General features: G+C 30.0%; 52 protein-coding genes. 22 read left to right on the top strand and 30 right to left on the bottom strand.

The genetic code is table 11. The annotated features are described in order from the left end of the window. Window positions 1–1,060 (bottom strand): aminotransferase class V-fold PLP-dependent enzyme (locus MR875_06725; GenBank protein ID MCI6994529.1); only part of this gene is annotated, 1,060 nt, incomplete at its 3' end. 127 nt (window positions 1,061–1,187) lie between these two features. Between MR875_06725 and MR875_06720 the strand changes: the two genes are divergently transcribed. Both MR875_06720 and MR875_06715 read left to right on the top strand, forming a co-directional pair. Then, complete coding sequence (locus MR875_06720; protein MCI6994528.1) at window positions 1,188–2,021, top strand: LicD family protein; 834 nt, start codon at window positions 1,188–1,190, stop codon at window positions 2,019–2,021. Between the two features lie 12 nt (window positions 2,022–2,033). After that, the gene (locus MR875_06715; protein MCI6994527.1) at window positions 2,034–3,032 is read left to right on the top strand and encodes an acyltransferase; all 999 of its coding nucleotides are present in this window, start codon (window positions 2,034–2,036) and stop codon (window positions 3,030–3,032) included. Between the two features lie 10 nt (window positions 3,033–3,042). Here the strand turns inward: MR875_06715 and MR875_06710 are convergent, their stop codons facing one another. From MR875_06710 to MR875_06700, 3 genes are read right to left on the bottom strand one after another with little or no spacing between them, the layout of a single operon-like run. Next, window positions 3,043–3,741, bottom strand: a complete 699-nt coding sequence (locus MR875_06710; protein ID MCI6994526.1) for a 2-C-methyl-D-erythritol 4-phosphate cytidylyltransferase — start codon at window positions 3,739–3,741, stop codon at window positions 3,043–3,045. A 12-nt stretch (window positions 3,742–3,753) separates the two neighbouring features. Further along, window positions 3,754–4,722 carry an NAD(P)H-dependent glycerol-3-phosphate dehydrogenase gene (locus MR875_06705; protein MCI6994525.1) on the bottom strand — a complete coding sequence of 323 codons (969 nt, stop codon included), beginning with the start codon at window positions 4,720–4,722 and terminating at the stop codon, window positions 3,754–3,756. Window positions 4,723–4,754: 32 nt separating this feature from the next. Further along, window positions 4,755–5,594 carry a LicD family protein gene (locus MR875_06700; protein ID MCI6994524.1) on the bottom strand — a complete coding sequence of 280 codons (840 nt, stop codon included), beginning with the start codon at window positions 5,592–5,594 and terminating at the stop codon, window positions 4,755–4,757. A gap of 142 nt (window positions 5,595–5,736) precedes the next feature. Between MR875_06700 and MR875_06695 the strand changes: the two genes are divergently transcribed. The 6 genes from MR875_06695 (at window position 5,737) to MR875_06670 (ending at window position 11,699) form a co-directional block, all read left to right on the top strand. Beyond that, the gene (locus MR875_06695; protein MCI6994523.1) at window positions 5,737–6,507 is read left to right on the top strand and encodes a uroporphyrinogen-III synthase; all 771 of its coding nucleotides are present in this window, start codon (window positions 5,737–5,739) and stop codon (window positions 6,505–6,507) included. Continuing rightward, window positions 6,500–7,603 carry a glycosyltransferase gene (locus tag MR875_06690; protein MCI6994522.1) on the top strand — a complete coding sequence of 368 codons (1,104 nt, stop codon included), beginning with the start codon at window positions 6,500–6,502 and terminating at the stop codon, window positions 7,601–7,603. Before MR875_06695 ends, MR875_06690 begins: the two co-directional genes overlap by 8 nt. Window positions 7,604–7,607: 4 nt before the next feature. After that, complete coding sequence (gene glf, locus MR875_06685) at window positions 7,608–8,702, top strand: UDP-galactopyranose mutase (protein MCI6994521.1); 1,095 nt, start codon at window positions 7,608–7,610, stop codon at window positions 8,700–8,702. 9 nt (window positions 8,703–8,711) lie between these two features. Beyond that, window positions 8,712–8,981: a signal recognition particle subunit SRP19/SEC65 family protein gene (locus tag MR875_06680; GenBank protein MCI6994520.1), complete on the top strand. Its 270-nt coding sequence runs from the start codon at window positions 8,712–8,714 to the stop codon at window positions 8,979–8,981. A gap of 5 nt (window positions 8,982–8,986) precedes the next feature. Beyond that, window positions 8,987–10,390, top strand: coding sequence for a single-stranded-DNA-specific exonuclease RecJ (gene recJ / locus MR875_06675; protein ID MCI6994519.1), 1,404 nt, complete (start codon window positions 8,987–8,989; stop codon window positions 10,388–10,390). A gap of 505 nt (window positions 10,391–10,895) precedes the next feature. Then, complete coding sequence (locus tag MR875_06670) at window positions 10,896–11,699, top strand: winged helix-turn-helix transcriptional regulator (protein MCI6994518.1); 804 nt, start codon at window positions 10,896–10,898, stop codon at window positions 11,697–11,699. Here MR875_06670 and MR875_06665 read toward each other — a convergent pair whose 3' ends face one another. Continuing rightward, window positions 11,700–12,983 (bottom strand): DEAD/DEAH box helicase, encoded by a 1,284-nt coding sequence (locus MR875_06665; protein MCI6994517.1) that lies wholly within the window; start codon window positions 12,981–12,983, stop codon window positions 11,700–11,702. A gap of 35 nt (window positions 12,984–13,018) precedes the next feature. Further along, complete coding sequence (locus MR875_06660; protein MCI6994516.1) at window positions 13,019–13,879, bottom strand: radical SAM protein; 861 nt, start codon at window positions 13,877–13,879, stop codon at window positions 13,019–13,021. Between the two features lie 59 nt (window positions 13,880–13,938). Between MR875_06660 and MR875_06655 the strand changes: the two genes are divergently transcribed. Both MR875_06655 and MR875_06650 read left to right on the top strand, forming a co-directional pair. Then, a complete protein-coding gene (locus MR875_06655) occupies window positions 13,939–14,625 on the top strand; it encodes a Dna2/Cas4 domain-containing protein (protein ID MCI6994515.1) in 687 nt (228 codons plus the stop codon). 6 nt (window positions 14,626–14,631) lie between these two features. Next, window positions 14,632–15,081, top strand: coding sequence for a thermonuclease family protein (locus MR875_06650; GenBank protein MCI6994514.1), 450 nt, complete (start codon window positions 14,632–14,634; stop codon window positions 15,079–15,081). A 101-nt stretch (window positions 15,082–15,182) separates the two neighbouring features. Here the strand turns inward: MR875_06650 and MR875_06645 are convergent, their stop codons facing one another. The 6 genes from MR875_06645 to MR875_06620 all read right to left on the bottom strand — a co-directional run bounded on the left by MR875_06645 (window position 15,183) and on the right by MR875_06620 (window position 18,214). Further along, entirely contained in the window at window positions 15,183–15,578 is a 396-nt protein-coding gene (locus tag MR875_06645; protein ID MCI6994513.1) for an RDD family protein, read from the bottom strand. Window positions 15,579–15,587: 9 nt separating this feature from the next. After that, a complete protein-coding gene (gene hypE / locus MR875_06640; protein MCI6994512.1) occupies window positions 15,588–16,610 on the bottom strand; it encodes a hydrogenase expression/formation protein HypE in 1,023 nt (340 codons plus the stop codon). A gap of 105 nt (window positions 16,611–16,715) precedes the next feature. Then, on the bottom strand, window positions 16,716–17,090 hold the full coding sequence (locus tag MR875_06635) for a 30S ribosomal protein S8e (GenBank protein ID MCI6994511.1): 375 nt from the start codon (window positions 17,088–17,090) through the stop codon (window positions 16,716–16,718). Between the two features lie 191 nt (window positions 17,091–17,281). Further along, a complete protein-coding gene (locus tag MR875_06630; GenBank protein ID MCI6994510.1) occupies window positions 17,282–17,512 on the bottom strand; it encodes a hypothetical protein in 231 nt (76 codons plus the stop codon). 12 nt (window positions 17,513–17,524) lie between these two features. Next, window positions 17,525–17,803 (bottom strand): hypothetical protein, encoded by a 279-nt coding sequence (locus tag MR875_06625; protein ID MCI6994509.1) that lies wholly within the window; start codon window positions 17,801–17,803, stop codon window positions 17,525–17,527. Window positions 17,804–17,869: 66 nt separating this feature from the next. Continuing rightward, a complete protein-coding gene (locus MR875_06620; GenBank protein ID MCI6994508.1) occupies window positions 17,870–18,214 on the bottom strand; it encodes a hypothetical protein in 345 nt (114 codons plus the stop codon). A gap of 192 nt (window positions 18,215–18,406) precedes the next feature. Here MR875_06620 and MR875_06615 point away from each other — a divergent pair, with 192 nt between their 5' ends. Continuing rightward, window positions 18,407–19,090: a hypothetical protein gene (locus tag MR875_06615; GenBank protein MCI6994507.1), complete on the top strand. Its 684-nt coding sequence runs from the start codon at window positions 18,407–18,409 to the stop codon at window positions 19,088–19,090. 38 nt (window positions 19,091–19,128) lie between these two features. Continuing rightward, a complete protein-coding gene (locus MR875_06610; protein ID MCI6994506.1) occupies window positions 19,129–19,821 on the top strand; it encodes a TIGR02253 family HAD-type hydrolase in 693 nt (230 codons plus the stop codon). A gap of 22 nt (window positions 19,822–19,843) precedes the next feature. Here the strand turns inward: MR875_06610 and MR875_06605 are convergent, their stop codons facing one another. From MR875_06605 to hemB, 5 genes are all read right to left on the bottom strand, one after another. Then, the gene (locus tag MR875_06605) at window positions 19,844–20,617 is read right to left on the bottom strand and encodes an exodeoxyribonuclease III (GenBank protein ID MCI6994505.1); all 774 of its coding nucleotides are present in this window, start codon (window positions 20,615–20,617) and stop codon (window positions 19,844–19,846) included. Continuing rightward, window positions 20,617–22,161 (bottom strand): phenylalanine--tRNA ligase subunit alpha, encoded by a 1,545-nt coding sequence (locus MR875_06600; protein ID MCI6994504.1) that lies wholly within the window; start codon window positions 22,159–22,161, stop codon window positions 20,617–20,619. The genes MR875_06605 and MR875_06600 overlap by 1 nt, the downstream gene beginning before the upstream one ends. 126 nt (window positions 22,162–22,287) lie before the next feature. After that, window positions 22,288–22,611, bottom strand: coding sequence for a hypothetical protein (locus MR875_06595; GenBank protein ID MCI6994503.1), 324 nt, complete (start codon window positions 22,609–22,611; stop codon window positions 22,288–22,290). 137 nt (window positions 22,612–22,748) lie between these two features. Continuing rightward, the gene (locus MR875_06590; protein MCI6994502.1) at window positions 22,749–23,627 is read right to left on the bottom strand and encodes a triphosphoribosyl-dephospho-CoA synthase; all 879 of its coding nucleotides are present in this window, start codon (window positions 23,625–23,627) and stop codon (window positions 22,749–22,751) included. Continuing rightward, entirely contained in the window at window positions 23,624–24,628 is a 1,005-nt protein-coding gene (gene hemB / locus MR875_06585) for a porphobilinogen synthase (protein MCI6994501.1), read from the bottom strand. Before hemB ends, MR875_06590 begins: the two co-directional genes overlap by 4 nt. Before the next feature lie 126 nt (window positions 24,629–24,754). Between hemB and MR875_06580 the strand changes: the two genes are divergently transcribed. Continuing rightward, entirely contained in the window at window positions 24,755–25,258 is a 504-nt protein-coding gene (locus tag MR875_06580; GenBank protein MCI6994500.1) for a hypothetical protein, read from the top strand. Window positions 25,259–25,406: 148 nt separating this feature from the next. Next, window positions 25,407–26,507: a chorismate synthase gene (gene aroC, locus MR875_06575; protein ID MCI6994499.1), complete on the top strand. Its 1,101-nt coding sequence runs from the start codon at window positions 25,407–25,409 to the stop codon at window positions 26,505–26,507. On the opposite strand, the gene MR875_06570 is transcribed toward aroC, so the two are convergent. Further along, a complete protein-coding gene (locus MR875_06570; GenBank protein MCI6994498.1) occupies window positions 26,504–27,427 on the bottom strand; it encodes an MBL fold metallo-hydrolase in 924 nt (307 codons plus the stop codon). The two genes, aroC and MR875_06570, sit on opposite strands and share 4 nt — an antisense overlap. Before the next feature lie 12 nt (window positions 27,428–27,439). Continuing rightward, the gene (locus tag MR875_06565) at window positions 27,440–28,366 is read right to left on the bottom strand and encodes a DUF2121 domain-containing protein (protein ID MCI6994497.1); all 927 of its coding nucleotides are present in this window, start codon (window positions 28,364–28,366) and stop codon (window positions 27,440–27,442) included. A 316-nt stretch (window positions 28,367–28,682) separates the two neighbouring features. On the opposite strand from MR875_06565, the gene MR875_06560 reads away from it, so the two are divergent. The 4 genes from MR875_06560 to MR875_06545 all read left to right on the top strand — a co-directional run bounded on the left by MR875_06560 (window position 28,683) and on the right by MR875_06545 (window position 32,910). Continuing rightward, on the top strand, window positions 28,683–30,779 hold the full coding sequence (locus tag MR875_06560) for an acetate--CoA ligase family protein (GenBank protein ID MCI6994496.1): 2,097 nt from the start codon (window positions 28,683–28,685) through the stop codon (window positions 30,777–30,779). Between the two features lie 87 nt (window positions 30,780–30,866). Then, window positions 30,867–31,241 (top strand): hypothetical protein, encoded by a 375-nt coding sequence (locus MR875_06555; GenBank protein ID MCI6994495.1) that lies wholly within the window; start codon window positions 30,867–30,869, stop codon window positions 31,239–31,241. After that, window positions 31,238–31,864, top strand: coding sequence for a DUF447 family protein (locus MR875_06550; GenBank protein ID MCI6994494.1), 627 nt, complete (start codon window positions 31,238–31,240; stop codon window positions 31,862–31,864). Before MR875_06555 ends, MR875_06550 begins: the two co-directional genes overlap by 4 nt. A gap of 101 nt (window positions 31,865–31,965) precedes the next feature. Next, window positions 31,966–32,910 carry a diguanylate cyclase gene (locus MR875_06545; GenBank protein MCI6994493.1) on the top strand — a complete coding sequence of 315 codons (945 nt, stop codon included), beginning with the start codon at window positions 31,966–31,968 and terminating at the stop codon, window positions 32,908–32,910. Window positions 32,911–32,987: 77 nt separating this feature from the next. Here MR875_06545 and MR875_06540 read toward each other — a convergent pair whose 3' ends face one another. The 6 genes from MR875_06540 to MR875_06515 all read right to left on the bottom strand — a co-directional run bounded on the left by MR875_06540 (window position 32,988) and on the right by MR875_06515 (window position 36,764). Beyond that, window positions 32,988–33,749, bottom strand: a complete 762-nt coding sequence (locus tag MR875_06540; protein MCI6994492.1) for a sensor histidine kinase — start codon at window positions 33,747–33,749, stop codon at window positions 32,988–32,990. A gap of 366 nt (window positions 33,750–34,115) precedes the next feature. Further along, entirely contained in the window at window positions 34,116–35,087 is a 972-nt protein-coding gene (locus MR875_06535; GenBank protein ID MCI6994491.1) for an ABC transporter substrate-binding protein, read from the bottom strand. 147 nt (window positions 35,088–35,234) lie between these two features. Further along, window positions 35,235–35,438: a MoaD/ThiS family protein gene (locus tag MR875_06530; GenBank protein ID MCI6994490.1), complete on the bottom strand. Its 204-nt coding sequence runs from the start codon at window positions 35,436–35,438 to the stop codon at window positions 35,235–35,237. Between the two features lie 10 nt (window positions 35,439–35,448). After that, on the bottom strand, window positions 35,449–35,739 hold the full coding sequence (locus MR875_06525; protein ID MCI6994489.1) for a GMC family oxidoreductase: 291 nt from the start codon (window positions 35,737–35,739) through the stop codon (window positions 35,449–35,451). A 6-nt stretch (window positions 35,740–35,745) separates the two neighbouring features. Then, entirely contained in the window at window positions 35,746–36,546 is an 801-nt protein-coding gene (locus MR875_06520; protein MCI6994488.1) for a GMC family oxidoreductase N-terminal domain-containing protein, read from the bottom strand. Next, window positions 36,537–36,764, bottom strand: coding sequence for an FAD-binding protein (locus MR875_06515; protein ID MCI6994487.1), 228 nt, complete (start codon window positions 36,762–36,764; stop codon window positions 36,537–36,539). The genes MR875_06520 and MR875_06515 overlap by 10 nt, the downstream gene beginning before the upstream one ends. A gap of 424 nt (window positions 36,765–37,188) precedes the next feature. Between MR875_06515 and MR875_06510 the strand changes: the two genes are divergently transcribed. Continuing rightward, window positions 37,189–38,196: a 7-cyano-7-deazaguanine synthase gene (locus MR875_06510; protein ID MCI6994486.1), complete on the top strand. Its 1,008-nt coding sequence runs from the start codon at window positions 37,189–37,191 to the stop codon at window positions 38,194–38,196. A gap of 8 nt (window positions 38,197–38,204) precedes the next feature. Next, window positions 38,205–38,960, top strand: a complete 756-nt coding sequence (locus tag MR875_06505) for a HesA/MoeB/ThiF family protein (protein MCI6994485.1) — start codon at window positions 38,205–38,207, stop codon at window positions 38,958–38,960. Window positions 38,961–39,057: 97 nt separating this feature from the next. On the opposite strand, the gene fdhD is transcribed toward MR875_06505, so the two are convergent. Genes fdhD through MR875_06490 form a run of 3 tightly spaced genes read right to left on the bottom strand, consistent with a single transcriptional unit; the run spans window position 39,058 to window position 42,417 of the window. Next, window positions 39,058–39,888, bottom strand: coding sequence for a formate dehydrogenase accessory sulfurtransferase FdhD (gene fdhD, locus MR875_06500; protein MCI6994484.1), 831 nt, complete (start codon window positions 39,886–39,888; stop codon window positions 39,058–39,060). A 9-nt stretch (window positions 39,889–39,897) separates the two neighbouring features. Continuing rightward, on the bottom strand, window positions 39,898–41,286 hold the full coding sequence (locus tag MR875_06495) for a glutamate--cysteine ligase (GenBank protein MCI6994483.1): 1,389 nt from the start codon (window positions 41,284–41,286) through the stop codon (window positions 39,898–39,900). An 18-nt stretch (window positions 41,287–41,304) separates the two neighbouring features. Continuing rightward, window positions 41,305–42,417 (bottom strand): hypothetical protein, encoded by a 1,113-nt coding sequence (locus tag MR875_06490; GenBank protein ID MCI6994482.1) that lies wholly within the window; start codon window positions 42,415–42,417, stop codon window positions 41,305–41,307. Between the two features lie 337 nt (window positions 42,418–42,754). On the opposite strand from MR875_06490, the gene MR875_06485 reads away from it, so the two are divergent. Beyond that, window positions 42,755–43,636, top strand: a complete 882-nt coding sequence (locus MR875_06485) for a DUF1848 domain-containing protein (GenBank protein MCI6994481.1) — start codon at window positions 42,755–42,757, stop codon at window positions 43,634–43,636. Between the two features lie 225 nt (window positions 43,637–43,861). Here the strand turns inward: MR875_06485 and MR875_06480 are convergent, their stop codons facing one another. Next, window positions 43,862–45,736: an ATP-binding protein gene (locus tag MR875_06480; protein MCI6994480.1), complete on the bottom strand. Its 1,875-nt coding sequence runs from the start codon at window positions 45,734–45,736 to the stop codon at window positions 43,862–43,864. 1,372 nt (window positions 45,737–47,108) lie between these two features. Between MR875_06480 and MR875_06475 the strand changes: the two genes are divergently transcribed. Next, on the top strand, window positions 47,109–47,303 hold the full coding sequence (locus tag MR875_06475; protein ID MCI6994479.1) for a hypothetical protein: 195 nt from the start codon (window positions 47,109–47,111) through the stop codon (window positions 47,301–47,303). 533 nt (window positions 47,304–47,836) lie between these two features. On the opposite strand, the gene MR875_06470 is transcribed toward MR875_06475, so the two are convergent. Continuing rightward, window positions 47,837–48,271: a hypothetical protein gene (locus MR875_06470; protein MCI6994478.1), complete on the bottom strand. Its 435-nt coding sequence runs from the start codon at window positions 48,269–48,271 to the stop codon at window positions 47,837–47,839. Window positions 48,272–48,459 lie beyond the last annotated feature (188 nt).

Here is a 48,459-nt window from a genome sequence, read left to right as displayed (position 1 = left end):
TTTTTTCCAAATCATGTAATGCATCAATAAGTACATCATTATCTTTTAGAGTTAAATTTCCGATATGGCCAACTCTAAACATTTTTTCTCCAATTTCTCCACCGTTTGGATTAACCCAAATACCATAGTCGTTTTTAAGTGCATCTACAACATCATCTGCTTTTGAATCAACACAAAATACTCCAGTAACTGAATTTCCTAAATCATTGCAGTGAATTTCCAAAGGTAAATCTTCAATTCTTTTTCTAAAGTCACTAGCTAGTGTTGAAATTCTTTCGATTTCTGATTCAACACCACCTTGGCTTTTGATTTCTTTTAATCTTTGGTTGATTTGTAATAATATTGTTACTGCAGGAGTAAATGGAGTTTGGCCTCTCTCACCATTTTTTAAAATGTCTTTTAAGTCAAAATACATGCAGCTGCAGGTGTTGTTTTCAACTCTCTCAAGTGCATTTTCACCTAAAACAATTACAGAAATTCCCGGAGGACAAGCTAAAGCTTTTTGAGAACCTGTTATTACTACATCAATGTTTTTTTCTACCATATTCAATGGATTTGCTAAAAATGAACTTATTGCATCAACTACAAGAAATATGTCATTTTCACTACAAAAATCACTGATTAAATCCAAGTCATAATAAACACAGGAGCTTGTCTCACAGATATTTACTAAAAATCCAGTGTATTTAGAACCGTCATATGAATCCAATAATTCTTTGGTGATATTTTCACCAAAATCAAGTTTTATTTCATCAAATGGAATATTATGGAGTTTGCATAATTCAACAAAACGCTGACCAAATCCTCCACCATTTACGATTAAAACTTTATCTTCATCATTAAATACGTTCATGACAGTTGTTTCCATAGCAGCAGTACCTGATCCGGTTATAAAAGCAACTCTTGAATCTTCACTTGCATAAACAAATTCTTTCATTAATTCTTCGTTTTCAAGCATTACTTTTGAAAATTCATCATTTCTAAAATAAGGAGTTTGTTCACCCCCGATTTCAAGAACTGCTTTGCTACTCATTACCGGCCCAACAGTGAAATTTAACATTAAATCTACATCCTTATAATAATATAATAAAAAAAATTTATTAATTAATCTTTATATAAACTTAATAAAAAGAAATATTTAAAAATTTCTAATAATTAAGTAATTACTAAATTAAAGGACAAATAATATGTTTAAATCCAATAGATATGACGATGAAACATTAAAACACCTGCAAGAAGTTCAAATTGAAATCTTCAAATATTTCACCAAAGTATGCGAAGAAAATGATATAACTTATTTTATGTATGCTGGAAGTCTTCTTGGAACCATAAGACATGAAGGTTTCATCCCATGGGACGATGATATTGACGTAATCATGTTTAGAGAGGACTTTGAGAAGTTAAATGCAGTTTTTGAAAAAGAAATTGATGATAAATACAACTTTTTTAATGTTTTAAACGAAAAGACATATCACTACACATGGGGCAGATTAACACTTAAAGATACATTATTTAAAGAATGGTGGGCAGATCAGGTAGATTACACACCAAATATCTTTTTGGACATTTTTATTTTGGATAATATTCCTGATAACAAGTACAAATGGTTTATTCAAAAATGGAAAAGCTTTGCACTTAACCAGATGACTATTTATTCTCTTATCAAATATAGAAACGAATCCAGATTAAAAGAAATAATCCAGCAGATGGCTTATTATTTCTTAAAAATACTTCCTGTTTCTTCTACTACTATTAAAAGAAAATGTGTTGAGTCATTTTCAAAATATAAAGATGAAAAGTGTGAAAGAGTTTGTGATTTTCCGTCTGAATTTTTAATGCCTGTTTCAAACAGAAGCGATTGGGTGCCTGCTAAAAAAGCTAAATTTGAAGGTCTTGAAGTCAGTATTCCAAATAACTATGATAAGATATTGACTATGGATTTTAATGATTATATGCAGCTTCCACCTGAAGAATCCAGATTTAATCCTGCTCCTGAAGAAATTGACTTTGGAGAATACTAAATAGCTGATAATATGAAAACAAAAAAAGAAAGAATATTTTATTATGATTTTTTAAGAGCATTTGCTATTATTGCAGTTATCATATGTCACGTTAATCACTTTTTTGGTCCACTTGTAGGTACAACACAAATTGTAGCACAAATGACCTTCCATGATATTGGAAGAATAGGTGTTCCTATATTTTTAATGATAAGTGGTGCTCTTATTTTAAACAGACCATATCCAGATTTAACAGAATTTTTAAAAAAGAGATTTACAAGAATTATTTATCCGTTTATATTCTGGATTATCCTGATTTTAGTTCAATTACAATATTACAGATATAATGAGGCATTTTTATGGAATACATTTATTGGAGAACCTTCAATTACATGGTATTTCTGGGTTTTAATCGGAATTTATTTATTCTTACCTGTTCTTAACTCATTTGTCAAAGAATATGGTGAAAGCGGTTTAAAATACTTTTTAAGCATCTGGTTTATCTTGATGATTTTAAAAACATTTAATGCATATCCTTTATGGACCAACTTTGATTTAAGCTATTTTGCAGGTTATGTTGGATATCCTGTTTTAGGTTATTATTTAGCAAATAAAGAGTTTAAAATAAGTGATTCCAAAGTATGTCTACTTGGATTAATAACATTGATTTCATCATTAAGCGTATTTGTTTATTTAAACTACTTCAATAGCCCATACATCAGTATGATTTATCAAAATGTTCCAATTATATTTATGGGAACCGGATTATTCTTGTTTGTTAAATATCTTGATAAATTAAACAAATTTAACTCAATTAAGGATAATTTCATTGGAAAAGCAATTATCTCTCTAAGTGTGTGCAGTTACGGAATGTACTTCTCACATGTATTAGTGGTTAAATTCCTCTCATACTACAATCCACATTCCCATTTAATGTTTCCGGTGATGTTTGTTTTAATAATATTGCTTTCATGGCTATTACCATATGTTTTAAGCAAAATACCTTATGTAAAAACATTTAGTGGACTTTAAAATCCACTAATTACTTATTTTTTAAAAATAGCTCAGCCATTATAATATCAAAAGGACGAGTTATTTTGAAGTTTCCCTGATCACCTGGGAATAATTTAATATCAGCATTTCTTAAATGGAATAAAACCATTGCTTCATCTAATTTAGCTATTTCCTCGTCAGATAAATCTTCATAGATTTCAAGGAATTTGTCAATGTTAAATGACTGTGGTGTTTGAGCATGACATAAATATTTTCTTAATGGAACATCAGTTAGTTTTCCATCTTCTTTTGATTCGAATATTACATCTGTAGCTGGTATTACAGCACTTGCAGCACCAACTTCAATTGCATATTTTATACTATCTTCAATTAGCTTTTCTGATACAAATATCCTTGATGCATCGTGAGTTACCAAAATAGAGTCATCTTCGCAGTTTTGATCTTTCATATAATAAATTGAGTTTAAAATAGTGTCGTTTCTTGTTTTTCCACCTTCAATAACAACAATTCTATCATTTTGCGGGAAATATTCCTCCATTAAGTTTTTTGTTTTGTCAATACACTCTTTTGGAGAAGATACAATAATTTTATCAAGTTCATCAACATTTAAGAATGTTTCAACTGAGTGAACTAAAATCGGTTTGTTGTTAATATTAACAAATTGTTTTGGCTTTCCCTGTTTTAATCTGGAACCTACGCCTCCAGCAAGCATTGCTGCACAAATCATTAAACTACCTCACTATAATTTATCCCAAAATTTATTAAATGCTTCTTTTGGATTTATTCTATCAATAATTACATCATAAGCAAAATCAACTGTTGCACAATCAATATTGTGCTTTTTACACAAGTCTTTCATTATTACAATTGTGTTTTTTCCTTCAAAAAGAATTCCTGATGCTTCCTCATCAATTACTATTTTTTGACCGTACAACACACCTAATGTATGGTTTCTACTTACAGTAAGTGTTGAAGCAGTAATAATGTCTCCAAATCCGCAGTAGTCATCTACTGTTTTTCTGCTACCGCCAAATTTTTCAATTATGTCTTTTGTTTCATTATAGGTTTTTGTAAATACTGAAAAGCGTGCGTTATCGTTTATTTTCATTCCTTCACAGATTCCCTGAGATATTGCAATTACATTTTTTATAATACCACAATACTCAACACCAATAACGTCAGTGCTTGCAGAAACCTTAAATTTAGGAGTTGAAAGTGCTTTTTTAACTTTATCAAGGTATTGTTCATCTTCACATGCAATTGAAGCTGATGAAAATGTTCTTTCAACCATTTCTGCTGCAATATTTGGTCCGGATAAAACACATGCAGGTCTTCCAATTTCTTCTTTTATAACTTCACTCATTCTTTTTTGAGATTGTTTTTCAAGACCTTTTGCTGTATTTACCAAAACACAGTCAGGAGAAATAATATCTTTTAAAGAGCGTGTGATTTCACGCATTTTAGAAGAAGGAATAGTTAAAAAGATGACTTCAGCATCTTTCAAGTCATTTAAATCATTTGTTGCAAAGATATTGTCTTCAAGGCGAATATTTGGGAAATATTCTCTGTTAAAATGAGTTTCATTTATTGAATCGACAACTTCTTTGCGTCTTGCATACAATGAAACTTTTTTAGTATTATCGCAGACTGTCTGGGAAATTGCACTTCCCATAGCGCCTGCACCAACAACACCTATATTTGAAAACATGATTTAATATTTAAATTATTTAATATAAAAAATTAATACTTACCGAAATCAAGAACATCCGGTGCAGCATTATATCTTTTTTCTACAGGTGGAATTTCCATATAATCTCCGTATATTTGAGTTAAAAGTTTATCATAGTTTTTAGGAATTCTAACTTCAAAATCTTCGAATTTAGCTTTAAGTGCAGGTTCAAAATCATCTCTATCATATGCCATGTATCCTGCAAGGTTAAAGCAGTCAACAACCCTGTTTGTTTTCTTATTATTAAAAAAGGTCATTACTTTGGTCAATACCTTTTTCCAGAAGCTTTTGTTGATTGGAATAATATTTAAGAAGTGATATGCTGCGTGGTGCATTTTAGTTCTAAATTTAGTGTACATATCCATTTTAATACAGGAATTAATAACAAACTGGTAAAAGAATACGTATGCAAAATGGTGTAATTTACCTATAAAATCACTATCTGGAATATTGTCAAGTACAAATAAGTCAATGTTGATTCCAAGGCCATATTCCACATAATCAGTGTACCAGCGGCTGAAAGTAGTGTCTTTAAGAGAGATTTTTGCAAAAGATCCAAAACAGTCGTCAATATAATTCATTTGGATAAGGTCATATTTGTCTGACAATTCTTCTTTTAAAATATCAAGGGATTTGTCAAAGTCTTCTCTAAATAAGATAATATCAATGTCATCATCCCAAGGAATGAAACCTTCATGTCTTATGGTTCCGATAAGAGAACCACCATACATATAGTATTTTAAATCATGTTTATCCAATACTTTTACAACATCTTTGAGAATCATTAGTTCTACTTCTTGGAGATGTTTAATCTCGTCATCACTATACTTTCTAAATTCACCTGCGACCATATAATGTAATCTATTAAAAATATTATTTAACTATATAGATTGAAAAAATAGCTTTTCTTTTTTTAATATTAAAAATTAACAAATAATATAAACCAATTAAAACAAAATATATAACATTATAAATTAATGAAGGTAATTTAAAATGTCAAAACCCGTTGTTGCAATAACAAGACCTAAAGACAGAGCAAAAAAGGCTTGTGAAATTGTAGAAAAATTAGGTGGAGAAGCTTTTTTAGCACCTACACTTGATTTAAAACCTGTTAACAGTGATTCATTAAAAGAATTGGTTAAAAGAAAAGATGAACTTGACTGGATTGTTTTTACCTCTCCAACCACTATTGATTCTTTTAATAAGTTTTATCCTGATTTTTTAGGTAGTTTAACTTGTAAATTAGCTGTTATTGGAAATAAAACCGGAAAACTTGCTGAAGAAAACGGTTTAAAAGTTGATTTGATTCCTGAAGATTTTACAGCAGAAGGCTTAATCGAGGAATTTAAAAAACGCAATATTACAAACCAGGTTATTGGAATTCCAAGAACTCTTTCTGCAAGACCTGTTCTTCCAGAAGAATTGGAAAAAATGGGAAATACTGTGCTTTTAGCTGAAGCTTACAAATCACTATTCCCAATGGATGAAGACAGCATAAAAGAATTGATTTTAAAAATTGAAAATAAACAAATCGATGCTATTACATTTACAAGTCCGCTAACTGTTGAGAATTTCTTTGAAATAACAGATGACAAGGAAAAAATAGCTAAATTATTATCTAATAATTTATTGACTGTTTGCATTGGCCCGATTACTGCAAAAGTTTTGAAAAAATATGATATTACCTACATTCACCCTGACACTTACACAGTTCCAGACATGATGGAATTATTATTTAAAAAATGGAGAGAGCTAAATGGATGATAAAATAAGCATTATTTTACCGATTTTTAATGTTGGTGACCACTTAAGAGGTGGAATTGACTCACTTATTAATCAAACAATCGGAAATGAAAACTTGGAAATCATTATGGTTAACGATTGTTCAACTGACGGATCTGACAAAATTATAGACGAATATGCTGAAAAATATGACTGCTGTATTGCAATTCATCATGAAAAAAACAGTGGTGCAGCATATACACCACGTAATACTGGTATTGATGCATGTACTGGTGATTACATAATGTTTTTAGACCCTGATGACAGATACACCCCAGATGCATGTGAAAAACTATACAACGCTGCTAAAAACAATGATGCAGATATTGCATTCGGTCGTTTTAGAAGAATATTCGAATATGGTGGAAAAGTTCAAAAATCATTCTCACCTTATTTAGATACTTTGGAAAACAGTTATCCTGATGAGGAATTTGAAACAGCGAACTTTTTAGATGTTCCAGATTTCATTTGGGACAATTTCGTTGAAAGATTCCTCTATGGTAAAACATTAGAAGTAACCTACAAAAGAGATGCACCAATTGACACAATCCATGTTGACAACATCGAACAGGAACCTGATTTACTTAAGATGGCGCCTGCTGTTTGGAGTAAAATCTACAAAAGAGAATTGATTATGGACAATGATTTACGCTTCCAACCATTTGTTTCAGGAGACGACATGGCATTTTCACTTGAAGCTTTATTAAAAGCAAAAGGAATTGTATTTTTAAACAATTTCATGTGCTATGATTACTACATAAGAGACTTGCCTGACGACAAATCTATTACCAATACAGTCAATGTAAGACTTTTAAATGAATTAATGGAATCATACATTTACTGCAGACAATGCACTGAAGGATTTTCTAAGGAAGTCCAAACAGTTTCTGTAAATCCTCATTTGCTTCACTGGACAAATTCCTGGAAAAACTCTCCATTTACCAAAGAAGAAAACAAATTATTACTCAGTAAAGTAAATAAACTCAAAAAAATCCATAATACTGATTTAAAAACAAAAATGTTATTAAGTTCAATTTCAACAGCAATTGAATCTAAGATTCAAATTCAAAAGGAGTAAAGCAATGTCTGATTATAAATATGTAATTGTAGGTGCAGGACTTTCAGGTTTAACAATAGCTGAAAGAATTGCAACTGAATTGGATGAAAAAGTATTAATTATAGAAAAACGTGACCACATTGGAGGTAATGTTTATGATTTCTACCAAGATGACATCCTAATTCAGAAATACGGACCTCACATTTACCATACAAGCGAGAAAAAAGTTCATGAGTACTTATCCAAGTTTACTGAATGGACTGACTACGTACATAGAGTTTTAAGTTTTGTTGATGATAAACTCGTTCCAATGCCAATCTGCATAGACACTTTAAACAAATTATACAACCTGGAGTTAGATGAAGACTCCATGAAAGAATGGATTGATGAACATAAAGAAGATATTGATGAAATCAAATCTTCAGAAGATGTTGTTTTAAAGAATGCTGGTCGTGACATTTACAATAAGTTATTTAAAAACTATACTGAAAAACAATGGGGAACATCAGCAGCAAATCTAAGTCCAACCGTCATTTCAAGAATACCTTTCAGATTCAATCATGACGACAGATACTTTGGAGATACATATCAGGGAATGCCTAAAGAAGGATTTACAAAAATGTGTGAGAACATGATTAAATCCGATAATATCGAAATTAAACTTAATGCTGATTATAAAGATTACATTGACGATATTGACTATGAAAAATTAATTTATACTGGTCCAATCGATTACTTTTATAATTACAAATATGGAGAATTATTATACAGATGCCTAAACTTCGTGTATGAAATATTAAATATTGATTCATATCAGGAAGTTGGTGTCGTCAACTATCCAAATGATCCATATTTTACAAGAATAACTGAATTTAAAAAATTAACTCAACAGGAAGTTGCTGGAAAAACTGCTATCATGAGAGAATATCCTGGATTCAATGGAGAAAAATGTTACCCGTATCCAACTCAGGAATATTTAGATAAATTCAAATTATACGAAGCAGAAATGGAAAAAGAAGAAAATGTAATCTTTGCTGGAAGACTTGCCAAATACAAATATTACAATATGGATTTAGTAGTTAAAGATGCATTGGAAATTTTTGAAAATGAAATCAGGTAGGTGTGAAATATGATTACTATATGGCCACAATATTTAAATAAAGAATTATCTATTAATGAAGGTCGTAAGATTGCTAAAGAAGACTCAGTAAAAGAGCCAACTATCAACGACATAGAAAGAGCATTAAAAAGACTCGGACTTACATTTGAACTTGAAAAAGACAAATCATATCCTGGAAAATGGTATGAAAAATCTGGAAGAGCTCTTGTTGAATGGGAAGGAACCAAATTAGAATTAATAAAAGAAATTAGCTTAAAAATTAAAGAAATGAGAAACTGATTACAATGCAAATACCACAATTAATGCACGAACAGTACCAAGAAGCAAAAGAGATTATTAAAAGCTCTAAAGATATAAAAATCTACACACATATCGACTGCGACGGAATCTGTTCAGGTGCAATCTTATCAACCATACTAGACAGACAAAATAAAGAACATGAAATTGAATTTGTAAATCTAGATGTCTTAGATGACATTGACCTTACACATGAACTTACCATCTTTTCAGATTTAGGTTCAGGGCAGAGAATAGATACCAAAGCAACCAAAGGTCAAAAAATACTTATCTTAGACCACCATCCACCCCTAAGGGATTTGAATTACAAAAATGATAAAGATTATACTTATTTAGAGATTAACCCAAACCATCATGGTATTGATGGATCATACTATGTATGTGGTGGAGGATTATGCTATTTCCTTGCAAAAGAATTCGGATATACTGATTTAAGCTGGATTGGAGTATTATCTGCAATTGGAGATATGCAAAATACAAGGGAAGGTCATTTTGAAGGTTTGAATGAAATAATCCAACAAGATGCAATTGATGGAGGATACCTCGAATTAGTTAAAAATGATCTCAGCATCTATGGAAGAAACACAAGAAAACTGTTTGTTGCACTCACATACTTCAATGACGTTAAACTTCCAATTACAAATAACGATAGGGAAACAAGAGCCATTTTAGAAGAATTGGGTATTGATGAACCCCACAACAGGAAAACATTAAACCAATTAACAATGGAAGAAAAAGGCAAACTTTTCCAATATCTCTTTTCAATGCTCTCAAAAGTAGTTCCTGGAAAATATGTTGAACACATACCGAAATTGATAATTGGAGATTCATACACATTTTTAAATGAAGATAAAACTAGTTTTCTCAGAGATGGTTCAGAATTTTCAACTGCAATGAATGCATGTGGAAGAAACCATGAAGAAAAAGTAGGAATGGCTGTTTTAAAAGGAGATAGAATACTTGCATTAGATGAACTTGAAACCGTTAGCAAAAAACATAGAAGAAATCTAGCTAAAGGAATATCCACAATCACAGATAACGAGGAAAATATTCACCAATGCAAAAACTTACAGTATTTTGATGGAACTGAAATTGCACCAGAAATTGTTGGAACAATAGCTGGAATGATTTTAGGATACTGCGATTGGAAAAAACCAGTTATTGGATACACAAAAACAGAAGATGGAGGAATTAAAGTATCCCTTAGATGTTCACGATTGCTTTCATATGATGGAATTCACTTTGGAAACATCATCAGAGAAGTTGCAAGTGAAGTCGGAGGATCCGGTGGAGGCCACTCAATGGCATGTGGAGCTTACATCCCACTTGATAAAAAAGATGAATTCCTTGAATTGTTTAATGATAAGCTAGAAGGAAAATTAACAAATTAAAAGATGATTAACACAATCATCTAAATTTTTAAACCAACCATTACCAACATAATAACAAAATTATTTTACAAAATTACTCTTTTTAAAATTAATAAAAATCATACAAAAATATTGAATATAATAGAATTAAATAAATTAAAAATAATAGAATAAACTAATAAAATAATTATAATAATTAAAATTGTTTTTAATATATACGAAAATTAAAAAATATATTACAAATATGAATAATTGTTTAATTACTTTTAATCAACGAAATAATTTATTTAAATAGAATATTAAATAATCCCCAAATTTCAAAGAAAAAATAATAAAAATTAATTATCAAATCAACATTAATTGAATATGAAATTTAATTATTTAATCAATAATAATTCAATAATTATAAATTATGTTTAAATATCGAATAAATAAAATTTAGTGAAAAAATTATAAAAAAACATAATATAAATATTATAAAATTAAATATATTAATTAATCAAGTTAAATTGAGGAATGAATTATGATGAAGGCATTTAAAAAAAGAGGTGCATTAACCCATTTTCAGATTTTAAGTGAAATCTCAAAACAAGATCCACACCTCAAACAAAAAGATTTGGCTAATAAACTCGGAATTACCATCCAAGCGGTTTCCGAAAATATAAAAACTTTAATAGAACAAGGATACATCAGTTCAAAAGATGGTAGATCCCCATATAAAATAACCCAAAAAGGTATTGAAAAAGTTAAAAAAGATGCAATCAGTCTTAGAAAATATTCTGATGCAGTTTTGGAAACTATGAATCATTACAAAACCATTTGGCCAGCTATTGCTCGTGAAGACCTTAAAAAAGATGATATTGTTGGTCTTTTTATGGAAAATGGTGTATTATATGCTCATAAAAAAGAAGAAAATGCAACAGGTATTGTTATGAATGATACTGAAGAAAACATGGATGTAGCATTATCAAACCTTACCGGAACCATTGATGTAAATATTGGTGAAGTAACAATCATTAATGTTCCAACAATCAAAGATGGTGGATCTGAAGCTTCCGATTTAGAATTAATTAAAAAAGTTTATGAAAATGGTACAAACAGCGGCGAACCAATTGATAAAATCGCATGTGCAGGTACTGTTTCCCGTGCAATTATAAACAAATTAGAATTACCATTAGATATTGAATATGCAGCCCCCAATGCAACTGCAAATGCTGCTCGTAAAGGATTAAATGTCCTTGCAATATGTGTTGGTGACATGAGTAAAGCATTTACTCGCGAGCTTGAAGCTGAAAAAATTAAATATAATGTTATTGATGGTAAAAAATAATTAATTTTCTCTTACCATCTTCAATAAACCCGCAGCTAACTGCTGTGAGGTTATTTTTTTATTTGTGTTTTCTTTGATTGAATTAATGTAACAATCTTCTAATTCTCCACGTTCTATAACATTAATTACTTTATCCAAAATTAACTTGTTTTTAATTGTTTCAACTTCTTTATAAGAAGGAATTTTTTTCTCTGTAATTTTAGTGTTATTTGCTTTTCTAATAGCAGAAAATCTTCTTGTTTCATCCATACATACTAAAGTAAATGCATAACCAAGTTTACCTGCCCTTGCAGTTCTACCAATTCTGTGAATGTAATTTTCAGGATTTTGAGGAACATCATAATTGATGATAACATCCAAATTATCAACATCAAGGCCACGTGCTGCAACATCAGTTGCAACCAAGATGTCAATGTTGCCGTTTCTAAACTTGTTCATTACCTTATCCCTCATCTTTTGAGTCATATCTCCATGAAGACTATCTACTGAATATCCTCTTTTTCTAAGGTGTTTTGCAACGTAATCCACCCCTTTTTTGGTATTACAGAAAATTAAAGCAAGCTCAACATCATAAACATCAAGCAATCTAGTCATATCATCAAATTTGTATTTTGCATTGCATTTAAATGAGTATTGAGTTATTTTTGGAGTGTTTTTATTATTTGCTTTCACTTTAATAAGTTTAGGATCTTTTTGATATTTTTTAGCTATTTCCTTAATCTCATCAGGCATTGTAGCTGAGAACAATAATGTTTGTCTGTTTTTTGGAGTCTTCTTTAAGATGAATTCCATATCATCTCTGAATCCCATATTTAACATTTCATCAGCTTCATCCAAAACAACAGTTTCAACACCAACCAAATCAAGAGTTCCCCTATTAATATGATCAATTACACGACCAGGAGTTCCAACAACAATATGAACTCCCTTTTTAAGCACACGTGTTTGTTTTCCAATTGGCTGACCACCATAAACAGATAAAATCTTAAGTTTTTTAATGTTTGATCCAACTTTGGAAATTTCATCAGCAACCTGCATACATAATTCTCTTGTTGGACATAAAACAATAGCTTGAGGAGATTTATCTTCAATAAAAATCTTCTCTATAATCGGAATTGCAAATGCAACTGTTTTACCAGACCCAGTCTGAGCTTGACCCATTACATCTTTTCCTTTGAGTGTTACTGGAATAGATTGTTCTTGGATAGGTGTTGCTTTTGTAAAACCCATTCCTTTTATTCCTTTTTTAATATTATCAGAAATATTTAATTCATTAAAATTCATTACAATAATATTAGATAAATAAACTATTTAATTATTTAGATTAATCTAGATTGAACCGAATTTTGAGGGAAATGAGAAATATACTTGAATACTTCATCGGGTTTGGACAAAATACCATGTTTATTTGTTTTTTCATTAAAAATAGCCATCAATTGTTTATTATTGGGACTTGGAATTGAATAGTTATTTCCAAATTCATTAATGTATTTCTCTTTTAAACCAGGAAAATGTTCATCTAATTTTTTATAGTAATACTGTCTGTCTCCATCTCTTAGAGTCATCCCCATTTCAAAGCATACAATTCCTTTAACCCCCGAATCAATGCAAAAATCTAAAATGGAACTTATATTTTCTGCAGTATCATTGATATAAGGTAAAATCGGACATAACCAGACAACAGTTGGAATTCCCTCATCTTGAAGTATCTTTAAAACTTCAACCCGTCTGGAGGTTGTGCATACCTGAGGTTCAAGTATCCTGCACAAATCATCATCGGCAGTCGTTAGTGTCATCTGAACAACCACCTTTGATTTTTCATTTATTTTTTTAATTAAATCCAAATCCCTTAAAATCAAATCAGATTTTGTAATACAAGTAAAACCAAATCCATACCTATAGATTAATTCCAATGATTTTCTAAGATATTTTAAATGTTTTTCTAGTGGAATATATGGATCAGTCATCGCCCCTGTTCCAATCATAGCTTTTGGTCTTTTAAGAAGTTCCTTTTTAAGCAATTCCAAAGCATTCTTTTTAACCTCAACATCTTCAAATTTATGATTCATATTATAGACATCACTTCTAGAATCACAGTATATGCAACCATGAGTGCATCCACGATAAAGATTCATTCCATTTTTTGGTGATAGTATTGTTTTTGAATTAACAAAGTGCATAAATCTAATTTTAATTTGATAAGATAAATAATTATACTTCAAAATACAGATATTAACTCATGGAACAAAAAAACATTACCGAATATTCAATTAATTATGAAATTAAAGACCATCCTTCAGTAAAAGGACTTCAAATAATTGAAGGAAAAAGTAATTTCCCAATTAGCTGGTTAAATAAACAAGGATATTGTGAATACCAACTATATCTCGAGCATATGAAAGGTATAGAATCACCATCAACACCTGAAATGACACATGGAAGTGCAATTCACAAACAGCTTGAAGATGCATTTAAACAAGACGCAAAAAAAGTTAGTTTTGAACAGACAATGGAAGAATCAAAAAATGAAGCTTCAATGTCAAGAGAATGCTTTGTTGTATCACCAAATAATGGAATTCGAGGATACATTGATGAAATTTGGATGAAACCAGAAGAGATAGTAATTATCGATGACAAACCTGGAAGAACCCCTTATGAATCAACAATGAATCAGGTTAGAGCATATTGCCTTGCATTTAAAGACATGACTGGAGATAAAAGAAAAATTAAAGGAGCACTCCGTGAAAGAGGTACTGAAAATCTCTTCTGGATAGAACCATTCACTGAAGATGTTGAAAAGCAGATAAAATTTACAATTGACAGAATGCATGGATTGTTTGATGGAACCAAACCATTCATACCTACAAGAAATCCTAAAAAATGCCATTCATGCAGATTTAAACATGATTGCGAACATGCACAATAGATTTCAATGAATAAAAAAACAATATCCCTAATATTATTAATTATTTTTTTAATAACTGCAGTTTTTACTGCTGTAAATTCATTAATAAGTGATGAAAACCCTGTGGAAAGTCAGACAGGAACATTGATAATTAATAATGAAAATATAAGTTATGAAAAGACAGGAAAATGCATTGAAGTGATTGACGGAAACACAATACAGGTTTATGGCATTGGAAAAGTTCAACTTACCCAAATTGGAAATCCCCATGCAGATGCAAAGAAATTTGTTGAGGAAAACTGTCTTGGAAAAACAGTATATCTGGACATTGATGATAAAAAGCCTGAAGACAATTATGGTCGTACATTAGCTATTGTTTATACAGACAGTATCGATATCAACAAAGAGTTAATCAACAATAACTTATCTGAAATATCCTATTTTACACCAAGTGAATTTGAAAAAGGAGAAATTTAGATTCAGTGAAAATCCATCACCATCACCAATCCAAATTTATTTTAAAAATAGTATAATATTTGAATTGATTTAAAAAAATTTAAAAAAAATAAGTAGTGAACTTATCTAAGCTCATCAAAAACAGCAGTTTTTGTAATACTGTTAAATAATCTATCGGTTTTCATTAATTTACCAATACCCCAATCAAAAATTATTGGAATCCAATAAATTTTAGTTAAGTTACGTACAATAGCTTGTGCCCAAGACATATATGCACCGTTTTGGGATCTCACTTGCAAATATAATAATGATTTACCAACTGTTGCACCTTCAATTTTTTCACATAATACAAAATAAATCATTATCAAAATTGGAACAACATATATGAAATAATGATAAACTGGATTATTAGGACCCATCACTAATGATATTAAGTATGATACAATCCACATAAATGCTGATACTACAAAAAAATCAATAATATATGCAATAACTCTTCTTGAAAAAATACTTACCATATTATCACCTTAACAAACTCTAGGAACTGGATCAGCAATAGGTGCTTCAAGGATTCTTTCTCCACCAATAGGAGTGTTGATTACAACATAATCTCCTTCAACAACTTCACCAATAATAGCTGCATTTTCACCGTATTTCTCACTTTTAATAGCTTCAAGGACTGCTTCTGCTTTATCCGCTTTAACACCCATAACAACTTTTCCTTCATTCGCTACTTCAAATGGATCAATACCTAACATCTCAGATACTGCATGAACCTCTTCCCTGATTGGAATTGCTTCTTGTTCAAGAACTACACCTACACCCGCTTTGGATGCCATTTCATTAATAGCATTTGCAAATCCACCACGAGTTGGGTCTTTCATTGCAGTAACTCCACCAATATCTAAAGCTTTTTTAATTATATTCCACATTGGAGCCACATCAGATTTTAAGTCTGTTTCAAATCCGAAACCTTCCCTAAAAGACATTAAACTCATACCATGGTCACCTAAAGTACCTGTGACAATAATCTTATCTCCAACTTCTAAAGTTGAATCACGAATAACTTCACCTTTTTTAGCTATTCCAAGACCAGTTGTAACCATAACAATACCATCAAGTTTATCTTGAGGCATTACTTTGGTATCTCCAGTAATTACTGCAACATCAACTTCTTCACAAGCTTCATTTAATGATTTGATAATTCTATCTAAGTCTTCAATTGGGAATCCTTCCTGCATGATGATTGCATTAGAAATTGCTAGTGGACGTGCTCCCATTACTGAAACATCATTGATTGTTCCAGCAGCAGAAATTCTACCAATATCCCCTCCAGGGAAAAATAATGGATCAACAGTATGTCCGTCAGTTGTTAAAACAAGTTCATAATCATCGCCAATTGGAATTGATGCACCGTCATCTAGTGCATCTAAACTAATACCACCATTTACACTTTTTTTTGTGATATTATCTAAAATTGTGCTAGCAATTAAATTAGCCATTACTTCTCCGCCAGCACCATGATTCATATTAATTTTATCTTCTGACATATTATCTCCTAATTAATAATAATTAATGACATAATATTTGTAAAAACAAGTATATTAATATAGTTATAAAAAATTTAAAAAAAAGAGAAATTTAAAGAAAAATCTTTAAATTAAAATTCCGTTAATAACACCGTCTTGACCAGGTCTGGATGTTACTTTAGCATTACCTTCAGGAGTTTCTACGATTGCACCTTTGGTAATGATGTTCCTTCTTACGTAGTTAGGGTTTGCAGTGTTTTCTACTACGTTGAGGATATCTAAAACTTTAGTTTTACCGTCAGCACCAGTGACGTTGATTTTGTTAGCAGTAGCTAATCTGAGTTTTTCGTTTCCACCACGGGTTCTGATTTTTCTTAATCTTTTTTCATCCAATCTAGTTTCTGCTGGGTCTCTTCCTAATTCGGATTTCCTTTTTCCACGGTTTGCAACATTTCTTGCACCGGAAGGACTTCTAGTTGATTTTCCTTGAGAAATTGCCATTATTTCACCTAATAAATATAATTTAATAAATAATAATCGCTATCAGTAAGTCTCTTTTCCATTAACTTATCGGCAAGATTATTGATAACTTAATTTTGAGAGCAAAAAAGAGCCTTATTGAATAATGATAATAAAATATTACTTTATCATTATATATAAATGTTTTATTTTTAAGGTCAAAAATAATGATTTTACTTTTTATTTTTTAAAATAAATTCATCAACAAGTTTATCAAAGTCTTCTTCTGAAAGTTCATTATCCCCAGAAGCATCCAAAATCTTTTGAATATCCTCTTGAGGAACATCCTCACCCAAAACAGACAACAATAAATCTTTCAAATCACCATCATCAATATATGGTTCAGTGCTTGAACTAACATTACCATTTTCATCTAAAACATAATACGGAATATCTTTATCCATTAATTACACCCATTAATCTTCTGGTGGAAATTCATAGTATACAATACCATAAGGATCATCATCAAAATACCATTCGTTTGGTTCTAATATAAAATCCTCATCATCAATTAAATCCATTTCCAAATCGTCAGCACCTTCAACCTGAATTACAATATTAACATCATCACCCAATTGTTCAAGGTCAATACCCAATTCATCGAAATCAATTACCAACTCATCTTCGTCAACACCTTCAGGAATTACAATTACAATTTCATCTCCTGGGTTAACATTTATTTCTGGATTATTCACGATATCATCTCCATTAATATAAATAGTATCTTATTAGTAATATTTAAAATTTAATGGACAGTAACATCAATAGTTACTATCCATTTCAAAGTTCACTAGTGGAATTTCAAATATGTTTTTACATCTAAGAGAACAGACATGAAAATTTTCAATAAACATTGTAAAATACAAGCAGTCTGAGTCACAGCGAATATTTATTTTAACATTTGAATTTTCTAAAGTCTGTTTAGAAATGTTCAACACACTGGATGCATTATTCACATATATTGAATTTGGACAATTGTTTTTGTTGACACCTAAAAATATTCCATTAGAAATATCAAAGTCTGCACAAAAACCATCTTCACCATCAATTTTTCCGACAAATGTATCGTTTATCTCATCATAACTTGAAATCAATCTTTTTTTCATTGTATCAAACCTCACACATACTATATTAGTTAAAATAAATAAAAAACATCTAAGAGCATTTGAAAACTAATTTAAATAATTATTAACACCAATAATTGTATTTTAAGTAATTAAAATTAATATAATATTAAAAAATTGCATTAGAAAAATATTATTAATAAGCTAAATCAAAAATTAAACTAGGTGTCAGAATTGGTTAGTGAGACAAAAGAACAATTAGAACTTGAAGCTGAAATCAAACAGCAAGCCCAAATATTTCTAGAATATCTTAATTCAACTCTTCCAGAAAGTATGGAACTGGAATATGAAGGATTTTACAGAAGAGGATTTTTTGTAAGTAAAAAAAGATATGCTGTAATTGAAGGTGATGAAATTATAGCTAAAGGACTAGAGTTAGTTAGAAGAGATTGGGCACCTATTGTTAAAAAAACACAGGAAGCCGTCTTGATGGCCATTTTAAAAGAAGGAGATTCTGACAAGGCAATCCGTGAAGTCAAAAAAGTCTTAAAAAAGATTAAAAATGGAGATGTGGATAAAAAAGAGATGATCATCCACACACAAATCACTAAACCACTCGACCAATACAAACAAGTTGGACCACATGTAATAGCTGCAAGGAAAATTGAAGAACATGGCATTAAAGTGTCCCGTGGAACCATTATCCAATATATAATCGCTAAAGGAAAAGGTTCTATTAGCCAACGCGCTGTTCCTTACGAATATAGTGACGGTTATACATATGATAAAGATTATTATATTAACAATCAATTAATTCCAGCAGTTGAAAGAATCATGTATTCATTTAGATACACAAGAAAAGACTTGGAAGATATGGCCAAAGGTGAAGTCCAACAAAGTCTAGATGCATTCTTCTAAAAAAATTTAAATATTTTTAAAATTATAATAAACATCATATGATTAACAATGATGACAGAGTAGTTTTTTTTGATATAGATGGTACATTACTCGATACATCCAACTTCGCTGAAACAGCTAGAAAAGCAGCTATTGGGTTAATGGTTGATAATGGTTTACCATTAGATAAAGATGAAGCATATGGTGTTTTAAAAACAATTATCCGTGAAAAAGGATCTAATTATAATAAACATTTTAACATATTAACAAAAGTTGTACTAGGTCATGAGGATCCAATGCTTGTAGCACTTGGAATGGTTACTTACCATAATGTTAAAATGGCACTTTTAAGACCTTTTGCTGAGACTATTGACACATTAATTTATCTTAAAAGTAGAGGATACCGCCTAGCAGTTATTTCAAACGGTATTACAATTAAACAATGGGAAAAACTAGTTAGACTTAATGTTTATTCATTTTTTGATGCAGTAATCACTTCAGAAGAAGTTGGTAAAGACAAACCAGATAAACTGATTTATGATGTAGCTCTTAGAAAAATGAAAGGAAATCCCGAAAAATCTGTTATGATTGGTAATAAATTAAAAGAAGATGCACTTGGTGCAGTTAATGCAGGGATGAGTGCAATTTTAGTAAATGCCGACATTACTGAAGAAGACAGAGAATACATTAAAAAAAATAAATTAGATATTAAAATCATTGATGACATTGGTGATGTAGATACAATCCTATAATCACCAAATTAAAACTCTTTTTTTAAAAGTCAAGTTCCAAAGTCACAGGACAGTGATCTGAACCAAAAACATCATTTAAAATTTCTGCTGATTTTACATTATCTTTTATTTCTTCATTTACATAGAAATAATCAAGTCTCCAACCAGCATTTCTTTCACGTGCACGAGTTCTGTAACTCCACCAGGTGAAGTTATTTTCCCCTTCATCAAACATTCTGAATGTATCTACAAAACCGGCTTTTTCAAGTTCATCCAACCATGCACGTTCTTCAGGTAAATACCCTGATTTTCCTTCACAGTTTTTAGGATTGTAAACATCAATTGGGTTGTGAGCTATATTGTAATCTCCAGTGATAACAACATTTTTTCCCTGATTTTTTAACTCTACAATCTGTTCTAAAAGAGCATTGCAAAAATCAACCTTATAATTCAACCTTTTAGCACCCATACCACTGTTAGGGAAGTAAATATTATATAAAATAAATTCTGGATACTCAATTCTTAAAACTCTTCCTTCGCTGTCAAGCTCTTCAATTCCCAAACCCTTAACAACTTCCAAAGGTTCAATTTTTGAGTAAATCCCAACACCACTGTATCCTTTCTTTTCAGCTTCGTTAAATGATTGATAGAATCCATCAACATCAGCTAATTTACCTGGAATTTGTTCCTGTGTAGATCTTACTTCCTGAAAGTTAATAATATCCGCATCAGTATTGTCAAACCAGTTCCAAAACTCTTCTTTTTTGGATACTGCTCTGATTCCATTAACATTCCAAGAAACTAGTTTGATGGACATTATAATTCGACTCCTCTATCAAGAGGTAATTCACGAAGCCATTTGATATCACTTTTATAAAGCATACGAATGTCTTCTACATCATATCTAATCATTGCGAGTCTTTCAATACCTAAACCGAAAGCAAGAGCTGGTTGATTGATTCCTAAAGGTTTTAACACTTCAGGTCTGAACATTCCAGATCCCCCAAGTTCAATCCAACTTTCTTTTTCTTCCAAGTAGATTTCTGATTCAACAGACAAGTAAGTATAAGGGAAGTATGCCGGTCTGAATCTTACTTCAAAACCTAATTTGTTATAAAACTCTTTTAATGTTCCAAGAAGGTTTTGGAAACTAATGTTTTTATCACATACAAGTCCTTCAACTTGATGGAACTCAGGCAAATGTTTATAATCGAAAGTTTCTCTTCTGAAAACCCTACCAACAGAGAACATTTTGATTGGCGGTTCATGTTCAAACAAGTGTTTTGTGGAAATTCCAGTTGTGTGAGTTCTTAAAACACTTTGACGTGCGACATCTTCACTCCAATCATATTGCCAACCCATTGAACCGGTATCTCCACCAGTTTCGTGAGTATTAGCAGTACGTTTTACCAAATCCATATCTGGTAAATCACAGGTTAATGGATTTTTTAAGTAGAAAGTGTCCTGCATTTCACGAGCTGCATGATCTTGAGGTTGGAAAAGAGAATCAAAGTTCCAAAATGCTGATTCAACATATTCACCATTGTCTTCTGAGAATCCCATATTCAAGAAGATTTCTCTGATTTCATCGATAATGACTCTTAATGGGTGTTTTTTACCTGCAAATATAACAGGTGCTTCAGCATTAATGTCATATGGACGGTATTGTAAATTTTTCCATTCACCATCTTTTAATTGTTGGTGTGTTAATTGAGTAGCTTGTTCTTGGATAGTGAAACCTTGTTTTAATATTGCTTCACCTTTATCTAAAAGTCTAAAAGAATGTGAGGTATTCTTTTTAATGTTTAAGATGTTTTTTCTGTCGTTTAATTTTTTAAATCCATCAATTAAATCTCCAGCCAATTTTTCTTTAATTATGCTTCTAGTTTCAGACAATTTAGTTAATAATTCTTCATCATCACCTAATCTATCTTTAAAACTTTCACCCATTTCAGTTACTTTAACGACACCTTTATCAATTTGAGCCCAATTTTTACGACGTAACCAACCGATAGCAATATTAGATTCTTTTTTATCAAGACCGGAAACATCAGCCAAGTCTTTCATATGAATTTCTTTTTTCTCAGCTAAAACATCAAGAATTCTACGTTCCGGAAGTTTATTTTTAGCAAATACTAATCCTGCTTCAGATAAAGAAATTTCTTCTTCAACATCTTTTTCAACTTCAATAATGTCTTTTGAAGCAAGGGATCCTGCTGCACTCATAACTGATTTGATGTCCATAGCAGTCTTATCAGCTATTTCTTCAGGAGTTGTGTTTTCGTTTGCTTCTAATTCTTTTAAAAGTTTCTTTTCGTAAATATGTAATTCATTAATGGTTTTTTTAATATCCTCACTCATTTAAACACCATAAATTATAGATTAATAATATGATAATATATGTTCAAAATTACATATAAATATAGTGATAAAGTGTAAAAAATAGTTTAGAAAAAACAAAAATTAAAAAAATAAAAAAAAGTAAGACTAGAATATAATTCTATTTCCAGTCCAGTCAACATCGTTAAAAGCATCAGCTTTTTCTTTGTCTTTGATGTATTGGGTTGCATCCCTATACAATTTAACTCTGAAAATATCAGGATATGCTATGTATAACATGTCCCCATTTTCACAGGTTTCCTTTACATATGTAGTTTCAAACTTAATGATTGAATTATCAGATTTGTGGAAGTGGTGAACTTCATTTGCACATAAAATCTTAAAATGTACAAAATCATCTTTCAATAATTCATTTACCAAATCCTCAATTAACGGAGGATATGTTGCATGTTTGTTATATTCGATTTCCATATTGAATCCCTATTTATTTTTGTATATAACTTTTTACAAAAGATATTTAAGTATTTTAAATTAGTTCTTTAAATAGATATTGAAGATTAAGAATATTATTTAATAAAAAAAGAAAGAATGGAAATAAATTCCCATAATTATTCAAAATTATCTTTCAAATAGCTTACAAAAATTGAAGCTGCAGTCAAATCAGCAGTTGTTCCAGGATTATACTTATTATTAAACAGGTAATCGTCAAATTCTTTAAGTTTATCTGCAAAGTCAGGTTCATCCTTAATATTAAGCAAATCCCTGGTCATCATAGATACTTTCAATGCATCATCTGATCCGTATTTTCTTGAGATTAAAGTATCTGGAACTTGTGAAAGAATAGTCAAGAATGTTAAAACGCAAGCTTCGTTTTTAGGTTTCTCCAGAACCAATTTATTGTAAGTTGGATAACCAATCTCAAAAACAGCAGGCATGTCTGAAGTCATCTCACGAGCCAACATATCCCATGGAGCAGATATCTTTAAAACATCATACATGGTCTGATTGTTTTGCCTAAGCTCATTTTTAGCATTGCCACTAGAAACATCATATTCGTCTTGATCTCCCATCCCACCTGCATCTGCAATGTTGATTGCATCATACAAATCACATGCATCATCAACAGATGTATTTGCCATTACAACTTTTACATTTTCACGTATTGCATCAAAAGAATCACTAATAGCTGCTGCAACTGCGATTGGAGTTGTCATCATGACTATTCCAAGATTAGTATTGTTCTTAATCCATTTATCGGTTTCAGTCACTGCCTGTAATATGTATTTACCAAGTTTTGGATTTTCAACATCAACATCACTACAAGCTTCACGAATAGTATCCCCAATGACAATTCCACTTATTACAAAATCCTCAAACTCCATGTCATCATAGTCACGGGTTCTGTGTACATTTCCAGGTTTTGGATATCCACTTACTTCAAGTGCTGATGCAATTTGAGCTATTTTTGCAATCTCTGATGCTTTCATTCTATCACATCATTTAAAAGTAAGTATGGTGCGAAGTTAGTGATTATTAAGTCTGCTCCAGCTCTTTTAATTGAAATTAAAGATTCTTCAATTGCTCTTTCAGTTAAGTAACCTTTTTCAATAGCTGCCATAATCATTGAGTATTCCCCACTTACATTATATGCAACTAACGGCAACATGAATTCATCACGAACCATACGTACAACATCAAGGTATGGAAGTGCTGGTTTTACCATTAAAAAGTCACATCCTTCAATTACATCAAGTTCACATTCACGGATCGCTTCAACAGCATTAGCAGGATCCATCTGGTAGGATTTTCTGTCCCCTGCATGAGGTGATGAACAAGCTGCTACTCTGAACGGTTCGTAGAATGCAGAAGCATATTTTGCAGAATAAGACATAATCATCACATTATAGAATCCCTTTTCATCTAATGTTTCACGAATAGCTTGAACTCTTCCATCCATCATATCTGATGGTGCAACAATATCTGCACCAGCTTCTGCATGAGATAATGCAACTTTTGCAATATATGGTAATGATTCATCATTTAAGATTTCAATTCCATCATCAGTGTCATCATTTTCTTCAATCATACCACAGTGCCCATGAGATGTATATTGACATAAACATACATCACTGATTACAACAAGATTTGTTTCTTTTTTGAGTTTTCTGATTGCTTTTTGAACAATTCCTGTTGCGGAATAATCAGGAGAAGCTATTTCATCTTTAGTTTCTTCTTTTGGTATTCCAAATACTATGATTGATTTTAATCCTTTGGATTCAAGTTTCTTTGCAAATTCAACTCCACTGTCAAGAGAGTATCTGAATTCACCAGGAAGTGAAGAAATCTCTTCTTTTTCATCCCCTTGAAGTTCTTCCTTAAAATAAATTGGATAAATCAAATCTTCTTTAAGAAGTTTAGTTTCACGAACAATATTTCTAATTTTAGCATTTTTCCTAAGTCTTCTCATTCTTGTAGTTGGAAATTCCATAATAATCACTTAAATATTAATATATTAATTTTGCATTAGATAGTTAATTAAAGTTATGGAAATAAGTTATCATTGATTAAAATATAAATAAAAAAAATTTCAAATCATAGAAATACATGTGAAAGAATGAGAGAAAACTGTCAATGGAAAGATCGATGCGTTTTTTGCGAAACTTACGGACATTGTGCTGTGGAAGTACATGATATCCATTATAGAAATGGACATATTTTTGCATTTCAGATTTTTTCACCCCATGACAAGAACATTAAAATCAAAGGCATAATGGACAATAGATATTTTGAAGAAATTGAAAATCCTCTACAGTATTATATGAATGGAAAATTACACTGGGGTGAACCTGAAAACCCATATCCAAAAGGAACCGCAAAATATGCAAATTATGAAGAAATGTTAGAAAAATTACCTCCAATGGAAAAATTTATAGATGAATTAACATCCACTGGAAGTTATATTGAAAAATTTGATGGATATAACATGAAAGTGGAAGAAATCGGTAATTACAATGAAAAAACCGGAATTGTATTGAAATTAACAGGAAATAAAGTTATGGACGGGAAATTATTAGATTCATATTACAACTATGATTTATTGCCAAAATATTATGATTAACTCATTCTAAAATCGCATCAACATAGTTGATTAAACATGCATCCCATATAAACGTGCATAAATTAGTTATAAACTTGATAATTTAAAATATAATAATTTAATATAAATTAAAAATAATATATGAATACTTATTAAAAAGAGGCCAAACATGTCAAATTCAATCGGAGAAAAATTTAAAATAACCAGTTTTGGATCAAGTCACGGAGTTGGCGTGGGAGCAATAGTCGATGGATGCCCAGCAAATCTCGAATTAACAGCAGAAGACATACAAAAAGAACTTGATAAAAGAAAACCAGGAACAAGCAGCGTAACCACTCCTAGAAAAGAAAGTGATGAAGTAAAAATTCTTTCAGGAATATTTGAAGGAAAAACAGACGGAACACCTATTACTGGAGTTATTTTCAATAAAAACCAACATTCAAAAGATTATTCCATGTTCAAAAACACACCACGCCCATCCCACGGAGATTACGGATGGATGATGAAATACGGAAACTATGACTACAATGGTGGAGGCAGAGGTAGTGGAAGAGTCACCATAGGACATGTTATTGGTGGAGCAATAGCTAAAAAACTCTTGAAAACACAAGGAATTGAAATTATTTCACACGTCACCCAAATTGGAAATATAAAAGCAGAAAGTCAAGATTACAACACTATTAAAGCAAATATTGAAAAAAATCCAATAAGATGCGGAGATCTAAAAGCTGCAAAAGAAATGGAAGATTTCATTTTGGCTAAAAAACAGGAAGGAGATTCTGTTGGAGGAATTGTGGAAACAATAGCTATTGGAATTCCTCAAGGACTTGGAGAACCTATCTTTGAAAGATTAGATGGTGACCTTGCAAGAATATTAATGAACATTGGAGCCGTTAAAGGGGTTGAAATTGGCCTTGGATTTGATGTAGCAACCCATACCGGTTCTGAAATAAATGACGAATATCAAATTATAGATGAAAAAGTAACAACAAAAACAAACAATTCAGGCGGAATTATTGGTGGAATGAGTAATGGAATGCCAATTATTTCAAGAATTGCAGTTAAACCTACTCCATCAATTTCTAAATGTCAAGATTCAATCAATTTAGAAAAAATGGAAAATGAAAAAATAGAAATTAAAGGACGTCATGACCCTTGCATCTGTCCTAGAGTGACAGTTGTTGCCGAATCAAGTACTGCAATTGTTCTCACAGACCATATGATTCGTTCAGGATTCATACATCCTACCAATTTAGATAAAAATATCTAATCTCTTTTTACTATTGAAAACTCATCAAACTCTTTATTCTTAAAAGAAGTTTGATATGAGTTTCTTCTATCACTATTGAATAATGAGTGACTAGTGCTGTGCATTGAAGATTCAACATCTTTAAGTGAAATTAATCTGAATTTTCTTGGATTGTTATAGTTTATATTGAATGACAATCCGTCAAATGCAGCTATTGTTTTGACACCTGTCTTTTTAGAAATCTTTTTAGCTTCAACAACAGGATTGTTTGATATCATCTTAAGCCCTAAATGAGTCATTACAGCGACTTTCGGCTTTATCTCTTCAATTAAATCAATAAAATTTCTTGAACACATATGTCCAGGTATTGATTTTTCACCAGGTCTTAATACACTAGCAATTAAGATATCTGCTCCTTCATGGTCCTGTGCCAAACCATCAAAGTAAGAAGTATCAGATGTATAAGATACTTTGAATCCATTATAATCAATTTGGAATCCTGAACCTGCAGGATCACCATGTTGTGTTGAGGTACCTTTTACTTTAATTGAATCTACTTCATCAACTTTACCCTGTTTTAATACAACAGTCCTTGATTTTGACTGATGATATTTTGAAATACATGGACCCCATTCTTTATAACCATTTAAGACACTAGTACTTCCAAAAATGGTTCCATTATTTTTAGTCATACCTCTAGTCATTGATTCAATTAATATTTCAGCATCATTATAATGGTCAGTATGCGCATGTGAAACAAAAATCCCACTTAAATTACGAGGATCAAATCCAAACTGGTATGTTCTAACAAGTGCTCCTGGACCCGGGTCTATATGATAATTCTTGCCTCCAAGATTATCAATTCTAAAACCCCCAGTCATCCTTCTTTGAGAAATAGCGGAAAATCTTCCACCACCACTTCCTAAAAATGTAATTTTCATTTTATACCGCCCTTATAAAGAACATAAAATTATATCACAATCTAGAGAGGATTTATCTTTTTTGAGACACAAATCTTCATTTTCAATGACAACCTCATCACCAAGTTCCACATCAGCACTTTTAGTAAACATCAACACATTTTGACCCGGTGCTGCCACCTGTTTCCATGTACCATCTGATTTTAAAGCTTGTGTCTTATCATTTAACTTGATTAACAGCATGTTACCATCAATCTTTACAACATGACCAATACTACCTTCATCAATAATTTTATTTGCCATTTCAATATCTATTTTCTGTTGGACAAGTTGTTCTGTCAAGTCTTGTCTAAATTTGGTCAATACTTTAATATCATGGTCAATAGTCAAGTTTAAGTGTTTTTGTGCTTCAGAATCATCATAGTTAGGTTGTTGCATCAACACATCAAAGTTTTTTCCAACAGTAGGAGTTTTAGAAGAAACTTCCCTTAATATGTCTTCAAATACTTCACCCATGTACCTTAAACTTTTGAAACCTTTTAATCTTTTTGAAATCAAATTTTGAGCCAGCTGTTTTGCGAAATTATTACCAAAAATAATAATTCCACTTTTACCAGCATTACGTGATTGTGTCTGTGAACCTAATAACTCAATAATTTGATAACCATTAGTTGTTCCGTAAATCCTCCTTCTTTTTGTTTCCATGGTTCCTTTTGTACTTACTTCACCACGAATACAATTTCCGACTGTTTTTAATTTACTTGCATCGTCAGTTATTTTAACTGATATCCCAAGTTCTGATGCTCTATTTAAAAAGTCATCATCATTAAGAATAGATCCATTATATAATTCATTTTCCAATAATTCTAAATTTTCCTTATCACCAAAATATCCTATTCTTCTTTTATCAGCAGCCATTACACATCCTTTTTTACCTATGTAAGCAATAATTAAGCTCATAATATCTCCTAATTTTGATATTTATTAAAATACTTAAATATTTCAAAATATCAATTGTTTAATATATCATATAATATTTATGCAAATCTTATGTTATAAAGTTTAATAATACAAAATTACAATAAAATTAAAAAGTTTAATTAAACGTGTTTTTTTATTTTATAAAAAAAATTAGAACAATTTAACAAGAAAATATTGAATATTTGGGATATCTTTAAATAATTAATATAACATAAATTATAATCAGTATAAATTTTTAATTATTTATCATTATAAATTATTATAAATTTGATAAAATCAATAAGGAGAAAAACTTATGATAGATCTCAATAAAATGTTTAAACCTGAATCTGTGGCAGTTATTGGAGCTTCCAATACTCCTAGTAAAGTTGGATATATCATTGTTGATAACCTTATCAATGATGGATTTAAAGGAGAAATATACCCAATTAACCCTAAAGGTGGGGAAATTTTAGGTAAAAAAGCATATGCAAATATAAAAGATGTTCCTGGAAAAGTAGACTTTGCAATAATTACTATTCCATCAGTATTTGTAAATACTGCAGTTAAAGAATGCGGTGAAGCTGGTGTAAAAAATATGGTAGTTATTACTGCTGGTTTTAAAGAAGTCAGTGAAGAAGGTGCTAAATTAGAAGCAGAATTAACCGCACTTGGTAAGGAATACGGAATCAATATTATTGGACCAAATAGTTTAGGAATCACTGATTCACATACCCCAATGAACGGATCATTTTCACAAATGATGCCACCAACTGGAAATATGGCATTCATCTCACAAAGTGGAGCTATGATGGTAGCTATCATCGATTGGAGTGTAACTTCTGGAATTGGATTCAGTAAAGTTATCAGTTTAGGTAACAAAGCTGGAGTAAGTGAAATCGAACTTTTACAATACTTAGCAGACGATGATGAAACTAAAGTTATTATCTGTTACTTAGAATCAATTTCCGAAGATGAAGACTTCGTCAGAACCATGAGAGAAACTGCACGTAAAAAACCAATTATCGTACTCAAATCAGGTTCAAGTTCTGCAGGAGCAGCAGCTGCATCCTCCCACACAGGAGCACTTGCAGGTAGTGACCTTGCATTCGATACATCATTTAGACAATCTGGAATTATCCGTGTAGAAACCATGGCAGAATTATTCGACTTAGGTTTAGCATTCTCAAAAGCACCACTTCCAAAAGGAGATAACGTAGCTATCATTACCAATGCTGGTGGTGGTGGAGTACTTACCGTAGACGCAATGGAAAAAGCAGGATTAAAACTCGTTCAATTTGATGAAGAAACTACTGCTAAATTACAAGCATGCGTTACAGAAGAAGGTAGTGCTAAAAACCCTATTGATGTATTAGGAGATGCACCAGTAAGCAGATACAAAGAATCCTTAGAAATTGTATTAAGCCAAGATGAAGTGGACAGTTTAATTGTTATGGTTTGTCCTACTGCATCTGCAGACCCAGACGGAATTGCAAATGCAATCTTAGAAGAAAGAAAAGAATTTGATAAACCAATTATTGTTGTAAACATGGGTGGTCCTTCATTCGAAAAAGCAAATGATGCTTTAAGAAAAAATGGAGTACCAACATACGTATTCCCTGAAACTGCAGTAACTGCACTCAAAGCAATGACAGAATATGCAAAACTTGAAGACAGAATTTACGATGATGTTGTTGAAAACATTACTGATGTAGATAAAGATGCTGTAAAAGCTATCTTTGAAAAAGTTGTAGCTGACGGCAGAGATACTTTACTTGGTAGTGAAGCATATGCAGTAGCTGAAGCATACGGAATTTCTGCAGCACCAATCAAATTATCTACAAGTGCTGATGAAGCAGCAGAACTTGCAGAAGAAATGGAATTCCCAGTTGTACTTAAAATCGCATCAGATAAAATTTTACACAAATCCGATATTGGTGGTGTAAAAGTAGGAATTAGTTCTCCTGAAGAAGCTAAAGCAACCTACGATGAAATTATCGCAAATGCAAAAGCAGCACATCCAGACATTATACCTGATGGTGTGGAAGTACAAAAAATGATGGATTCTGGTGAAGAAGTTATTGTCGGTATGATTCGTGACAAACAATTCGGACCTATGATTGCATTCGGTATGGGTGGAATCTACGTTAACCTTATTGAAGACGTTTCATTCAACCTTGCAAAAGGTATGAGTTCACAAGAAATCGATGAACAAATCGATTCAACCAAAGTATCCGAATTACTTGCAGGATACAGAGGAGAAGCAGCTTGTGATGTTGAAGAAGTTAAAGAAGCTATTAAAAGAGTAGCTAGATTAACTTTAGACTTCCCAGAAATATCAGAGTTAGACATTAACCCAATCTTCGTTTACGAAGAAGGTTCCAGTGCACTTGATATTAAAATTAAATTATAATTTCTCATATGAGAAATTACTACTTTTTCTTTTTTTTAAACTTTAATAAATATTAAATTCATAATTATAACCATACTAGGTGATATTATGGATGGTGAAATTGATTTAGAATTATACACAATTTCTATGATTCGTTTAAATTCCATTTTTCAAAAGATTGAAGATGATGAAATAGTAACTGATATAATATCTGATATTGATGATTGTTTTAACGATTTAAACCAGTTATACGAAGATATATCAAATGATTTATCACAAGAAGAAATTAACATTAATGAATATGATCCATTCTTTGAAAATGGAATGGTGATGTTTCCAGAATATACTAAAAGCATTGACGAAGCAGTTGAAAATGCTGATGATGAAAATCTCAAAGCGGCATTGAATAACTTATCCGGCATTTTTATCAAGTTAATAAATGCAGGAAATGGATATTTTGAAAAAAGAGGTGCATTCAAATGAAATTTGATTTAGGAAAAATAGGCATTGAAAAAGATATACAATACGAATGTATTACAACTACCATAAACAAGGAGGGTGTGAAAAATGCAGGAGCGTTTGCATTTGAATATTTAGGTGATGACAAAGTACACTGCCACATCTTCGAGGGATCAAAAACATTAAAAAACATCTTAGATACTAATGAATATGTAGTTAACATAACACAAGATCCACTAGTTTTCACATATGCTACACTAGATTGCTTAGACGATGAATATTATACTAATGATAAAGACATAGCCATCATTAAAAATACTCCCGCTTACATTATTGTTGATGTTGAAGATGTGGAGATTAAAACACCAGAAAATTTCCCTATCAAAGGTGACAACAACATTTATTTCATAACTGGAAAAATTAGAGAATTAGTAATTAATGATGATCACGCTTCTGCATTCAATAGAGGAATGTCTGCTTTAATTGAATCACTCGTTAACTTCTCAAGATACAAAATGGTTGATGACGAGAAAAGAAAAGCATATATGGACAAACTAATTGAAAATCAAAGAGTTATTAATAAAGTTTCAGATGAAAAAACTAAAAAAGCAATGGCTGATTTGAGATTAGAATATGAAAAATACTAATCTGTAAAAAATGGAAAAAGTAATTATAATAATGCTTTAAATAATAAATAATATGATTGGTTATTATACCACACCATTTGATAAAGTTTAATCCCGATAATATGAATTCTATTAATGAAACAGAAATGGAAAAAACAAACATATTGATTATTGATGACAATTATGATTTGTATAATTTAATAAATGAAATAGTCTTTAATAAGGAATATTTTAAATTAACTCATTCAACTTCAAAAGATATTGATTTCACCAAATATTTTGAAGACTCATCCACAATGATACTTATAAACGATGATAATCTCAAAATTGAATTAATTGATATTATTAATGAGATACAAACAAACAATTTAAATTCAATTCCCATACTCATTTTCTCTAGCAATAATGATGATGAATTTAAAGTAAATATAATGAAGAACATGGGATACTTTATCAGCAAACCAGTGAACAGAGAATATTGCTATGAACTTTTAAAGAGAATTTCCAATCTTGCCAGTGCAAACAGACATAGTAATACTCTTTCAGGTCTCCCTAGTTCCAACCAAATAAACAATGAACTTCAAAGAAGATTTAATTCAAATAAACCCTTTTCAGCAATGTATATTGATTTAGACCATTTTAAACAATATAATGACAATTATGGATTCTTAAAAGGTAATGAAGCAATATTAGGATTAAGTGATATAATTAAAAAAACCATCCGCACATATGGAGATAAAGATGATTTTATAGGACATATTGGGGGAGATGACTTTTTTATAATTGTAAATGAAAAAAATGATGAGTTGATTGCAAGGAAAATAATCGAATCATTTGATAAACTTTCAAAAACAATGTATAAGAAAGGTGATGAATACATAATGACAATTAATAACTTAAGCCCCAATAAACTTGGAACAAAACAGATTATGAGCGTCAGTATTGCATTAGTAACTAAAAAAGATACATCCCTCGAGTCCCAAGTGAAATTCTTAGAGAATATCATTAGAGCTAAAAAGAATGCAAAAGGAATTAATGGCAGTTCATTATTTAAAACTGTGGTTTAATTACTCCAATAACAACTCAATTTTAAATTCAGCACCATCAGATTCAATTTGTGTTAGATTACCATCCAATTGTTGTATCAACGCATATGAAATAGCAAATCCAATGAAGAGTAATTATAAATATTTACATCATCAGGCAAACCTTTACCATTATCTTTAATTATCATGTATATTGAATTTGAAGAAGCTTTTTTAAGAGTTAACTGCAATTGTTTATCATCTCTAGAACCAGATAATCCATGTTTAAATGCATTTGAAAGTAATTCATTTAGAATTAAACTCAAAGGAGTTAAAATTTCAATAGATATGTTGATATCATCATCCAAATCATAAATAATCTCCACATCACCTGCATCATACAAATGCATTACATTCCTAATGAAATCTGAAAGATTAACTAATGAGAAATAATTATTTTGATACGTATTTTCATATATAGATGACATTAAAGATATATGCTTTATTAAATTATCTACAATCAAATCCACATCTTTATCATAACGTTTAGCAGCATTGATTAAAGCAAACAATAAATCTAAATTAATTTTAATTCTATGGTTAACATCCTGTAAAATGTCCACAATGCCATCATATTTTTCAGCAAGCAATTTATTCTGTTCTAAAAATTGAGATTCAACTTCAATAATTTTAGCTTCATTATGTTTTATATCAGTAATATCATAAATTGTGAAAATTATACCTTTAAACTCTTCACCATCATAAACATCATTTTTAAACATCTGATACCAATTTTCAGAGCTAGGATACTTGAAATCAATATACCTCTCACGAGTATAATAATCAATCAAAGTTAAGATATCAGTATTGAAATATTTCAAAACAGCATCAATATTAATTCCTTTATATACATATTATCATCTTTTATAACACATAATTGAGTAATAATTTTGAATTTAACAATCATTCTTCAGTTTAATCCAAGCTACAATTTAATTAAGTATAATATCTTATTAAATTTGTTTATAATTCAATGAACATTATATTTAAATGTATTAATTTTATTCTTAATAAATTATATCATTAATCAATATTTTATTTAAAATATTAAAGAATATGAACAATAACACATATTAAAAGAATGAATAAACAATAACAGTGAATACTAAATTAAAATATGTGAAACTCTTAATGGAATAAAATATGAAATTTTAAAAAAAGAAAGTTAAAAAGCATAGTTAATTTAACTATGCTTCCCAGTAAATTTTATCTTGAGGAATAGTATTGTTTAAAAGACCAATACTTACTTCAAGTTCTTGGAATGCATCAACATCTGCTTTGAAATCATCATCAATACCTGAGATGAATGGGAAGTTTTCTAAAGAGTCAGCTTCTAAAGCAGCATCAGAAACGATGTCTTCTGGTAAGAGTTTTACAACTTCATCAGCATTACCATTTGCAACTTTTTCATTGATGAATTTAGTTGCATTTTCATGGATAGATACAATAGCTTTTGCTTGATCTTCGTGGTTTTTGATGAAGTCATCAGAAGCAACAACCACACAACATGGGTGGTCTGGTAAAATTTCATCAGAATCTGCTAATACATGAGAATTGCTTTCATTTGCAGCAATGGATACATAAGGTTGGAAAGTGACAATACCGTCAATTTGACCAGTTTTTAAAGCATCATTCATAGAAGGAACTTTCATTGCAGATACATTTAAATCATCTACGGTTAAACCAGTTTGGTTTAAGTAGTAAACGAGTAAAGCATTTTGAATTGAAGCTTCACCAGGAGTTGCAATATTTTTTCCTTCTAAATCAGCTGCAGAGTTGATTCCAGAATCATCAGTTACAACAATACCTGATCCTTCAGTTTGAGCAGAAGAAATAACTTTTACAGGGACATCTTTTGCAATTGAAGATAAAACAGGAGTAATTCCAACATAACCAACATCGACCTCACCACTAGCCATAGCAGTCATTAAGTCTCCACCGTTGTTAAATTGAACGAGTTCAGTGGTAATGTTACTATCATTATACAAACCTTGAGCATCAGCAACAAATAATGCAGCATCGTGATCAGAAGGTAAGTAACCTATCTTAACAGTGTCATCTCCGCCACCTAAAAAGTCGAAGATACCAGCACTAGCAGAACCCATGACTAAACATGCAGCGAGTGCTAACACTAAAATAAATGTAATTTTTTTATTCATTATAAATCACCATTAATTAATTAAATTAATTATAATTATTAATATCATAATGTAATTAATAAACATTACTAAATTAACAATTGTTATATTTCAGAATCCCTATTAATTTTATAGTATACAAACAGCATATAAACTTATCTGAAAAAACTATCCTCCATAGATAATTTGAACCAAGGTTATCTCATCACCATCATCAATTACACTATCTTCAATAGTTAAATCACCATTTTTCTTTGCAACAACGGTTTGAGCAGATAACCCTAATTCATCTAACAAATCCCTAATAGTGTAATTTTCACTTTTTAATTCCCTAATTTCATCAATATCTTTAAATTTTAAATTAAAGCTCATTATTTCACCATTAAATATTTTGATTAACTATTTTTGCTACTTTTTTAGCTATTGCAACAATTGTTAAAATTGGTGGCCTTCCAGGAGCTTCAGGAATTACACTTGCATCACAAACGTACAATCCTTTAATTTCACTTTCAAAGTTATTATCAAGGACTTCACCAACAGCAGCAGTTCCACCAGGATGCGCACCTTTAAGAGAAGTTGCAACAATAGACTCTTCACTAACACCCAATTTCAATAATATTTTAATAGATTTATCATAACCTTCCTTGATCATATCAACATCGACTTTTGTCAAAGTCTTCTAAATATTACCTTTTTCATCAATTGTTCCAATGCAAGTATCTTCAAATTTAATCATTAATCCTATAACATCAGAATCTTTAGCTTTAATTCCTTTTTTCTCCATCAATGGAAGCAATTGCATTGAATAATGTGGTGTTAAGAAATATGGGCCAAATTCAGCTTTAACACCCATCATTAATTCATTTTTTAGATTTGCATCTTTTAGATACCCACTAATTGTTGTAAACATGTCAAAAAATAGTTGACGTCCAACATTTTTAATTCCTGAATTTTTTAGGATAATTGGAGTATTTAATGCGCCTGCACTAACAATAACTTTTTTTGCTTTGAAAACTTGTTTTTCATTATTGGAATTGATTCTTGCAACACCTACAACATTACCTTCTTCATGTAACACTTCAAATACATTAATGTCTTGAATTAATTCAGCACCATACTCTAAAGCTTCCTTAACAAAATAGGTTCCATCCCATTTTGCATCAAAAAGACAACCATTCACACATTGTCCGCAAAATTTACATTTTTCAAAGTTAATGAATTTTGGCATTGGCTCCACAATATAACCTAACTCTTGACCTGCGTCTGCAATTAATTGAGTTGAATGTCCCCATAATTTTTTTGGGAAATATTTGACATTTAACTCTCCACTAGCTTCAAGAAGCTCTTCAAAGATGTTTAAGTTTTTATCTTCAAATTGTTGCATAATGGAATTAGAGTAACATCCCCTACATGAAAAACATGCATTTCCTATTGAAGAGGTTGTTGTTCCACCCACTTCCTCAATATTGGTCAAATCCAAAGGCCAGGATAAAAATTCATAATTTTTCTTATCTCATCAGACAATTGATTATCCAAATATATTTTTTTATTTTTCATATGACTTACATAACTACCATCATCTTGATTGCATCCTTTTTCTAAAATCAGAACTTTTCTTCCATTTAATGCAAGATCTTTAGCTACAGTTGATCCTCCCGCACCAGTTCCAATAACAATTACATCGTAAATAAATATCACGTCCAATAAAATTAACAATTGTTATATTATCTTAAAATAATATAAACCTTTCTATCAAAAGATTTGAAAAAAATTTAAAAAATTGTATCACTGTTTAAAATAATTTCAATTTATTTGTCAAATATCAAATTTTAATCACAATACACTATAAAAACATTTATATATTATTCTATACTACCTTAATTCATGGAAAAAAATAACTATTGTTATATAGTTATATTTTGAAGGGATTTGCTTTTTTCCATGAGCTCGGGTATTAAAAAACAATTAACTTGCGAAATTGTTTTATAGTCTCTGAAATCAAAAATGTATTAAACACTTAATGAGTTTAAAAAAAACAACTCCTGTAAACAAACAATATCTAAAAACTCATTAAGAAAAGAGCATCAAAATGATGCTCTTTAACTATTTTAATAGGGATACAATGAACTTAAATGATAAAATTAATATCGTGAAAAACATTTTAAAAGATAAAAAAGTAGCTATCGGTTTTTCAGGTGGTGCTGATTCAACATTAATAACTTATTTATCTTCAAAAGTTGCAAAAGACACAATAGCTATTACAATTGATAACCATTTATTACCTGAAGGCTTTGTTGAAAACACTAAGAAAGTTGCTAAATCCTTTGGAATAAAACATGAAGTTATTGACATTAATTTTTATGAAGATGAATATTTTTTAGCAAATGATTCTAAAAGATGTTTTACTTGTAGGAACTTAATGTATGCTAAAATTGAAGAATTAGCTAAAAAAGAAGGTTTTGACTTTATTTGTGATGGAAATAATATAAGTGATCTTGTTATTGACAGACCAGGCATACTTATAACATATGCAAAAGATTTCAAAACCCCATTCATTGAAGCGAAATTATCTTCAAAGGAAATTCATGAATACCTAAATGATAAAAATATTCCATATTTAAGATCAACAACCTGCCTTGCAACAAGAATACCTACAAATACACAAACAACTCATGAGAAAATTGAGAAAATAGGTTACTGTGAAAATTATATTCTAGATAATACCAACTGTGAAATTGTAAAAGTTAGGGATTTGGGAGAAACAAGTATAATTGAAGTTGATAACATAAATGAAATTTTAAAAGACAATAAATTTAATCAAATAAACGATGAATTAAAAAAGCAAGGTTTTAAAAAAGTTACATTAAATTTATCAGAACTTGATGATGACGAATACATTAGTATTGATTATAATCAAGAATCATTTTCATACCAACTTCCATTTACAATAAACCTTGAAAATACAAAAAAACAACTTTCAAAAATCAATTCCGAAACCAGTGATAAAATAGAATTAGATAATATTACTATCTTTGAAAGTGGATTAATTGAAGGACATGATTTGGAAAATTATGAAATCGCATTAAATGAATTCATGGAAACATTACAAAAAATAAGAAGAAACGTATAGGTGAAAAAATGCCAACAAGATATATCGGTGATGGATACTGGGAAATTGCTTCCCGTCAAATGAGTATTGTAACAAGAAGTGAACAGCAAAGATTTAAAGATGCAAAAATCACAGTTATAGGCTGTGGTGGAATCGGTGGGGAAACCATTGAAATGCTTGCAAGAATGGGAATTGGAGAACTTGTTTTAGTTGATAAAGATGCATACGATTTATCCAACTTAAACAGACAAACATTAGCAACAATAGCTGATTTAGGTCTTACCAAAAGTGATGTTGCAGCAGAAAAGGTTAGATTAATAAACCCCTATGTTAAAGTTACAACATTCAATGAACATGTTGATCAAACAAACATAGAAAAAGTGATTGGAGATTCAGATATTGTGATTGATGCACTTGATAACGTTTTAACCAGAGTTATCGTATCAAGAGCTGCAAAAGAAAAAGGAATTCCTTACATTCACGGAGCAATTCATGGAACATTAGGTCAAATTACAGTATTTTTACCTAATAGTGACAAAACATACGAAGAAATATTTAACTTACCTTCAATTGGTAAAGAATTAAATGATAAAACTATTGGAGAATTAAAAAAAGTAACTTCCGGAGTTCCACCAGTTATTGGACCTACACCTAATTTAATTGGATGTTTAGAAGCATTTGAAGCTTATAAAGCAATAACTGGAGTTGGAAAAGTAACTGTTGCTCCAAAAATATTAACATTCGATTTACTCGATTTAAGTTCATTTTCATTAAATGAACTCTAATTTTTTATTTTTTTATTTTGAAAATTATTAAAAAAAAGAATAACTGGAGTTATAAATTTCATTAACTCCAAAACATTAACAATAAATGCTAATTTTTTTATTTGTCTAATTCGACACGTTCAGGTGCTGTATAAACAGTGAATCTGTTATCACGAACAAAACCAACCATTGTGATATTACCTAAACTTGCAACATCAATACCAGATGATGCTGGTGCAGCATTGGAAATAATTATTGGAATACCAACTCTTATTACTTTAATTAACATATCTGCAGGCATTCTTCCACTATATGATATATAACATTTTGAAAAGTCATAGCCTTCTTTTGCAGCAGCCCCAATTACTTTATCAACTGCTACGTGACGACTTACATCTTCCCTAATGATAATTTTATCTTCAAATTTAAGTTGTGCAACATGAACTCCTGCGGTTTTCTGCCAGATTTTTGCTTCATCAGTTAAATGTTGAATATCCTTAATTATCTGAGTAGCATTAACTTTTAAATCTGAAGTATTAGGTTCAATAGTTTTTAACTCTGATCTGATTCCTCCAGCATTATCAGAATTTACTCCTTGATATTCAAGTAATCTACATGCACAAGCATGCTCACAGTTTCCTTTTTTCTCTTGAACAATACCATCTTGATCTAAATCCTCCTCAGGGTCATGATTTAAATTGGTTGAAACCAAAACATTTGTTCCATCTAATCTAATTGATTCAATATCAGAATAATCTTTGATTAAACCTTCACCAAGACAGTATCCAACAGCAAAATCTTCCAAATCAACTGGATAAGTTGAAAATTTACGAGGAGGTAAATAATCAATGAACAAATAAGTATATTCATCATCTACACTATTTTCTTTAATAGTTTTATATTCACCATCTTTCCATTGTATTACTTCAGTTTGTCTTAAAAAATCCATATTATCACATTATTTACCTACTAAAACAACATTAGAATATTTTTTAAGTTCTTCCTGTTTGTCAGCATCAATATTATGTAAATTATTAATACTGGTTTTCTGATTATTTTTTGATAAAATACTATGAGTATTTATGTAACCATTTTCTTGAATTAATTTTAATAATCTTTTACCGTAAGTCAAATCAGGATTTGAAACACGATTAAGCATTAAATCCAATGTATGAGATTCAGATATTCCAAATACTTCACACATTCCATACATCTCATTAATAATATCTGAAGCCCACTCTTTTAAAGTGACTTCTTCACCATCTTTTAATAATCTCATTGATTCAACATAAGCCTTTTCAGCAACATTTTCTTCATTTATTTTTGCTTCTTTCTGCCAGTCAGCATAATCAGACTCATCTTTAATTAGCATATATATTAAAAATAAATGTAAAAATTTCATATCATGCTTAACAAGCCCACATTTATAAAATGGATTGATATCCAAAGTTCTTACTTCAATATATTCAATTCCATCATTTTTTAAAGAATTTAACAAATCCTTAGGATTTTTTGGTTTTAATCTAATTTGTGTGTATAACTCTTTAGCCTGTGATAAGTCACCATCATCAATGAAACCTTCAATATCCCTTGTAAACTCATCAATAGAATTATAAGAAGGATACAACTCAATTAAGTTTTTATATCCGCAAGAAGCATTTCTAAATGAAGGTCCTTTTGTTGAATAATAACTACCATAGTCATCTTGAGCATCCATTAAATGGATACAGTCATTAGAAAAGGTTTTATGAGATCCTATTGAACAGCCAGTTAAATAAATAATCAACCAGCAATATCTCAAATAATTTCTAGCAACTCTTAAATAAACATTATTTTTAAACTCTTTAAAATCCAAATCATTGCCATAAATAGCTTGTACTTTTTTTAACAAATCCTCAGAAAATGAAAAGTTAAAATGAACTCCAGAAATCATCTGTTTTTTAACACCATACTTCTTTGCTAAATCTTCACGATATTTCTGTGAGGATTCTCCATCCTCAGAGTACTTCGCAATAGGTATTTTATCCCAATAAGGAAGAATACATGGAATTGATTGGAACCAAAGGTATTCATCTTCTTTAAGCGAAGAATTAACAATATCTGATATTAATGAAAAAGTATCGAATGCTTCATCAATAGTATCAAAAGTAGGAGTTATTATTTCAATTTGGCTTTCTGAAAAATCTGTAGTAACTAACGGATTTGTCAGTTTATCACCAAAAACTTCAGGATGAGGTGTTAAAGATAATTCACCATCCCCTTTAACTCTTAAACTTTCCCATTCTATACCAAATGAGCCAGATAAAATTTCATCTGAAGATAATTTTGATAAATTTAATAAATCCACTTATATCCCCCAAAAAAATTAAATATTATTTGTTAATTTACCATATTCATTTATAATTGTTTCTATGCTTCCATTATTATGCATCACAGAAATGATATTTTTTCCAGGATTTGTATGATTTTTAACACGATCATACAATGGATTTAAAAACACTTCTTCACCAATTCCTCTTTCTTTAAGTCCTGTCGCAGCCAAATCCACAACATCATAACATAATTTACATATTTCCTTTTTATCAATGAAAGAAGGAATTTCATCTTGAATTAATAATTTTCTAAGTTCAGTTGCTGTAAATCCTTTCTGATAAATAGAAGTGTCACCAGACATTAATTCATCTAAATCATCAAGTTTTTCTTTTAAACCCAAATGGAACGCAGCAACAGACATTGAATCAGAAATTGGTTGTGTACAAATGCTTCTAAACTCAACTGTACCTCTGAATGTTAAATTAATAAATTTAAATGGTCTTAAATATTCAATATCATTAATTGACGGTTTAACATCAATTTGTTTATATTCCCCATTAGAATAAACTTCTCCACGCACAGATTCATGTGAGAAATAATCCAATAGATTCATTGATGGGAAATTAATATAAGCACCATCACGCATTACACAATAAATATTCAATGATTCCAAATATGATTGGAAATCATTTAAATTTTTAAAATCAACATCATACATACCAATATTATGAGGATTTACTCCATGAGTTGAATATTCCCACAATGCGTCTCTAAAGCAGGTTACATTTTTATTTTCATCAAGCAATACAGAATTTGAGAATAATAATGCTTTAATAGGCTCTATTTTTGAGAATATATTAATAGTTTTCACCAAATCATATTTACAAACATCTAACTGTACTTGTGATGCTGATGAGAACATACCATATTCAGGATAATCATGAAAATACATATGAAGATTTTTATAATCTTTGAAAGATTTCAAATGATGATAAAGCATCAAATATCTTTCAGAAGGAATTGGGGTGCACATATTATATTTTCTGTAAGGGTTGATTCCCATTCCAGTTAATGTATGATTATGTTCTTCAAAAGCTTCTTTTGTAAATGCATAATAATCACTAAAACGATCATTTATTGCAAATAAATCTTTTTCACGACCCATTGCAAATTCGATATTATTATGCCAACAATCACTAAATTATCTACTACTTTTCTCTCACTACTGATTATACTATTGTTTTTCAGGGTAATTAAAGTTTTTGCACTTCCGTTCAAAAAGTTAAAATTCACCGGTTATTCAGATAAAAATTATAAATATGTGTGGATGTATAAAATTAATCCAGTTGTTATGAACCAGATTTAATCATCAAAATCTTTAGTATGATGCTGGCAAAAACACAAATTAAAAATTTGATTGTAACCAAAATATAGTATGTGATAAGATGATAATAAACGTTGGCGGAAGAACAGACATAGTGAACTATTACACTCCATGGCTCTTGAACCGGCTTGAAGAGGAATATGCGTATTCAAGAAATCCTTATTCCAAAGATGATGTCTACAGGTTAAGTCTAAAGCCCGAAGATGTCGATTGTCTTCTGTTCTGCTCTAAAAACTATCAACCTATACTGGAACATATAAATGAAATTAATGAAAAATACCATATTCTCTGCCAGTATACAATTACCTGCTACGGCAAGGATATAGAACCGAACGTTCCGGCTATTGATGAATCCATTGAGACTCTAAAGGAACTGTCTGGCATTGTCGGCAGAAATAAGATAATGTGGAGATACGATCCGATACTTCTGACGGAAAAGTATACTATGGAAAGACATCTCGAAACATTTGATTATATGGCATTTGAAATTGCACCCTATGTCTACAGATGCATATTCAGCTTTGTTGACATGTACCGGAAAGTTGAAGAGAACATGCCTAAGATAATTCCATTTAATGCTGAGGATAAGGAAAGGTTATTGAAAGGAATCGGTGAGATATCTGATAGCCATAATCTTTACACTCAAGTTTGTGCATGCAGAGAAAATTATGAGAAGTATAATATCCACACTTCAAGCTGTGTAACTGCAGAAATCCTGAAACATGCAAATAATGTTACCTATAAAAATATTAAAGGCAAGGGAATGCGTGAAGGATGCAAATGCATTCAGTCAAGAGATATCGGAGCATACAATACATGTTTCAGTGACTGCAAATATTGCTACGCCAACAGAAGACCTGAAATAGCTAAACGCAATATTAAAAGGCATGATGAAAAATCACCGTTACTGATAGGTCATATCAGAAAGAAAGATAATCTTCATGATGTTAAATCTGAAAAATATAGTGAGCCGAAACAACCAACATTATTCGATTTTTAAAAAAATTGCAACCGTTAATGTTGGGGATGTGTTGATGTTCCCGTAAGAAATAACTTTTACTTATGTCTATTTACTGATAACATTTTTATTCTAAACTTATGTAATAAATTATAATTAAGTTTATTGTTGAATGTTTGGGAAGGTTCTCATAGAACAGATTCCCTTCACAAACTAAATTATTACATAATTTTATTTTTATCTAAATTTTTAGTAATTAATATTACTTTATAAATTCAAAGAATTATTTTCTTTAATGAAAGTATATATTTTTTTAGTAAGAACTTTAGCGGGTTCTGAAAGATCATCAAAACTTTCTGTAAATTCTTGTTCTTTATATGCAAATTTTTTTTTAAAGGTATCTGGATTAAAAAAATTATTAGGTTTTTCATCGGGAATAATAATGTCTGTTATAAAAGTATAAAAATTAGACTTCTGATAATCTTCTTCTTCAAAATCTTCTTTAATATTTAATTTTCTTAATTCTCTTAAACTTTTCAATATTTTAATTAAAACTTTTTTTGAAATTAAATTTTCAACCTCCCTTACTTCTAAAATACAATAGTTTTTATAACCCATATCTTCAAAAGCTATTTTATTCTTTTTATAATCTTTATTATCATCTTTATCTAAAATTGTAAAAATTCTTTGCTTTTGTATTGAATTAAATTCACTAATAGTTTTTGCTGTTTCTTTACCCCCTCCTCTTAAAAAAGAATAATGTGTGCCATATCTGAACTTTACTGAAATATCACCAGATTCTAATAATTTATCTTGATATAAATCAAGATAAAAATTATAATGTGAAATATCATAACTTCCTTCAACTAAAATAGTACAATTATGTGATAATACAGAAGATGGAAGCGCACCTAATTTTTTTAGTGTTGGTAAATGGTTAAATCCAACATTTTCGATTGTAAATTCAGCAATGGAATTATTTTCAATCTTCAAAGTTTTATCAAAGGAATAAATGGATATGTCTTTTTTTTCGAATGCCTTATCCATAAAATGATTTGAATGTGTAGTGAAGAAAAATTGATAATTTTCAAATCTTTGACTTAATAATGTTTCTAATAATTTCCTTTGCAATCTTGGATGGAGGCCCACTTCAGGTTCTTCGATAAAAACTAGAACATTTGTATTTATTTCTTTTGATTTTTCTAAGTATAAAAATAAAGGTAATGTTATTAAAATTATGGATTGGATGCCTTCACCTAATTCATATATTTTATACTCCTCATTATCAATTCTAACAGTTAAAACATCATCATTAACTTTTGGGATTAAAACAACTTTTTTGTTGTCAAAAAATGTTTCAGATAAATATAACTCATATTCCCTAATTCTTTCTCTTTGTTCTAAATCTCCCAATAAATAGTTTCTCACATATTGGTAAAATCTTTGCCCAGTTATAATTGAATTTTTAGGAAAAATATAATTTTCAACAAATTCCTCTAAGGGTATTGGAGTGTCTGAATCAATATTTTGCATGTTTGCTGTTAAAAAATCAGAAATATCTGTTAATATATCAGAATGATTTGAAAAATAATCTTTTTTAATTCGTTCTGCATAAAAATCTTTTTTTATTTCATGATTAGGATTATCATCATTTAAAGTTATGGGAACTAATCCTCTTAATGAAGGTAAATAGATTTTATAAAAATCATATTTAAATAAATGATCATTAAATTCTAGATTTGGGAAAAATTTTTCAAAAAGATTGATATATGCTATCGTAAGACGCTCATAATCGGGAATACCCTTATTTACTCTAGTTTTATATACACTTACTAATTCAGGCAAGGGGGTGATGGATTCTTCAATATAGGTAATTTCTTTCAATGCTGATTTTATATCATCATAAGCTTTTTGTTTTTCATTTGAGTATGGATTAATAATCGAAGTTTCGTAGGATTTGAATTCTTTAGATTTCTCTGAATACTCTTTTAATAATTTATCATTTGGCAAAAATTTCAATGTTATTCCATTATTAAAGAATATTGATCGCATAAATCTGCTTTTTCCAGTATTGTTTGCACCAACAAATATATTTACTCTTGATAAATCATTTAATCTATCCTCAAAACTTTCATTATTCATTTTATATAACGAATTTTCTATTTTTATGTGCTTAATAATAGTCATTTAATCCCTCTCAATTACGAATAATACAATATATGTTAAGTTGATGACTTAATATTTTACATTATAGTTATTCTCTTAAAAATTTAATTCTATGTCTTACATTTATAATTAAAATATGAAACTATTTTTCAAGTTAAATCAATTCTTGAAAGATAATTAACAAACCTTTGATAATCTTTCACGATAGAATTCGTTTAAAGATCTTACATAAGATTTTTCAAAAATAGAATATACATTGTGTATGCAGTGGATAATATCTCTTAAAAATCAATAGGAATTTTGGAATTTGAAAATCTTGAAAAGATTTTAGATAATGGTATCTAGTAAATTCATTCTTTTCAACTTTTTTTTAGCCTATTCTAGAAATATGTTGCATTATATATAATAAGAACTATAATAAATAAATGTTTACATTAAATGTTTAGATGATGATACTGGACTTATGGATTATATTAAAATTAGATTATTGAACAATAGGGTGAACAGTACAACACTAATCATAGTTATTGGGGGAGAGAATTAAAGGCAGTCTAGAACTGATGGAATCAATATTGACATTAATCTTCCAGATGTTCTTTGTTCGGTGATTAATAAAACTATAACTAATGTTCGTATGTGGTTAAGTTTGATGGTTATACTGAGGGTATTTTGAAAAATAGAATGGATAAAATTAATGTTAATATTGCACTTGTAGATAGGATAATAATCTATCTTAGGAGCAGAAATTGACTTTGATTTTATGGGCTTTTAAAATTGACATTCGCTAGATTGCTAAGGAAATCTTGCAGAGGGGAATGGTTTAATTGTTAAGGATTGATAAAATCTCTAGGCATAGTTTTCAATCAATGAATTTTATTGGGAAAATCTTCAATAGTGTTAATGGAGATAATAAAATAAATCTCCACTTAAACCTTTTCATAATCTGATATTCATTCGTCAAATATTGATTCAATATACACTAAACTATCTAAATTCACGGGAGAGGTATATTAGGGTCTCCTGTATTGAACATTGTGTTGGAAGGAATGTCTGATTTATTTATATTATCTGTTAAATATTCCACAAATTTATTTAACATGGTTTCATTTTTCACTACAATAAATGGGAAGCTACGAATCCTACCTCTAAAATCAAAACTGTTTTTACTTATTAATTTTGCGAATTTACCTTCAATTGCATCTAAATTGTAATAATAAAAAATACTAAAAATAAACCTTACTATTTAGAAAAGAATTATGGTATTGTAAAAGCTTATCACATTTATACAAGAACAGATGATAGAAATACTCCTAAAGACAAGAATGCGAATTTTGCAGATATTGAATATATGTGGAAAGAACGTTTTGGTCTTAATTTAGATGTTGAAGAGAGATTTGAATTCTACCTAAATGATATTGATAATTGGATGGATGAATTTGAAACAAAAGAAACTGCCTTGTATAAACCAGTGCCCGAATTTTCAATTGAATTAACAGAATTTAATGAAAGTGATTATGTAGAACCATTCAACACATTTTATTAGATAATTCTCTTCTGTACGGCAATATATTATTTAAATATAATTCTAATGTCATTTTTCAATGTGAGTATGCTTATTGTGATGGCGGCAGACTTTTAATTCCAGTGCCAAAATTACATAGCTACACTGACAAAAATGGTGAAAGTATTGAGTTTTATTATTATAACATCAATTTCTTTATTATCTATATTCAATGTGCGAACATTAACAATAGGGATATTTCCACCACTAAATTCTATATTATTCAATATATCATTTAAATCAGCTTCTTTTTTCTTTTTGCAGTTTTTTCATCTAAACCAATGATTTTGCAATCTTCTGATGGGTCATCAACACCAATGATTAAAAACCGGTTGCCATCATGTTTCGCATTGGCTAGACATAAAATATCATGTACTAATGTTTTATTATCTTTGTGAGGTTCTCTTTTAAAATCCCAATATTGCCTTCAGTTTTACTAGCTATTAAATTCCTTATTTCTAAATAAAAAGATTCATTAACCATTGTATTATGCCTCATATTTTATTTATTTGTCTTTATCTTTCACAACCAATTTTATTTAAATCTATATAATCTTCAATAGGGCGTACACATTCAAATGAATTGCCCAATTTCATTTTTCCTCGACCGAGATAGGAATCATTGGTTGATTTAACTTTTGTTTTAAATTCTTCAATTGTCTCAACATCAAAGATTCCTTTAACGTCATCAAAATATTTTTTAGAAGTTAATTTTCTAAACATCTCAAATTGGACACATCTTCCTTTGTAGACATAGGTATATGGGGACCAAAATTCATTTTCATATTCTTCTTTATTTAAAAATGACACATAACAACACAATAAATCTGCATCAACTAAATATTCAGCATTAAGGCCATATGGTAATCTGCTGATTAATAATTGTCCTAATGGTGAAGGATATTGGAGTTTATCAATAGTCTTATAATAATAATCTATATAATCATTCATATCAAGAAATATGTAAGTTAGCATTAGAACCAATGTGGGAAGCTAAGTTTGGAGCGAATAGTTTTGGTTTTAGACCTCTTCGTGGAACTGGTGATGCTATTGCAAAAATACATGCTCATACAAGAGGTTTAAAGAGACTATATGTCTTTGAAGGAGATTTCAAATCTTGCTTTGATACTTTGAGTCAT

The sequence above is a fragment of the Methanobrevibacter sp. genome, assembly GCA_022775905.1.
Taxonomy (GTDB): domain Archaea; phylum Methanobacteriota; class Methanobacteria; order Methanobacteriales; family Methanobacteriaceae; genus Methanocatella.
Note: the sequence above shows the minus strand (reverse complement) of the source record. Positions and strands in the feature narration are given on the sequence as shown.

Bases quoted from the DNA above. Each gene is read 5' to 3' on its own strand.
- MR875_06695 (MCI6994523.1), top strand. From the start codon at position 5,737: ATGTCAAAACCCGTTGTTGCAATAACAAGACCTAAAGACAGAGCAAAA.
- MR875_06710 (MCI6994526.1), bottom strand. From the start codon at position 3,741: ATGATTTGTGCAGCAATGCTTGCTGGAGGCGTAGGTTCCAGATTAAAA.
- MR875_06595 (MCI6994503.1), bottom strand. From the start codon at position 22,611: ATGGAAATCGAATATAACAAACATGCAACATATCCTCCGTTAATTGAG.
- MR875_06690 (MCI6994522.1), top strand. From the start codon at position 6,500: ATGGATGATAAAATAAGCATTATTTTACCGATTTTTAATGTTGGTGAC.
- MR875_06510 (MCI6994486.1), top strand. From the start codon at position 37,189: ATGAACTTAAATGATAAAATTAATATCGTGAAAAACATTTTAAAAGAT.
- MR875_06660 (MCI6994516.1), bottom strand. From the start codon at position 13,879: ATGCACTTTGTTAATTCAAAAACAATACTATCACCAAAAAATGGAATG.
- MR875_06630 (MCI6994510.1), bottom strand. From the start codon at position 17,512: ATGGATAAAGATATTCCGTATTATGTTTTAGATGAAAATGGTAATGTT.
- MR875_06720 (MCI6994528.1), top strand. From the start codon at position 1,188: ATGTTTAAATCCAATAGATATGACGATGAAACATTAAAACACCTGCAA.
- MR875_06605 (MCI6994505.1), bottom strand. From the start codon at position 20,617: ATGTCCATCAAACTAGTTTCTTGGAATGTTAATGGAATCAGAGCAGTA.
- MR875_06655 (MCI6994515.1), top strand. From the start codon at position 13,939: ATGGAACAAAAAAACATTACCGAATATTCAATTAATTATGAAATTAAA.
- MR875_06635 (MCI6994511.1), bottom strand. From the start codon at position 17,090: ATGGCAATTTCTCAAGGAAAATCAACTAGAAGTCCTTCCGGTGCAAGA.
- MR875_06705 (MCI6994525.1), bottom strand. From the start codon at position 4,722: ATGTTTTCAAATATAGGTGTTGTTGGTGCAGGCGCTATGGGAAGTGCA.
- MR875_06680 (MCI6994520.1), top strand. From the start codon at position 8,712: ATGATTACTATATGGCCACAATATTTAAATAAAGAATTATCTATTAAT.
- fdhD (MCI6994484.1), bottom strand. From the start codon at position 39,888: ATGGATTTTTTAAGACAAACTGAAGTAATACAATGGAAAGATGGTGAA.
- aroC (MCI6994499.1), top strand. From the start codon at position 25,407: ATGTCAAATTCAATCGGAGAAAAATTTAAAATAACCAGTTTTGGATCA.
- MR875_06530 (MCI6994490.1), bottom strand. From the start codon at position 35,438: ATGAGCTTTAATTTAAAATTTAAAGATATTGATGAAATTAGGGAATTA.
- MR875_06560 (MCI6994496.1), top strand. From the start codon at position 28,683: ATGATAGATCTCAATAAAATGTTTAAACCTGAATCTGTGGCAGTTATT.
- MR875_06475 (MCI6994479.1), top strand. From the start codon at position 47,109: ATGTGGAAAGAACGTTTTGGTCTTAATTTAGATGTTGAAGAGAGATTT.
- MR875_06590 (MCI6994502.1), bottom strand. From the start codon at position 23,627: ATGAAAGCATCAGAGATTGCAAAAATAGCTCAAATTGCATCAGCACTT.
- glf (MCI6994521.1), top strand. From the start codon at position 7,608: ATGTCTGATTATAAATATGTAATTGTAGGTGCAGGACTTTCAGGTTTA.
- MR875_06580 (MCI6994500.1), top strand. From the start codon at position 24,755: ATGAGAGAAAACTGTCAATGGAAAGATCGATGCGTTTTTTGCGAAACT.
- MR875_06470 (MCI6994478.1), bottom strand. From the start codon at position 48,271: ATGAATGATTATATAGATTATTATTATAAGACTATTGATAAACTCCAA.
- MR875_06565 (MCI6994497.1), bottom strand. From the start codon at position 28,366: ATGAGCTTAATTATTGCTTACATAGGTAAAAAAGGATGTGTAATGGCT.
- MR875_06545 (MCI6994493.1), top strand. From the start codon at position 31,966: ATGAATTCTATTAATGAAACAGAAATGGAAAAAACAAACATATTGATT.
- MR875_06700 (MCI6994524.1), bottom strand. From the start codon at position 5,594: ATGGTCGCAGGTGAATTTAGAAAGTATAGTGATGACGAGATTAAACAT.
- MR875_06555 (MCI6994495.1), top strand. From the start codon at position 30,867: ATGGATGGTGAAATTGATTTAGAATTATACACAATTTCTATGATTCGT.
- MR875_06550 (MCI6994494.1), top strand. From the start codon at position 31,238: ATGAAATTTGATTTAGGAAAAATAGGCATTGAAAAAGATATACAATAC.
- MR875_06620 (MCI6994508.1), bottom strand. From the start codon at position 18,214: ATGAAAAAAAGATTGATTTCAAGTTATGATGAGATAAACGATACATTT.
- MR875_06570 (MCI6994498.1), bottom strand. From the start codon at position 27,427: ATGAAAATTACATTTTTAGGAAGTGGTGGTGGAAGATTTTCCGCTATT.
- hypE (MCI6994512.1), bottom strand. From the start codon at position 16,610: ATGTCAGAAGATAAAATTAATATGAATCATGGTGCTGGCGGAGAAGTA.
- MR875_06665 (MCI6994517.1), bottom strand. From the start codon at position 12,983: ATGAATTTTAATGAATTAAATATTTCTGATAATATTAAAAAAGGAATA.
- MR875_06715 (MCI6994527.1), top strand. From the start codon at position 2,034: ATGAAAACAAAAAAAGAAAGAATATTTTATTATGATTTTTTAAGAGCA.
- MR875_06645 (MCI6994513.1), bottom strand. From the start codon at position 15,578: ATGGTAAGTATTTTTTCAAGAAGAGTTATTGCATATATTATTGATTTT.
- MR875_06480 (MCI6994480.1), bottom strand. From the start codon at position 45,736: ATGAATAATGAAAGTTTTGAGGATAGATTAAATGATTTATCAAGAGTA.
- MR875_06600 (MCI6994504.1), bottom strand. From the start codon at position 22,161: ATGAGTGAGGATATTAAAAAAACCATTAATGAATTACATATTTACGAA.
- MR875_06490 (MCI6994482.1), bottom strand. From the start codon at position 42,417: ATGGGTCGTGAAAAAGATTTATTTGCAATAAATGATCGTTTTAGTGAT.
- recJ (MCI6994519.1), top strand. From the start codon at position 8,987: ATGCAAATACCACAATTAATGCACGAACAGTACCAAGAAGCAAAAGAG.
- MR875_06650 (MCI6994514.1), top strand. From the start codon at position 14,632: ATGAATAAAAAAACAATATCCCTAATATTATTAATTATTTTTTTAATA.
- MR875_06670 (MCI6994518.1), top strand. From the start codon at position 10,896: ATGAAGGCATTTAAAAAAAGAGGTGCATTAACCCATTTTCAGATTTTA.
- MR875_06610 (MCI6994506.1), top strand. From the start codon at position 19,129: ATGATTAACAATGATGACAGAGTAGTTTTTTTTGATATAGATGGTACA.
- MR875_06505 (MCI6994485.1), top strand. From the start codon at position 38,205: ATGCCAACAAGATATATCGGTGATGGATACTGGGAAATTGCTTCCCGT.
- MR875_06535 (MCI6994491.1), bottom strand. From the start codon at position 35,087: ATGAATAAAAAAATTACATTTATTTTAGTGTTAGCACTCGCTGCATGT.
- hemB (MCI6994501.1), bottom strand. From the start codon at position 24,628: ATGGAATTTCCAACTACAAGAATGAGAAGACTTAGGAAAAATGCTAAA.